Source organism: Bradyrhizobium sp. AZCC 1721, from assembly GCF_036924715.1.
Lineage (GTDB): Bacteria > Pseudomonadota > Alphaproteobacteria > Rhizobiales > Xanthobacteraceae > Bradyrhizobium.
The window spans coordinates 6,827,842-6,885,512 of sequence record NZ_JAZHSB010000001.1; the positions used below are offsets into that span (position 1 = coordinate 6,827,842).

The 57,671-nt window shown below is 63.5% G+C and carries 44 protein-coding genes and 1 pseudogene (2 of these 45 only partly in view); 24 read left to right on the forward strand and 21 right to left on the reverse strand.

Annotation, left to right across the window (positions count from 1 at the left end):
• Positions 1-69: the 5' end (the start) of a hypothetical protein gene (locus V1273_RS32610; protein ID WP_334411980.1), read on the reverse strand. 174 nt of this gene lie to the left of the window's left edge; only the first 69 of its 243 coding nucleotides appear in the window; its start codon is at positions 67-69; its stop codon lies off the left edge, out of view.
• Between the two features lie 177 nt (positions 70-246).
• Between V1273_RS32610 and V1273_RS32615 the strand changes: the two genes are divergently transcribed.
• Positions 247-408, forward strand: coding sequence for a hypothetical protein (locus tag V1273_RS32615; RefSeq protein ID WP_334365443.1), 162 nt, complete (start codon positions 247-249; stop codon positions 406-408).
• A gap of 104 nt (positions 409-512) precedes the next feature.
• Here V1273_RS32615 and V1273_RS32620 read toward each other — a convergent pair whose 3' ends face one another.
• Positions 513-1,814 carry a hypothetical protein gene (locus V1273_RS32620; RefSeq protein ID WP_334411981.1) on the reverse strand — a complete coding sequence of 434 codons (1,302 nt, stop codon included), beginning with the start codon at positions 1,812-1,814 and terminating at the stop codon, positions 513-515.
• Positions 1,815-1,988: 174 nt separating this feature from the next.
• Between V1273_RS32620 and V1273_RS32625 the strand changes: the two genes are divergently transcribed.
• Positions 1,989-3,203, forward strand: coding sequence for an MFS transporter (locus tag V1273_RS32625; protein ID WP_334411982.1), 1,215 nt, complete (start codon positions 1,989-1,991; stop codon positions 3,201-3,203).
• Positions 3,204-3,375: 172 nt separating this feature from the next.
• Complete coding sequence (locus V1273_RS32630; protein ID WP_334411983.1) at positions 3,376-5,118, forward strand: N-acyl-D-amino-acid deacylase family protein; 1,743 nt, start codon at positions 3,376-3,378, stop codon at positions 5,116-5,118.
• Between the two features lie 312 nt (positions 5,119-5,430).
• Here the strand turns inward: V1273_RS32630 and V1273_RS32635 are convergent, their stop codons facing one another.
• Positions 5,431-6,717 (reverse strand): MFS transporter, encoded by a 1,287-nt coding sequence (locus tag V1273_RS32635; protein WP_334379910.1) that lies wholly within the window; start codon positions 6,715-6,717, stop codon positions 5,431-5,433.
• A gap of 257 nt (positions 6,718-6,974) precedes the next feature.
• On the opposite strand from V1273_RS32635, the gene V1273_RS32640 reads away from it, so the two are divergent.
• The 4 genes from V1273_RS32640 to V1273_RS32655 are packed head-to-tail and all read left to right on the forward strand — an operon-like array spanning position 6,975 to position 11,618.
• Complete coding sequence (locus V1273_RS32640; RefSeq protein ID WP_334365448.1) at positions 6,975-7,661, forward strand: ABC transporter ATP-binding protein; 687 nt, start codon at positions 6,975-6,977, stop codon at positions 7,659-7,661.
• Positions 7,658-10,120 (forward strand): ABC transporter permease, encoded by a 2,463-nt coding sequence (locus V1273_RS32645; RefSeq protein ID WP_334411984.1) that lies wholly within the window; start codon positions 7,658-7,660, stop codon positions 10,118-10,120. Before V1273_RS32640 ends, V1273_RS32645 begins: the two co-directional genes overlap by 4 nt.
• Positions 10,110-11,195: a lipocalin-like domain-containing protein gene (locus V1273_RS32650; protein ID WP_334411985.1), complete on the forward strand. Its 1,086-nt coding sequence runs from the start codon at positions 10,110-10,112 to the stop codon at positions 11,193-11,195. The genes V1273_RS32645 and V1273_RS32650 overlap by 11 nt, the downstream gene beginning before the upstream one ends.
• A 30-nt stretch (positions 11,196-11,225) precedes the next feature.
• A complete protein-coding gene (locus tag V1273_RS32655) occupies positions 11,226-11,618 on the forward strand; it encodes an MAPEG family protein (RefSeq protein ID WP_334411986.1) in 393 nt (130 codons plus the stop codon).
• Between the two features lie 163 nt (positions 11,619-11,781).
• On the opposite strand, the gene V1273_RS32660 is transcribed toward V1273_RS32655, so the two are convergent.
• From V1273_RS32660 to V1273_RS32670, 3 genes are all read right to left on the reverse strand, one after another.
• Positions 11,782-12,975 carry an ABC transporter substrate-binding protein gene (locus V1273_RS32660; protein WP_334411987.1) on the reverse strand — a complete coding sequence of 398 codons (1,194 nt, stop codon included), beginning with the start codon at positions 12,973-12,975 and terminating at the stop codon, positions 11,782-11,784.
• 146 nt (positions 12,976-13,121) lie between these two features.
• Entirely contained in the window at positions 13,122-16,274 is a 3,153-nt protein-coding gene (locus V1273_RS32665; RefSeq protein WP_334411988.1) for an efflux RND transporter permease subunit, read from the reverse strand.
• Positions 16,271-17,482, reverse strand: coding sequence for an efflux RND transporter periplasmic adaptor subunit (locus V1273_RS32670; protein ID WP_442894176.1), 1,212 nt, complete (start codon positions 17,480-17,482; stop codon positions 16,271-16,273). The genes V1273_RS32665 and V1273_RS32670 overlap by 4 nt, the downstream gene beginning before the upstream one ends.
• Before the next feature lie 402 nt (positions 17,483-17,884).
• On the opposite strand from V1273_RS32670, the gene V1273_RS32675 reads away from it, so the two are divergent.
• The 7 genes from V1273_RS32675 (at position 17,885) to V1273_RS32705 (ending at position 26,524) form a co-directional block, all read left to right on the forward strand.
• Complete coding sequence (locus V1273_RS32675) at positions 17,885-19,039, forward strand: iron-containing alcohol dehydrogenase (protein WP_334379903.1); 1,155 nt, start codon at positions 17,885-17,887, stop codon at positions 19,037-19,039.
• Between the two features lie 16 nt (positions 19,040-19,055).
• Positions 19,056-20,606, forward strand: coding sequence for an AMP-binding protein (locus V1273_RS32680; RefSeq protein WP_334411989.1), 1,551 nt, complete (start codon positions 19,056-19,058; stop codon positions 20,604-20,606).
• A 292-nt stretch (positions 20,607-20,898) separates the two neighbouring features.
• Positions 20,899-22,494 (forward strand): ABC transporter substrate-binding protein, encoded by a 1,596-nt coding sequence (locus tag V1273_RS32685; protein WP_334411990.1) that lies wholly within the window; start codon positions 20,899-20,901, stop codon positions 22,492-22,494.
• A gap of 182 nt (positions 22,495-22,676) precedes the next feature.
• On the forward strand, positions 22,677-23,624 hold the full coding sequence (locus V1273_RS32690) for an ABC transporter permease (protein WP_057841301.1): 948 nt from the start codon (positions 22,677-22,679) through the stop codon (positions 23,622-23,624).
• 4 nt (positions 23,625-23,628) lie between these two features.
• On the forward strand, positions 23,629-24,522 hold the full coding sequence (locus tag V1273_RS32695; protein WP_213289705.1) for an ABC transporter permease: 894 nt from the start codon (positions 23,629-23,631) through the stop codon (positions 24,520-24,522).
• Positions 24,522-25,535, forward strand: coding sequence for an ABC transporter ATP-binding protein (locus tag V1273_RS32700; RefSeq protein WP_334365459.1), 1,014 nt, complete (start codon positions 24,522-24,524; stop codon positions 25,533-25,535). Before V1273_RS32695 ends, V1273_RS32700 begins: the two co-directional genes overlap by 1 nt.
• Entirely contained in the window at positions 25,532-26,524 is a 993-nt protein-coding gene (locus V1273_RS32705; RefSeq protein ID WP_334365460.1) for an ABC transporter ATP-binding protein, read from the forward strand. The genes V1273_RS32700 and V1273_RS32705 overlap by 4 nt, the downstream gene beginning before the upstream one ends.
• 140 nt (positions 26,525-26,664) lie before the next feature.
• Here V1273_RS32705 and V1273_RS32710 read toward each other — a convergent pair whose 3' ends face one another.
• From V1273_RS32710 to V1273_RS32750, 9 genes and pseudogenes are all read right to left on the reverse strand, one after another.
• On the reverse strand, positions 26,665-28,626 hold the full coding sequence (locus tag V1273_RS32710; protein ID WP_334411991.1) for an acetyl/propionyl/methylcrotonyl-CoA carboxylase subunit alpha: 1,962 nt from the start codon (positions 28,624-28,626) through the stop codon (positions 26,665-26,667).
• An 11-nt stretch (positions 28,627-28,637) separates the two neighbouring features.
• Positions 28,638-30,254, reverse strand: a complete 1,617-nt coding sequence (locus tag V1273_RS32715) for an acyl-CoA carboxylase subunit beta (RefSeq protein WP_334379899.1) — start codon at positions 30,252-30,254, stop codon at positions 28,638-28,640.
• A 114-nt stretch (positions 30,255-30,368) separates the two neighbouring features.
• A complete protein-coding gene (locus V1273_RS32720; protein ID WP_334379898.1) occupies positions 30,369-31,235 on the reverse strand; it encodes a 3-keto-5-aminohexanoate cleavage protein in 867 nt (288 codons plus the stop codon).
• A 63-nt stretch (positions 31,236-31,298) separates the two neighbouring features.
• A complete protein-coding gene (locus tag V1273_RS32725; protein WP_334379897.1) occupies positions 31,299-32,120 on the reverse strand; it encodes an AraC family transcriptional regulator in 822 nt (273 codons plus the stop codon).
• Between the two features lie 113 nt (positions 32,121-32,233).
• A complete protein-coding gene (locus V1273_RS32730; RefSeq protein WP_334379896.1) occupies positions 32,234-32,890 on the reverse strand; it encodes a glutathione S-transferase family protein in 657 nt (218 codons plus the stop codon).
• Between the two features lie 87 nt (positions 32,891-32,977).
• A complete protein-coding gene (locus tag V1273_RS32735; RefSeq protein WP_334411992.1) occupies positions 32,978-34,195 on the reverse strand; it encodes an ABC transporter substrate-binding protein in 1,218 nt (405 codons plus the stop codon).
• Positions 34,196-34,376: 181 nt separating this feature from the next.
• Positions 34,377-34,532: pseudogene (locus tag V1273_RS32740) on the reverse strand (acyl-CoA dehydrogenase family protein); the annotation flags it as partial.
• 16 nt (positions 34,533-34,548) lie between these two features.
• Positions 34,549-35,709, reverse strand: coding sequence for an acyl-CoA dehydrogenase family protein (locus V1273_RS32745; protein ID WP_334411993.1), 1,161 nt, complete (start codon positions 35,707-35,709; stop codon positions 34,549-34,551).
• 106 nt (positions 35,710-35,815) lie between these two features.
• The gene (locus V1273_RS32750) at positions 35,816-36,970 is read right to left on the reverse strand and encodes an acyl-CoA dehydrogenase family protein (RefSeq protein ID WP_334365467.1); all 1,155 of its coding nucleotides are present in this window, start codon (positions 36,968-36,970) and stop codon (positions 35,816-35,818) included.
• A 192-nt stretch (positions 36,971-37,162) separates the two neighbouring features.
• Between V1273_RS32750 and V1273_RS32755 the strand changes: the two genes are divergently transcribed.
• Positions 37,163-38,710, forward strand: a complete 1,548-nt coding sequence (locus tag V1273_RS32755) for an acyl-CoA synthetase (protein WP_334411994.1) — start codon at positions 37,163-37,165, stop codon at positions 38,708-38,710.
• On the opposite strand, the gene V1273_RS32760 is transcribed toward V1273_RS32755, so the two are convergent.
• Complete coding sequence (locus tag V1273_RS32760) at positions 38,711-39,475, reverse strand: helix-turn-helix domain-containing protein (RefSeq protein WP_334412308.1); 765 nt, start codon at positions 39,473-39,475, stop codon at positions 38,711-38,713.
• Positions 39,476-39,711: 236 nt separating this feature from the next.
• On the opposite strand from V1273_RS32760, the gene V1273_RS32765 reads away from it, so the two are divergent.
• The 3 genes from V1273_RS32765 to V1273_RS32775 all read left to right on the forward strand — a co-directional run bounded on the left by V1273_RS32765 (position 39,712) and on the right by V1273_RS32775 (position 45,180).
• Entirely contained in the window at positions 39,712-41,982 is a 2,271-nt protein-coding gene (locus V1273_RS32765) for a marine proteobacterial sortase target protein (RefSeq protein ID WP_334411995.1), read from the forward strand.
• Between the two features lie 234 nt (positions 41,983-42,216).
• Positions 42,217-42,792 (forward strand): class GN sortase, encoded by a 576-nt coding sequence (locus V1273_RS32770; protein WP_334411996.1) that lies wholly within the window; start codon positions 42,217-42,219, stop codon positions 42,790-42,792.
• A 165-nt stretch (positions 42,793-42,957) separates the two neighbouring features.
• Complete coding sequence (locus V1273_RS32775; RefSeq protein WP_334411997.1) at positions 42,958-45,180, forward strand: acetate--CoA ligase family protein; 2,223 nt, start codon at positions 42,958-42,960, stop codon at positions 45,178-45,180.
• A gap of 298 nt (positions 45,181-45,478) precedes the next feature.
• Here the strand turns inward: V1273_RS32775 and V1273_RS32780 are convergent, their stop codons facing one another.
• Positions 45,479-46,240, reverse strand: a complete 762-nt coding sequence (locus V1273_RS32780) for a S1 family peptidase (RefSeq protein WP_334412309.1) — start codon at positions 46,238-46,240, stop codon at positions 45,479-45,481.
• A gap of 108 nt (positions 46,241-46,348) precedes the next feature.
• Between V1273_RS32780 and V1273_RS32785 the strand changes: the two genes are divergently transcribed.
• From V1273_RS32785 to V1273_RS32795, 3 genes are all read left to right on the forward strand, one after another.
• The gene (locus tag V1273_RS32785; RefSeq protein ID WP_334411998.1) at positions 46,349-46,984 is read left to right on the forward strand and encodes an HAD-IA family hydrolase; all 636 of its coding nucleotides are present in this window, start codon (positions 46,349-46,351) and stop codon (positions 46,982-46,984) included.
• A 107-nt stretch (positions 46,985-47,091) separates the two neighbouring features.
• Positions 47,092-48,039, forward strand: coding sequence for an AAA family ATPase (locus V1273_RS32790; RefSeq protein WP_334411999.1), 948 nt, complete (start codon positions 47,092-47,094; stop codon positions 48,037-48,039).
• A 7-nt stretch (positions 48,040-48,046) separates the two neighbouring features.
• On the forward strand, positions 48,047-49,423 hold the full coding sequence (locus tag V1273_RS32795) for a vWA domain-containing protein (protein WP_334412000.1): 1,377 nt from the start codon (positions 48,047-48,049) through the stop codon (positions 49,421-49,423).
• Positions 49,424-49,429: 6 nt separating this feature from the next.
• Here the strand turns inward: V1273_RS32795 and V1273_RS32800 are convergent, their stop codons facing one another.
• From V1273_RS32800 to V1273_RS32810, 3 genes are read right to left on the reverse strand one after another with little or no spacing between them, the layout of a single operon-like run.
• Positions 49,430-51,658: a xanthine dehydrogenase family protein molybdopterin-binding subunit gene (locus tag V1273_RS32800; RefSeq protein ID WP_334412001.1), complete on the reverse strand. Its 2,229-nt coding sequence runs from the start codon at positions 51,656-51,658 to the stop codon at positions 49,430-49,432.
• A complete protein-coding gene (locus V1273_RS32805; protein WP_334379886.1) occupies positions 51,655-52,152 on the reverse strand; it encodes a (2Fe-2S)-binding protein in 498 nt (165 codons plus the stop codon). Before V1273_RS32805 ends, V1273_RS32800 begins: the two co-directional genes overlap by 4 nt.
• The gene (locus V1273_RS32810) at positions 52,149-53,501 is read right to left on the reverse strand and encodes a cytochrome c (RefSeq protein ID WP_334379885.1); all 1,353 of its coding nucleotides are present in this window, start codon (positions 53,499-53,501) and stop codon (positions 52,149-52,151) included. The genes V1273_RS32805 and V1273_RS32810 overlap by 4 nt, the downstream gene beginning before the upstream one ends.
• A 241-nt stretch (positions 53,502-53,742) precedes the next feature.
• Here V1273_RS32810 and recQ point away from each other — a divergent pair, with 241 nt between their 5' ends.
• Complete coding sequence (recQ, locus tag V1273_RS32815; RefSeq protein ID WP_334412002.1) at positions 53,743-55,605, forward strand: DNA helicase RecQ; 1,863 nt, start codon at positions 53,743-53,745, stop codon at positions 55,603-55,605.
• Positions 55,606-55,614: 9 nt separating this feature from the next.
• Here recQ and V1273_RS32820 read toward each other — a convergent pair whose 3' ends face one another.
• Positions 55,615-56,628, reverse strand: coding sequence for a 1-aminocyclopropane-1-carboxylate deaminase (locus V1273_RS32820; protein WP_334412003.1), 1,014 nt, complete (start codon positions 56,626-56,628; stop codon positions 55,615-55,617).
• 160 nt (positions 56,629-56,788) lie between these two features.
• Between V1273_RS32820 and V1273_RS32825 the strand changes: the two genes are divergently transcribed.
• A complete protein-coding gene (locus V1273_RS32825; protein ID WP_334365480.1) occupies positions 56,789-57,253 on the forward strand; it encodes an Lrp/AsnC family transcriptional regulator in 465 nt (154 codons plus the stop codon).
• 95 nt (positions 57,254-57,348) lie between these two features.
• Positions 57,349-57,671 carry the 5' portion of a hypothetical protein gene (locus V1273_RS32830; RefSeq protein WP_334365481.1) on the forward strand. It continues 238 nt past the right edge of the window, so 323 of the gene's 561 nt are visible here — the first part of the coding sequence; it begins with the start codon at positions 57,349-57,351; its stop codon lies beyond the right edge, outside the window.

Sequence of the window (57,671 nt, forward strand, 5' to 3'; positions counted from 1 at the left end):
CGGAGCCTTGTCGGCGCGGAGGATCTTGCGCTGTTGCGGTTCATCGAGCGCAATGCGGGGCTTCTTCATACTGGCTCCATGTGATGCCCTTCGAGCTGAAGCCGCAAAAAGGGCGGGAAGAAACGTTTGACCGGCGCTAGGATATCTTCCGGGCGCGATTAGATTGAGGTCATGCCGTTACCCTGAGTCGGCATGCAGCGCAAACGCCGATTGATCCGGCGAGAATCATCACTTTGGTGAAATCATATGGGCGGAACAGGCAGGAAGAACAGCGAGCCTCCGAAACAAGGCGATGCCAAGCCGAAGAAGCCACCGCGCCCGCCGGTTGAGGAGGAGGAGGACTACGAGGACGGCGACATCGCTACGCCGAAGCGGGACCGTTATGGCCCCGACGATGAGCCGTTGTAGCCTCATAAAAGTTGTCATCGCCCGCCAACGGGTCGCGCGAAGGCGCGCCCGATGACAGGCTCCGGCGCGGGCGATCCAGTACGCCACGGCCTTTCTGCAGAACATCAGCGCTGCGGAGTACCGGATCGCCCGGTCAAGCCGGACGATGACGAGCTGTGTTGGTAGAAGCCTTCGCTTTCAATCACCCGAATACTCGCTGCATCGAGCAGATGCGCGCCAAAGCCGCCGCGTGCTAGTTTGACCGCCAGCTTCGGCGAAACCAGCAGCGCGGCTGCTGTCAGCGCCAGCGGCACGGCGCTGATCCAGTCCGACTGCACCGGTGTGAGTTCTTCGCTGCTGCTGGCATAAGGCCCGCGCGCCGCAGCGAGATGCAAGCATTCCCTGAGAATGTCGGGCCGCGTTCCGCCGCGCGCCGCACATCCGAGCAACGCCTGCATCGCCAGGTGCGTGAGCACGCCCTCGCGGCCTTCAAGCAACGGAGCCGGCGTCTCGCCCAGCGAGATCAGAAGCAAAAGTCCGACGAGGTCGACGCCGGAGCGATAGGCATTCATCGGCTCGACCAGCCGCGGATTGCAATCGATCAGCAATGGCGCGGTATCGACGTCCGGCATGATGTAATCGACCGACAGCGCGCCGTGCCAATCGAGCGCCCGGCCGATCTGCTCGACGTAAGCGCGAACGACCGGCCGGCTCACGCTCTGCTTGATCGCCTCGCCGCCACCAACGCCCGCCGCGATCTGCCGATAGGCATGAAAGCCGAGCATCCGGCCGCGGCAGAATACCGATTGCGCCTTCTCGGTAGTGCCTGCGACGAGGTCTTGCACCAGCACCTCACCGGCGAATGCGTCGCTGTCCTCGAGATCGTGCAGCGCGCGCATCAGATCGTCCGCGCAACGCACGAACCAGATGCCCCGGCTGGCGGTGCCGACAGAAGTCTTCACGACGGCCGGATAGCGAACCGCATCGCGCACCCCTTGCGCGGATTGCACGATGCGCGTCGGCGGCTGCGGCAATCCCAACCGATCGAGCAGCCGGCTGAAGCCGGCCTTGCTATGCGCCTCGCGGTAGCTCTCGAAGTTCGGCAGCGCGAGACCGGCGCGACCTTCGATGCGCTGCGCGACCCGCGCAAACAAAAATCCCTGCTCGTGCGTCGGCAGCAGCACGTCGAATTTTCCGCCGGCCAGTCGCTGCTCGACGAAGGTCAGGTAACCGGCGGGGTCGTCCCGCAGTCCAGGGCAGCGATGAAATTTGCGGACGAAGCGCGAGAACCGCGATAGACACCAGGGCGAGGGATCGCAGACCTCGACGTGATGGCCCGAAAGACCGAGAATCGTAATGGCCTCCCGGGCCGAAGTCGAGGAACCTTCGGAGACCAGTACCCGGAGCGGTGTTGCGGGATCAGGCATGCCGGATCATTGCCGCGTAAACCGCCTTTGTCTCCTGATTTAATGGCGGCATTTCGTGCGCCCTGCCCTGCGCCGGGGCAGCCATGCAGCGGCATTCATGGACAAATAACGGCCTGCCTATATTTTCAGCCCCGCCCAGCCGGGCCACAAGTTTCACAGGATTTTTGAGCTGACATGGTCGACATTCTGGCCGCACCGCAACAAACCAAAGCGGACACTTCGCTGCGCACGCTTGCGGCGATTTCGATCGCCCATTGGGTCAGCCATTTCCATCTGTTTGTGCTGCCGATGCTGTTTCCGTTCCTGAAGGAGCAGTTGGGCGTCGGCTACATTGAGCTCGGCTTCGCGCTCACGGTGTTCGGCGTCGTCTCCGGCCTGACGCAGGCGCCGATCGGCTATCTCGCCGATCACATTGGCGCACGAAAAGTGCTGCTGATCGGCCTCACCGTCGGCGGCCTCGCGCTGATCATGCTAGGCCTGCACCTGAGCTACGTCTCGCTGATCATCTCGGCCGCGCTGCTCGGCCTTGCCAACAGCGTTTATCACCCCTGCGACTATGCGATCTTGTCGACGCATATGGATGAAGCGCGGATGGGCCGGGCGTTTTCGGTCCATACCTTTGCGGGTTTCCTTGGTGGTGCGGTGGCGCCCACGATCATGCTTATGCTGGTGACAGCCGTCGGCGGGCTCGGCGCGCTGATCGTGGCCGGTGCGGTCGGCCCTGCGGCAGCGCTGCTACTGATCGCGGTCAGGATTCCCGATGCCAGTTCGGCCGATCGCAAGGCCGATGACCCTGCAGCGCCGCAGCAGAGCATCGTGACGCCTGCGATCATCGTGCTGACGATCTTCTTCATGCTGCTCGGCCTGTCCAGCGCCGGCATCAGCAATTTCGGCGTCGTTGCGCTGATGAGCGGCTTTGGCGTGACGTTCTCGGCCGCCAACGTCGCGCTGACCGCCTATCTCGGCGCCAGCGCGGCCGGCGTGCTCGCCGGCGGCTATCTCGCCGACCGCACCACGCGGCATGGCAATGTCGCCGCTTCGTGCTTTGCCATCAACGCCGTCATCATAACAATCATTGCGACGATCAATCTGCCGTCGGTGGTGCTGACCGCCGCGATGGGGCTGGCCGGATTCCTCGGCGGCGTCATCGCCCCTTCGCGCGACATGCTGGTGCGCAACGCGGCTCCTGCGGGCGCCGCGGGCCGCGCCTTCGGTATCGTCTCCACCGGCTTCAATTTCAGCGGCATACTCTCCCCGCTATTGTTCGGCTGGATCATGGATCAGAACCTGCCGCATTGGGTGTTCGGCGCCTCCGTCGCCTTCATGTTGCTGACGGTCCTGCTGGCGCTGGTGACCGACCGCAAGCCTGCGGAACCCACCAGAACGTAACAGCATCGGTCTTTTATTTTGACGCGTTTTCTTCACGCGAACCGGCGGCCACCCCCGGATCAAGTCCGCTCGAAAGCGCTTTGATGCATTCCTGAACCTCATCCCCGGCGGTTGACAGTGTCCGGGGACGCCGGATGATGCGTCAACAAAAGCCAGATCCGGGATGGAAGCCATGACCTCGACCCCCGACCTCGTGATCCGCGGCGGCACCGTTGCCGATGGCAAGGGTGGCGACTTGTTCGAAGCCGACGTGGCGATTGCAGGCGGCCGCATCACCGAAGTCGGCAAGGTAGCGGCAAAGGGCAAGGAAGAAATCGACGCCAAGGGCAGACTGGTTACGCCAGGCTTTGTCGACGTCCACACCCATTATGATGGCCAGGTCACCTGGAGCCAGGACATCACGCCCTCCTCGCAGAACGGCGTCACCACAGCGATCATGGGAAATTGCGGCGTCGGCTTCGCGCCGTGCCGACCGGCCGACCATGTCCGACTGATTCAATTGATGGAAGGCGTCGAGGATATCCCCGAGCCGGTGTTGAGCGCCGGCATCCCATGGGCATGGGAGAGCTTTCCGGATTACATGGAGTGGCTGTCGAAGAGAAGCTTCGACATGGACATCGGCGCGCAACTGCCGCACGCGGCTTTGCGCGTCTATGTGATGGGCGAGCGCGGCGCGCGCCGCGATCCCTCGACATCAGACGACAACAAGGCGATGGCAGCACTGGCTGCTGATGCGGTGCGATCAGGCGCGCTCGGCTTCTCGACCTCGCGCACGCTCAACCACCGCACCTCGACCGGCGATTTTACGCCGACGCTGAAGGCCGGCGAGGACGAACTGACCGCGATTGCCGCTGCGATGCACGCGCACGGCCGTAGCGTCTTTCAGTTCGTCCTCGATCTTTCCGGAATCGACGAAGATCTGCCGATGATGCTGCGGGTGGCGGAGAACACGAAGATCCCGGTATCGTTCTCGATCACGCAGAACGACAGAGCGCCGCAGCGCTGGCGCCAGACGCTCGACACCATCAGGGATGCTTCGGCGCGCGGCCTGTCGATTACGGCACAGATCGCGGCCCGCCCGGTCGGATTGATGCTCGGCCTCGAATTGTCGCGCAACCCTTTCCAGACTCATCCGAGCTACCAGGCGATTGCACATCTGCCGCTCACCGAGCGGCTCGCGCGGCTGCGCCAGCCGGACGTACGCAAGGCGATCCTGAGCGAGCACGCCACCGCGACCGACGATCCGCTGTTCTTCCGGCCGAACTACGACAAAATGTACCTGCTCGGTGATCCGCCGGACTACGAGCAGCCGCCGGAAAACACGCTGGGCGCCCAGGCCCGTCGCCAGGGCAAGCAACCGGAAGAACTCGCCTATGATGCGATGCTGACGGATGACGGCCGCGGCATGCTCTACGTGCCGTTCCTCAATTATGCCGACGGCAATCTCGATGCTGTCAGCGAGATGCTGCGCGATCCCAATGCCGTGCCGGGGCTCTCCGACGGCGGCGCGCATTGCGGCATCATCTGCGATGCCAGTTTCCCGACCTATCTCTTGACGCACTGGACGCGCGACCGCACCCGCGGCGAAAAACTGTCGATCCCGTTCGTCATCGCCGCGCAATCGCGCAAGACCGCGCTTTCGGTCGGCCTCTACGACCGCGGCGTGATCGCGCCCGGCTTCAAGGCCGACGTCAACGTGATCGATTACGACCGTCTGCATCTGCATCCGCCAAAAGTGCATTACGACCTGCCGGTCGGCGGCCGCCGCCTGATGCAGCAGATCGATGGCTATGACGCCACCATCGTCTCCGGCGTGGTGACGCGGCACGCCGGCAAAGCCACCGGCGCGCGCCCGGGCAAGCTGGTGCGCGGCGCGCAGGGCTCAAAGCCGCAGATGGATGCGGCGGCGAGTTAAGACGGCGCCGTTTCGTCGTACTCGGTGTCGTCCCTGCGAACGCAGGGACCCATACGCCGCAGCCTGCGGAAATGGCACACGGCGAGACGGCGGCGCTTCAACAATGTAAGCTGGTGGTTATGGGCCCCTGCTTTCGCAGGGGCGACAAGTTTAGGGGTTCTCGCCTCTATTCCGTCGTCCCTGCGAACGCAGGGACCCATACGCCGCGGCTCATCGTTCAGGGCGATGTGGCAGACGTCTCGCTTAGACAATCAGCATTCGTGGTTATGGGTCCCTGCGTTCGCAGGGACGACGGATGGATTTGTTATTTCCTCACGCGAATTTCGGTTGTGCCGCTGCTTGCGCCATCAGCCTTGCGCGTTCCGTGTTCGGCCACAGCAGCAACAGTCCGAGCAACCCTGACGCCGCCATGATCACGGCGTTGATGGTGAAGCCGGTCATGTAGCCGTCGAGCGGCACCGCCGCATTCTGAATCACGGCGCCCATCACGAACGGCGCGATCATTCCCGCCAGCGTGTAGATCGCGCCATAGATTGCGATCACGGCGCCGCGCTGCTGCACCGGGGTGAATTCGCCGAGCATCGGCGGACAGACCACATAGATCGAGCCGCACAGCCCGGACCCGACGACGAGGAACGCAATCTGCCATCCCGCGCCGTTGACATAGGGTAGCACGGCAAGAATCGCCCCGCCGACGATCAGCGGCACCGAGCCGAGCACACCGCGCGCACCGCGCGTGGTATAGCCGCGCGTCAGCATCACCTGCGAAACCCAGCCCGTCAGCAGCACGATGGCCGCGCCGAACACCCAGGGCAAAACCGAAATCCAGCCTGCGTCTTGTTGCGAGAAGCCCAGCCCCTTGACGATGAATGGCGTGAACCAGGTGAGGCCGAGCGACAGCGCCCAATAGGCGCCAAAGGTCGCGGCGCAGCAGCCGATAAAGGTTCGCGAAGTTAGAAGCTGGAGATAGGGAACGCGCGGGTCGGCAGCGGCCGTTGTAACGGTCTGAACCAGCGGTCCCTCCTTTCCCATGACCAGCCACGCCGCTGCCCACATCAGGCCGACGATGCCGAGCGCGCCGAACGCATAGTGCCAGCTATGATTGACGATGATCCAGTTCAGTGCGGGCACCGCGAGGATCACCCCGAACGCCGAGCCCTGCGAAAGGATCGCGGTGGGCAGCGTCCGCTTTTCGTCGGGAAACCACTTGTAGACCGCGTGCGCCGCTACCGCGAACGCAGGTCCCTCCCCTGCACCAAGGATGATGCGGCAGATCACGAGCGTCGTAAATCCGACGGTGCCGACCATCGGAAACTGCGCCACCGACCAGATCACCGCCATCGCGAGCAGCACCCAGCGGGTATCGATGCGATTGACGATAAAGCCCACGACGATGGCCGAGATGGAAAACAGGAAAAAGAACGAGGATCCGAGAAAGCCGAACTGTTCCGGCGAGAGCTTCAGCTCATCCATGATCGGCGCGCCGGCAAGCCCGACGACGATCTTGTCGGCAAAGTTCACCAGCATGAACAGAAACAGCAAGAAGGTAATTGTCCAGGCGCCCTTGGGCGTCCCCTTGGGCGTCGCTTGCGCGGTCATGGCTGGTTTCCCCGTATCTTTGCTGATTCTGTAGGATTGGCCGGTTTCGATGCTACAAGGGGGCTTGCGGGCAAGGCAACCGGGATTTCCGCAAATGCCCGCCGTGCAACTGCCGGCTGGTGCGACAGGCGCACGCCACAACCGGATCACGATCGCGGCGCGGCGCGATTGAGGCCGTGATCGGGGACGCGTGCCCTGATATGTTGCATGCCATCACGTCGGGGGATTTTCATGGTCAGATCGGTCCATCGTCTCGCATGACCAAATACAATCCCAGTGCGACCGGCCCCGTGCTGCACGTGGCCGGCCTGACCAAGAGCTACCGCACCGCCGGCGAAGAGGTCGCGGTGCTGCGCGGCGTGAACCTGACGGTCGCTGCCGGTGAGAGCGTCGCACTCACCGGCGAATCCGGCAGTGGCAAGAGCACGCTCTTGCACCTGATCGCCGGGCTCGATGCGGCCGACGGCGGCGAGATCAGGTTGGCGGATGCCGCAGTCGCCGAACTCAGCGATGCCGAGCGGGCGGAAATGCGCCGCGACCGGCTCGGCTTGGTGTTTCAGCAATTCAACCTGGTCCCGAGCCTCACCGTGGAAGACAACCTCGTTTTCCAGTCGCGCATCGCCGGTCGTCACGATGCGGCCTGGCACCACGAACTGGTGGAGCGGCTCGGGCTCGGCCGCTTCCTGAAGCGCTATCCCGAGCAATTGTCCGGCGGTCAGCAACAACGCGTCGCAATCGGCCGGGCATTGGCGGTCAAGCCGCTATTGCTGCTCGCAGACGAGCCGACCGGCAATCTCGACGAGGACACGGCGGACGAAGTGCTGGCGCTGGCGCGCGACCTGGTGACGCGCAGCGGCTGCGGTTTTCTGTTGGTGACGCACAGCGCGCGGCTCGCAGCAACGCTCGACCGCCAGGTCAACCTCCACGCCGGGGTGATCGCGTGAAACGCGCGCTGTGGACGCTGGCCGTGCTGCTGAGCCACTGGCGGCGGCACCCGATGCAGTTGGCGACCCTGCTGATCGGGTTGATCTCGGCGACCGCGCTGTGGAGCGGCGTGCAGGCGCTCAATCAGCAGGCGCGCACATCCTATGATCGCGCCGCCGCTACGTTTGGCGGCACGCGCACCGCCATGCTGGTCGCCCGCAACGGCGTAACTTTTCCGCAAGAACTTTTTGTCGAGTTGCGCCGCGCCGGCTGGCCGGTCTCGCCGATGCTCGAAGGCCGCATCCAGATCGAGGGACGGTCGTTGCGGCTGCTCGGCATCGAACCCGTTACGCTGCCCGCTGAAGTCGGCAACGCGCCGACGATCGGCAAAGCCGGCCTGCAATCCTTCATGACGCCGCCGGGCGAGATCCTGGTGGCGCCGGAAACGCTTTCCGACCTCAAGCTCGCGGAGGGCGCGCGTCCACGAGGCGATGGCGGCGCACCGCTGCCGCCGCTTCGCGTGCAGCCAAACCTGGTGCCCGGCGTGCTGGTCGTCGACATCGGCATTGCGCAGAACCTCCTGAAAATGCCGGACCAGCTTTCGCGGCTCCTGATCGGCAAGGCGACCGGGAGGCACGCGCCGCTTGAAAGCGTTGCCGGCGACAAGCTTCGGCTGGTCGCAGCCGATGCGGAGACCGATCTCGAACGTCTCACCGACAGTTTTCACCTGAACCTGACCGCGTTCGGGCTGCTGTCGTTCTTTGTCGGCCTGTTCATCGTCAATTCGGCGATCGGGCTCGCCTTCGAGCAGCGGTTGCCGACCTTGCGCACCTTGCGCGCCTGCGGCGTCTCGGCGCGGATGCTGAACGCCGTGCTGGTGCTTGAACTGGTGGCGCTGGCACTGGCCGCGGGGCTGATTGGACTCGTGTGCGGTTACTTCATCGCCGGCGCGCTACTGCCTGACGTCGCCGCATCGCTGCGCGGGCTCTATGGCGCGCAGATTCCGGGACATCTCACGCTCAAGCCGCAATGGTGGATCGCGGGCATCGCCATCAGCATCTTGGGCGCGCTCGCAGCGGCCGCTGCCAGTCTCACCAAGGCGCTGCGGCTGCCGTTGCTCGCCACCGCCCAGCCCTTCGCCTGGCAACAGGCGCAGCGGCGCTGGCTCATTTACCAGAGCGCGCTGGCGCTCGTCGCGTTCGCAGCGGCCGGCGGCTTTTTGTGGTTTGGCGATTCCCTGATTTCTGGCTTTGCCGTGCTCGCTGCAATAATGCTCGGCGCAGCGCTGATCCTGCCGATGTTTCTGGAAATCGTGCTGTCGCTTGGCCAGCGCTATGCACGAGCCCCGCTCGGAATCTGGTTCTGGGCCGACAGCCGCCAGCAATTGTCGGGATTGTCGCTCGCCCTGATGGCGCTGTTGCTCGCATTGGCGGTGAATGTCGGCGTCTCCACCATGGTCGAGAGTTTTTCCCGCACGTTTCTGGTCTGGTTGGACGGGCGGCTGGCCGCAGAAATTTATGTCAACGCCGCCAACGACGCGCAGGCACACGAGATCAAGGCGTGGCTTCGCGAACGCCCCGAGGTCGAGGCGATCCTGCCCGGCGGCCGTGCCGATACGCAATTGGCGGGCGGGCCGATCGAGGTGCTGGGCCTGTCCGATCACGCCACCTATCGCGACAACTGGCCGCTGCTGCAATCGGCTGAGGATGCCTGGGTCAAGCTTCGCCCTGGCGATGCGGCCCTTGTCAGCGAACAACTGGCGCGACGGCTGCATCTCTCCCTTGGCGACCGCATCGACGTGCCCGCGTCAGGCGGAAACTGGACGCTCAACGTGGTCGGCATCTATGCCGATTATGGCAACCCCAAGGGCCAGATCGCGGTGAACTTCGCCGCGCTGACGCGGCGCTTTCCGGAAATCCCGCTGACGCGCATGGGACTGCGGGTCGCCTCGCCAAAGATCCCGGCGCTGATCTCGGCGCTGCAGGAAAAGTTCGGCCTCGACGATCGCAATGTCGCCGACCAGGCGACGATGAAGGCGGAATCGACGCGGATCTTCAACCGCACTTTCGCGGTCACGGCGGCGCTGAACGCCTTCACGCTCGGCGTCGCCGGCGTGGCGCTGTTGACGAGCCTCTTGACGCTTGCCAATTCCCGCCTGCCGCAACTGGCCCCGTTGTGGGCGATCGGCGTCACGCGGCGGCGGCTCGCGGCCATCGAGCTGTTGAAGACGACCTCGGTGGCGTTGATCACCACCATCTTTGCGCTTCCGCTGGGTTTGCTGGTCGCGTGGTGCCTGCTCGCGATCGTCAACGTCAAGGCGTTCGGTTGGCGGTTGCCGTTTCATGTCTTTCCGCTGCAATTGCTGTGGCTCACCGGCGTCGCGATGGCGGCAGCGGTTGCGGCTTCCGCGCTCCCCGTCATCAGGCTGGCGCGCATGCAGCCGACCAGCCTGATCAGGATCTTTGCCAATGAACGGTAGCGACCTCATTACCCGCCGCTGCTTCATTGGCGGTACACTCTTGGCCGGATTCGGCGGCGAGGCACTCGCGCAGGGCTTTGCCGGGCTTGGCGATAGCGCGGATGGATTTGCGCCGGTCGTGCCGGGCAGGACATTTGGTTTTCCTGCCGACCACGGCCCACATCCGGAATTCCGCATCGAGTGGTGGTATGTGACGGCCAATCTCAGCGATGTCAGCGGAGCAGCCTACGGCGCCCAATGGACGCTGTTTCGCCAAGCGATCGCGCCGGGCGGACCGCGAGAGGGCTGGGCCAACCAGCAGATTTGGATGGGCCATGCCGCCGTCACCCGCGAAGATACTCATCGCTTCAGCCAGACGTTCGCGCGCGGCGGTGTCGGCCAGGCCGGCGTCGAGGCCAACCCGGTTCACGCCTGGATCGATGCCTGGGAGATGCGCGCCCTCGATTCCGTGAATGACGACAATATCGCACCGCTGGAACTGAAAGCATCGGGCGCCGACTTCAGCTACACGCTGCGGCTTGACGCGGATCGGCCGCTGGTGCTGCAGGGCGAAGGCGGCTACAGCCGCAAATCGCTGCGCGAACAGGCCTCCTATTACTACAGCCAGCCGCATTTTGCGACGACGGGCATCCTCACCATTGACGACAGGCCCATCGACGTCACCGGCATGGCCTGGCTCGATCGCGAGTGGAGCAGCCAGCCGCTGGCCGCGGATCAAAGCGGATGGGATTGGCTCTCGCTGCATTTCAACGCCGGCGACAAATTGATGCTGTACCGGATGCGCCAGACCGACGGCCAGCATTATGGCTCGGGCAAATGGATCGCGCCCGACGGCACGGCCGAGCAACTCGCCTCCGCGGATATCGCCATGACGCCGCTCGCGTTCACCGAGATTGGGGCGCGAAAAATTCCGACCACATGGCGCATCGAGGTTCCGAGCAAGGCGCTCAGAATCGAGTGCACGCCGCTCAATCCCCGGAGTTGGATGGGCACGAGCTTTCCCTATTGGGAAGGCCCGATTCGCTTCGCAGGCAGCCACACGGGGGTGGGCTATCTGGAAATGACGGGCTATTAAGCCCGCGCACGAAACAGGGGAGTTTCAGCGATGTATCATCTCACCGCGCTCGTCAGCTTGCTGGCGATCCTGGTCTACTTCTATTCGTCCGTTCGTGTGGCACAGGCGCGCGGCAAATTCGGCGTCAAGCTGCCGGCGATTTCGGGCAATCCCGATTTCGAGCGCGTGTTTCGCGCGCAGATGAACACGCTGGAATGGCTGCCGATCTTTTTGCCGGCGCTATGGCTGTTCGCGATCTATATCAGCGACGGCATTGCCGCTGCGCTGGGGCTGGTCTGGGTGATAGGCCGCATTTTCTATATATTTGGCTACGCGAAGTCGGTCCCACAGCGCAGCCCCGGCTTTGCGACTCAGGCGCTGGCTACGATCGCGCTGTGGGTCGGCGCATTCGGCGCCATCGTGTGGCGGTTGGTGCAGGGGTGACGGACACGCTTCTCTCTCCCACGTCGTCCCGGGCAAGCGCAGCGCGACCCGGGACCCATAACCACCGATGGCAATTGTTGCGCGACGCTGGGGCCATCGCCCGGCGCAACCAACAACCGCCTGTGGTTATGGGTCCCTGCGTTCGCAGGGACGACAAAAAAGCTTACTTCACCAGCGGGCAGCCGGAATCCTTCGCCGCCGGGAACGCCTTGTCGCCCGGCACCACGGCGAGCTGCTTGTAGTAATCCCACGGCTTCTTCGATTCAGATGGCTTCTTGACCTCGAACAGATAGAGGTCGTGCACCATGCGGCCGTTTTCCAGCACCTTGCCGCCTTGCGCAAAATCGTCGTCGACCGGGAGCTCCTTCAACTTCTTCGCCACCGCCTCGGTGTCCTTGGTGCCCGCCGCTTTTACCGCCTTCAGATATTGCAGCGTCGCCGAATAGGTGCCGGCCTGGATCATGTTCGGCATGCGGCCGGTGCGCTTGAAGAAGCGTTCGGCGAGATTGCGGCTCTTGGCGTCTCGGTCCCAGTAGTAGCCTTCGGTCAGCACCAGGCCCTGGGCGGCGTCGAGGCCGAGGCCGTGCACTTCGGCAAGCGTCAGCAACAGGCCGGCGAGCTTCTGGCCGCTCTTGACGATGCCGAATTCCGCCGCCTGCTTGATCGAGTTGGTGGTGTCGAGGCCGGCATTGGCGAGACCGATGATCTTGGCTTTCGAACTCTGCGCCTGCAGCAGGAAGGAAGAGAAGTCCGACGAGTTCAGGGGAATGCGGACTGCGCCGAGCACCTTGCCGCCCTTCGCCCTGACGAAATCGCCGGTGTCTTTTTCCAACGCATGGCCGAAGGCGTAGTCGGCGGTCATGAAGAACCAGGTATCGCCGCCGGATTCCACCAGCGCACCGCCGGTGCCGTAGGCGAGCGCGTGCGTATCGTACGCCCAATGGAATCCATACGGCTGGCAGGAATCGCCGGTGAGGCGCGAAGTCGCAGCACCCACGACGATGTCGATCTTCTTCTTCTCCTTAGAAAGCTCGTGAATCGCGAGCGCGACGGAGGAGGTCGTCAGCTCCGTGATCATGTCGACGCCCTCGACCTCGTACCAGCGCCGCGCGATCGCGGTGGCGAGATCCGGTTTGTTTTGATGGTCGGCGGAGACGATTTCGATCTTGTGGCCGAGCACCTCGCCGCCAAAATCCTCGATCGCCATCTTGGCCGCTTCGAACGACCACTTGCCGCCGTAATCGGCGTAGACCCCGGACTGGTCGTTCAAAATGCCGATCTTGACGCCCTGCGCCGATGCCGGCGCGGCGAGCAAAAGACCAACTGCCGCAACGGCGGCCAACAATCCCGACTTCATTCTTTTCTCCAGGAATTTTTTGTCAAAGGAACCTCGCGACTTTATTCAATAACCCCGCGAGTGCCCATCCATTTCAGATCAGCCAAAAGTATTGGGGAACTTTGATCGAAACTGCGTCGTCATTGCGGGGCGCGACGAGCGCGAATTCACACCGCCGCCCGCTTCTTGCCCCTGCCCTCGGCGAGGTTGCGCACGATGACGTAGAAGATCGGCGTGAATACCAGGCCGAACAGCGTGACGCCGATCATGCCGAAGAACACGGCGACGCCCACCGCCTGCCGCATCTCCGAGCCCGAGCCCGACGAGATCACCAGCGGCAACACGCCGAGGATGAAGGCAAACGATGTCATCAGGATCGGCCGCAACCGCAGCCGGCAGGCTTCGATCACGGCGTCCAGGCGCGCCTTTCCTTCGAGTTCGATATCGCGCGCGAACTCGACGATGAGAATGGCGTTCTTGGCCGCCAGCCCCACCAGCACCACGAAACCGATCTGGGTCAGGATGTTGACGTCCTGCCCCATGATCCGCACACCGACGGTGGCAGCGAGCAGGCACATCGGCACGATCAGGATGACCGCGAACGGCAGGCTCCACGAGCCATATTGCGCCGCCAGTACCAGATACACGAACAGCACGCAGATCGGGAATACGTAGAGGCCCGCGCTACCGCCGGTAACCTGCTGGTAGGACAGATCGGTCCATTCGAAAGAAAAGCCGCTCGGCAGCGTTTCTTCGGCCAGCTTCTTCACGGTCTCGATCGCGGTCGCCGAGCTGGTCCCCGGCAACGTGTCGCCCTGCAGCTCGGACGCCGGATAGAGATTGTAGCGCGCGACGCGGTCGGGTCCGGAGATGTCGCTGAAACTCACAACGCTGCCGAGCATCACCATGTCGCCGGCGGCGTTGCGGGTGCGCAGGCGTGCGAGATCGGACGTCTCCTTCCGGAACGGCAGATCGGCCTGCGCCGTGACGCGGTAGGTGCGGCCGAACAGGTTGAAGTCGTTGACATAGGACGAGCCGAAATAGGTCTGGATCGTATCGTTGATGTTCGCAATCGGCACGCCGAGCTTCTGCGCCTTGACGCGGTCGATGTCGACGAACAGTTGCGGCGTGTTGGCGGCAAACGGCGAGAACACCTGGGTCAGGCCGGGCGCCTTGCGCGCGGCGCCGACCAGTTCGTCGGTTGCGGCCGCGAGCATTTCCGAGCCGCGGCCCTGACGGTCCTGGATGCGCATCGTGAAGCCGCCGCCGGTGCCGATGCCGGGCACCGCCGGCGGCGGGATGACGATGATGAAGGCACCCTGGATGCTCGCCAGCCGCGTGCGCAGATTGTTGGCGATCGCGCCTGCGGAAAGCCCCTTCTTGTGGCGCTCTGCCGGATCTTCGAACACGGGGAATAGCGCGGCGGCATTGCCCGCCTGCGTCCGCGTTGCGCCCGAGAAGCCGGCAAATGCCGCGACACGAATGATGCCCGGCGTATCCAGCGCAATCCGCTCGATCTCGCGGACCACTTCGGTCGTTCGCGCCAGCGAGGCCGCACCCGGCAATTGCACGGAAACGATCACGTAGCCACGGTCCTGCGCCGGAATGAAACCTTGCGGCGTCGTCATCAACAGCCATCCGGCGCTGCCGATCAGCGCCGCATAGAGCACCAGCATCACTACCGCGTGCCGGATCACGAAATCGGCGGTGCTGGCATAGCCATGTGCCAACCGGTCGAAGCCGCGATTGAACACGCCGGTAAAGGCGCCCCAACCGCGGGCGATGAAATTCCAGCGTGCCGCCGGCCTCTTGTCCTCATGCGGCTGCAGGATCAACGAGGCCAGCGCCGGCGACAGCGTCAGCGAACAGAAGCAGGAAATCGCGGTCGCGACCGCAATGGTGACGGCGAACTGCTGGAAGAACTGCCCGGAGATGCCGCCGAGGAAGGCGGTCGGCACGAACACAGCGCACAGAACCAGCGCGATCGACACCAGCGCGCTGCCAACCTCCTGCATGGTGCGGAGCGCGGCGTCGCGCCGGCTCATGCCATGTTCGAGGTGGCGCTCGACGTTTTCGACCACCACGATCGCGTCGTCGACCACGATGCCGACCGCCAGCACAAGGCCGAACAGCGTCAGATTGTTGATCGAGAACCCGAGCGCCGCCATCACCGCGAAGGTGCCGACCAGCGAGACCGGAATCGCGATGATCGGGATGATCGCCGGCCGCCAGCCTTGCAAAAATACCAACACCACGATCACGACCAGCGCCATCGCCTCGTAGATCGTCTTGATCAGCTCGCTGACGGACTGCGCGATGAATTCGGTCGGGTTGTAGCCGATGTTGTAGTCGAGCCCCTTCGGGAAGCTCGCCTTCAGTTTCTCCATCGTCTTGGAAATATTCTCGGCGGTCGCCAGCGCATTCGAGCCCGGCCGCTGCGTCACCAGCATGGCGACAGCGGATTTGCGCAGCAGAAAACTGTTGGTCGAATAGGCCAAAGCACCGAGTTCGATCCGCGCAACATCGCGCAGCTTGACCGTGCGCCCGTCGGCGCCGGCCTTGACCACGATCTCCTCGAATTGTTTCGGGTCTTTCAGACGGCCGGTAAAGGTGAGATTCGGCGAAAAGGCGCGGTCGCCGATCGGCGGCTCCGCAATCTGGCCGCCCGCGATCTGCACGTTTTGCGAGCGGATCGCCGCCACCACTTCGCCCGCGGTCAGGCCGAGCGTAGAGATCTTGTCGGGGTCGAGCCACAGCCGCATCGAATAGTCGCGCGCGCCGAAGATCTGAATGTCGCCGACGCCGTCGAGCCGCAGCAACTCGTCCCGGACCTGCAGCAGCGCGTAGTTGGAGATGTAGAGCTGGTCGAACGTATCATCCGGCGACAGCATGAACACGACCATCAGGATGTCGGGGCTGTTCTTGCGGGTGATGACGCCGTTGCGCTGCACCTCTTCGGGCAGCCGCGGCTGCGCGATCGCGACGCGGTTCTGCACCAGCACCTGGGCCTTGTCGAGATCGGTGCCGAGCTTGAAGGTGACCGTGATCGTCAACTGCCCGTTCGAGGTGGCCTGGCTGTAGAGATACAGCATGTCCTCGACGCCGTTGATCTCCTGCTCGATCGGAGCGGCGACGGTGTCGGACACGGTTTGCGCAGAGGCGCCGGGATATTGCGTAGTGACCGTCACCGTCGGCGGCACCACCTGCGGATATTCGGAGACCGGCAGCGTGGTGTAGGCGATCGCGCCGACGATCAGAAGCACGATCGACAACACCATCGCCAGGATGGGCTGGTTGATGGAGAGGCGGCCGAGATTCATGTCTTGGCACCGGCCGGCTTGATCTCACCCGGCTGCGGGCTGACCTTTGCCCCCACCCGTGCCCGTTGCAGGCCGTCGATAATGACGCGGTCTTCCGGCTTCAGGCCCTCACGGATCACGCGCAGGCCTTCATCGAGCGGTCCGAGCGTCACCGGCTTCGCCTCGACCGTATTGTCGTCCTTGACGACAAAAACGATCTTGCGCGACTGGTCGGTCGCAACTGCCGTGTCCGGCAGCAGCAGCGCCTCATAAGGCCCGCTGCCGACGATCCGGACGCGGCCGAACTGTCCCGGCAGGATCGAGAGATCCTTGTTCGGGATCACGGCGCGGCTGCGCAGCGTACCCGTCGAGACGTCCAGGCGATTGTCGAGGAAATCCATCTTGCCCTCATGCGAGGGCTTGGTTTCGCCGGTCAGCGTCACCTGGACCGGGTTCGGCGTGTCGCGCGAACTCGGCCGCCTGCCTTCGAACCAGAGCCGGCTGTTTCGCAAGTAAGTCGCCTCGTCGACATCGAAATAGATGTAGATCGGGTCGAGCGAGACGATCGAGGTGAGCAGCGTGGCGCCGCCCTCGGAGCCCTGCACGAGATTGCCTGGCGTCACGAGATGGCGGCTGACGCGGCCGGTGATCGGCGCCATCACGTGGGTGAATTCGATGTTGAGCTTGGCGGCCTTGAGCGCGCCTTCGGCCTGCATCTCCGCGGCGCGCGCCGCCTGCAGGGTCTGGCGGCGCTGGTCCACGACGGAATCGGACACCGCCTGGGTTTGATTTAATGTCAGCGCGCGGTCGAGTTCGCGTCTGGCGAGTTCCGCTCTCGCGCGCGCATCGGACAACTGCCCATCGGCCTGTTCGGCGACCGCCTCGAACGGACGCGCGTCGATCACGTACAGCAGATCACCTGAGCGCACGATCGCGCCGTCGCGGAATTCGACGCTGGTCACGAACCCGCCGACGCGGGCGCGAACCTGGACCTCCTGGATGGCCTCGAAGCGGCCGGTGAATTCGTCCCAATCGGTGACGGTGCGTTTCACCGGCTGCGAGACCGTGACCGATGGCGCCGCGGCGGCTGGCTGTTGCGGCGGCTTGTCGCCACAGGCGGACAGCGCAAGCGCGAGCAATGGGGGCAACCATTTGAGACCGCGAAGTGAGTGACCATCACGGCTTGCCGCAGCCGGGCGTCTCAATGGCTCAGTCGTGCTCAATCCCATCTCCCCCTGCATTCTCAACATCCTGATCGATGGAAAAGCTTGCCGTGGAACTTAGTTGCGGAGGCCACAGATGTGATCGGTTCCCAGTCTCGTCAAGAACCGGCTGGGATCAAGCACAATCGTTATGCATCAGCGTAGTCAACGCTCTTCGCAACGCACGATTTCGCATTTTCGCATTGCGATGAAAGCGGAACCCGTTGCGACGAACGGCCAGCTAATCGCCGCCTGATGACGAAAACGTGACATCGTGCAGAGACTCTCGCCCCGCCCCGCCCTCGTCATTCCGCGGCGCGCCTCTTGGCGCAGGCTTGCCGCCTTCAAGCATGACGTCGCCGATTTCCTCGGCTAACCTCGCCGCAAGGCCCGCCACAAGGGCCAGAAAAATGTCCAGGGAGGACAATCGTGCACAGAGGGCGTGTCGTATTCGGCGCCATGGACGAGGTCGTGTTCGGACGGCCGGCGTCCGAGGCGCTTGTCGCGCAGGTGGATCGGCTCGGCACGAGGCGCGCCTTCCTGATGGTCAGCGGCACGCTCAACCGCGAAACCGATGTGATCGATACCATCCGCCGTGCGCTGGGACCGCGCTGCGTCGGCACGTTCGACGCGATGCCGCCGCACACGCCGCGCTCAGCCGTGATCGCCGCCAGCGAACAGGCCCGCGCAGCGGATGCCGATCTCATCGTCACGATCGGCGGCGGGTCGATCACCGACGGCGCCAAGGCCGTGCAGCTCTGCCTCGCCAACGACGTCCGCAGCGCGGATGACATCGACCGGATCAAGGCCGGTCGCGGCGGCTCACCGCAACTTGCCGCGCCGACGGTGCGCCAGATCAGCGTGCCGACGACGATCGCCGGCGGTGAATTCTCCTCCACGGCCGGCGTCACCAACGAGAAGACGAAGGTCAAGGAAGCGCTGCGCCATCCGCTGCTGATACCGCGCGCCGTGATTCTCGACCCCTGGCTTGCCCAACACACGCCGGAATGGCTGTGGCTGTCGACCGGTATCCGCGCCGTCGACCATTGCGTCGAAGGCATCTGCTCGCGCGAGGCTCACCCATATGGCGATGCGCAGGCGCTGAAGGGCCTATCGATGCTGGCGCAGGCGCTGCCACGGGTGAAGGCCGCGGCCGGCGACCTCGACGCGCGGATGGATTGCCAGATCGGGACCTGGCTTTCGACCGGGCCTCTCGCTTCCGGCGTGCCGATGGGCGCCAGCCATGGCATCGGCTACGTGCTCGGCGCGGAGTTCGGAGTCCCGCACGGCTACACCTCCTGCGTGATGCTGCCGTCGGTGATGCGATGGAACAAGTCAGCGAATGCCGAACGTCAGGCGCTGGTCGCAGCCGCCATGGGCCATCCGAACGAGGACGCCGGCGACGTGCTCGATCGATTCATTCGCAATCTCGGCATGCCGCGCAGCCTGCGCGAGGTCAAGGTTGGGCCTGAGCACTTCGACCGCATCGCGCAACAAGCGATGGCAACGCCGTGGGTGCCGCGCAATCCGCGCAAGATCGATGAACCGGCGCAGGTACGCGAGATTTTGGACATGACCGCGTAAGGAGACCGAAGCCAATATGTACACCGGCACACATGCTCACCTTCGTCCGCTGCAGCCCGCCTTCATCATGGCTTCCACCGGAGAGGCCGTAACCTATCGTGAACTGGAGGCGCGCACGAACCGGCTGGCGCACTTGTTTCGCAACCGCGGACTCAAGCGCCTCGACCACTATTCGATCTTCATGGAGAACAACAGCCGCTACCTCGAGGCCTGCGGCGCCGGCGAACGCAGCGGGCTTTATTATACCTGCGTGAACTCCTACCTGACCGCGGGCGAGCTTGCCTACATCCTCACCAACAGCCAGTCGCGCATTCTCATCACCTCGAAGGCAAAGCTCGACGTCGCCCGCGAGGCGCTGAAGGAATGCCCCAAGGTCGACTTGTGCATTGTCGCGGACGGCGACGGCGAGAGCGACCGCATCGTCGGGCTTGAGCAGGCGACGGCAGGCCTCCCGAAGACGCCGAGATCGGACGAATGCATCGGCACCGCGATGCTCTATTCGTCGGGCACCACGGGCCGGCCGAAGGGCATCCTGCGGCCGCTGCCCGAACAACCTCCGCTTCAGAACCTGGCGATCTTCGATTTCCTGCACGGCGTCTGGCACTACCGCGAAGGCATGATCTACCTTTCGCCGGCGCCGCTGTATCATTCGGCGCCGCAGGCGGCGGTCAATCTGACGATCCGCGCCGGCGGCACCGTCATCATCATGGAAAGTTTTGATCCGGAAAAATATCTGGAGCTGGTTCAAAGATGGGGCGTTACCCACACCCAGCTTGTGCCGACGATGTTCTCGCGCATGCTGAAGCTGCCAGAGGATGTCCGCAAGCGCTATGACCTCTCATCGCTCGAAATCGCGATCCACGCTGCCGCGCCCTGCCCGGCTGCGGTGAAGGACGACGTCATCAAATGGTGGGGGCCGATCATCCATGAATATTACGGCGCCACCGAAGGGCTCGGCTTCACCGCCTGCAACAGCGAGGAATGGCTGGCACACCGCGGCACCGTCGGCCGGGTGATGCTCGGCGACCTCCATATTCTCGACGAGAACATGCAACCCTGCCCGGTGGGCACCCCGGGCACAGTGTGGTTCAAGACCGCAACCCCGTTTGAATATTTCAACGACCCGGCCAAGACCCAGGAGGCGCGCTCGCCTGACGGCAGCATGAGCACGGTCGGCGACGTCGGCTATGTCGACGAGGACGGCTTTCTCTATCTGACCGATCGCGCGACCTTCATGATCATCTCCGGCGGCGTCAACATCTACCCGCAGGAATGCGAGAACCTCCTGATCACTCACCCCAAGATCGCCGATGCGGCGGTGTTCGGGGTGCCGAATCCCGACCTTGGCGAGGAAGTAAAGGCCGTGGTGCAGCCGATGCCGGGCGTCTCGCCGGGACAGGAACTGGCCGACGAACTGATCGCCTTCTGCAGCCAGTCGCTGTCGCGCCAGAAAGTGCCGCGCTCGATCGATTTCGAGGCCGAACTGCCGCGGCTGCCGACCGGCAAGCTCTACAAGCGCCTGTTGCGCGATCGCTATTGGGGCAACAAGACCTCGCGGATCGTGTGAGCATGCGACGATGTGAGATGGCGAGCCCGAACACAGACGTCGCGACACCCGGTGGTGCGGTGCATCATCCGGCGAGACATTCCAGCGCGAGCCGCAACATGACGGCTACGCTGCAACCAATCCGCCGCTTTCGCAGCGAACGGCCGGTTGGCGCGCATGTTCCGCCGCACGGATTTCGATTAGTTCGAATTGCCGATCTGTGCATTGTCTTGGCCGGTTGCCCGGACGCGCGGGCATGCTATCGTCTGATGCAATCGGCCGTTTCGAGACCGAGCACATATGGGAGGGGACCATGCGGAGCGTTCATGCGCTTGCCGCGGCAGCGCTGTTGTTGCTGCCGGCTTATGATGTTGCATCGGCCGGCGAGCCCAAACAGGGTGGCATCCTCAGGGTCTATCATCGCGACAGCCCGGGCAGCGCCTCGATCCATGAAGGCGCGACCTTCTCGATCAACGTTCCCTTCATGCCGGTCTTCAACAACCTGGTCATGTTCAAGCAGGACGTCGCGCAGAATAGCGTCGATTCCATCGTCCCGGATCTGGCGGAGAACTGGGCCTGGAGCGACGACGGCAAGAAACTCACCTTCAAATTGAAGCAGGGCGTCAAGTGGCATGACGGCAAGCCGTTCACCTCAGCCGACGTCAAGTGCACCTTCGACATGCTGATGGGCAAGTCGCAGCAAAAATTCCGTCAGAACCCGCGAAAGTCCTGGTACAACCAGGTCGAGGACGTGACGACAAACGGCGATTTCGAGGCATCGTTCAGCCTGAAGCGGCCGCAGCCGGCATTGTTGTCGTTACTCGCCTCCGGCTACACCCCGGTTTACCCCTGCCACGTCTCCCCGGCCGACATGCGTACCAAGCCGGTCGGCACCGGCCCATTCAAATTCGTCGAGTTCAAGGCCAACGAATCGATCAAGCTCACGAAGAATCCCGACTACTTCAAGAAGGGCCAGCCGCACCTCGACGGCATCGAGTTCACCATCATCACCAACCGTTCGACGGCCATTCTCGGATTTGTCTCCGGGAAATTCGACATGACGTTCCCGACCGAAGTGTCGATCCCGCTCTTGAAGGAGGTCAAGTCGCAGGCACCGAACGCAGTGTGCGTGGTCGAGCCGGTCAACGTCTCGACCAACATCATCGTCAACTCGTCCGCCCCGCCGTTCGACAATATCGACATTCGCCGCGCGCTGGCACTGGTGCTCGACCGCAAGGCCTTCGTCTCGATATTGTACGAGGGACAGGCCGACATCGGCGGCACCATGCTCCCCGCACCGGGCGGCTTGTGGGCGATGCCGAAGGAAATGCTGGAATCGATTCCGGGTTACGGTCCCGACGTCAACGCCAATCGGGAGGAGGCGCGCAAGCTGATGCAGAAGGCGGGCTATGGACCGGACAAGCGCCTCGCCGTCAAGGTCGCCACGCGCAACATCCCGATCTACCGCGATCCCGCCGTCATCCTGATCGACCAGATGAAGAGCATCTATATCGACGGCGATCTCGACGTCGTCGATACCGCACAATGGTTCCCGAAGGTCGCCCGCAAGGATTACTCGCTCGGCCTCAACCTCACCGGCAATGCCGTCGACGATCCCGACCAGTCATTCTACGAAAACTATTCTTGCGGCTCGGAGCGCAACTATACCAACTACTGCAACAGGGAAATCGAGAAGCTGTTCGACGAGCAGTCGATGGAGAAGGATGCCGCCAAGCGCAAGAAGTTGGTCTGGGAGATCGACAAGAAGCTGCAGGAAGACGTGGCGCGGCCGATCATCTTGCACGCCCGCCAGGGCTCGTGCTGGCAGCCTTATGTCAAGGGCATCACCATCATGGTGAACAGCTCCTACAACGGCTACCGTTACGAAGACGTCTGGATGGACAAGTAACGTTCGGCCGAGAGAAGCCGGTGTGACGGTAAATTTCGAGCGCGCAGTTTTGTGTCCGTCATTGCGAGCGAAGCGAAGCAATCCACCTCTCTGCACGAGGATAGATGGATTGCGTCGTCGCTATCGCTCCTCGCAATGACGGAGGGGTTCGAGAATGACGGATAGTCAGGGAGAGTAGCCGGGTGTTTGCTTATATCGTGCGACGCCTCGCCTTGATGCTCGTGACCCTGATCGGGATCTCGATCATCATCTTCGTGTTGCTGCGGGTCGTCCCCGGCAACATCGTCGACATCCTGTTCGACGCCGCCGGCTTCGTCGATCCCACCGACAAGGCCAACCTGGAAAAGGAACTCGGCCTCAACCTGCCGATCTACCAGCAATATCTGAACTGGATCGGCGGGCTGCTGCACGGCGATCTCGGCTATTCCTACGTCTCGGAAAAGCCGGCGCTGCAAGAGATCCTGCCGCGCATTCCGATCACCGCCCGGCTGGCGGCGCTGGCGCTGTTGTTCTCGGCCTCGATCGGCATTCCCTTAGGCGTTCTCAGCGCAGTCCACCAAGGCTCGCGGCTGGATTACACCCTCCGTGTCGTCAGCCTGAGCGGCCTGTCGCTGCCTTCCTTCTGGCTCGGGCTGCTTATCCTGATGGCCTCGGTTTCGCTGTTCGGCCACATGCCGATCTACAATCCGAACCCGGCAACCTGGACGGAGGCGTTCGCGATCTATGCCGTGCCGGCGATGGCGGTCGGCTTTCGCAGCGCCGCGCTGACCATGCGCATCACGCGCTCCTCGATGCTCGAAATTCTGCGGCAGGACTACATCCGCACCGCGCGCGCCAAGGGCGCGTCCGAGGCTTCGGTCAACTATCGCCACGCGCTGAAGAACGCGATTCTCCCTGTTATCACCGTGATCGGCATCGAGGCGGCGTTCCTGATCGGCGGGCTGATTGTCACCGAAACCGTGTTCAATATTCCAGGCGTGGCCCGCTTCCTGGTCGAGGCGTTGCGCTGGCGCGATTACCCGATCGTGCAGAATCTCGTGATGCTGATCGCCGTGGTCGTGGTGGTCGCTAACTTCACCGTCGACATGCTTTACGCCGCGATCGATCCGCGCATCCGGTATGGGGACTAGCCGCGTGGCCACGATTAACTTCGAGAGCGAGTTGAGGCGGGCCGGCGCTCATTCGACGCATGGCTGGCGCCGGCTGGTGTTCCTGGCGCAGCGTTATCTGCTCGGCACGATCGGCCTTGTGATCATGGTGATGTTCGTCTGGATGGCGATCTCGGCCGACCTGATCGCCCGCTACGACCCGCTCAGTGTCGATTCGGCGCAGCGGCTGGCAGCGCCGAGCGCGGCGCACTGGATGGGAACCGATTCATTCGGCCGTGACGTCTGGAGCCGGATCATTCACGGCGCGCGCATTTCGCTCGCCGTCGGTATCGGCGCCACCGCGCTGGGATCGTCGATCGGCGTCATCGTCGGCCTCGTATCGGGCTATCTGTCCGGCTGGGTCGATCTGTTGTTCCAGCGCGTCACCGACATCCTGCAGGCCCTGCCCTTGCTGGTGCTGGCGCTGGTGATGACCGCGGCGCTCGGTCCCTCGCTGCCGAACGTGATCATCGCGATTGCGATCCCGTTGATCCCCACCGTCGCCCGCGTGATCCGCGCCAATACGCTGGCGCTGCGCGAGCAGCCCTTCGTCGAGGCCGCAAAATCGATCGGCATGAGCGAGACCCGCATTGCGCTGCGTCACGTGCTGCCGAACACGCTCGCGCCCTTGATCGTGCTGGCGACCGCGCAGCTCGGTTCCACCATCCTCACCGAAGCCTCGCTGTCGTTCCTCGGCCTTGGCATTCCCGAGCCCTATCCGTCCTGGGGCCGCATGCTGTCGGAATCGGCGGCCGAATATGTTCGCACCGCGCCGTGGCTGGTGATTTTCCCGGGCGTCGCCATCTCCCTTGCCGTATTCGGCACCAATCTGTTCGGCGACGCGCTCCGCGACATCCTCGATCCGAGGCAACGCGGCTGATGAGCGAGGCGCGCAAGGACGACACTATTCTCGATGTGAAGAACCTGCAGACGGTGTTCTTCACCAATTCCGGGCTGTTCCGCGCGGTCGACGACGTCTCGTTCACCGTCCGCCGCGGCGAGACGCTCGCGATCGTCGGCGAGTCCGGCTGCGGCAAGAGCGTGACCGCGCTGTCGGTGATGCGGCTGGTGCCCGACCCGCCGGGCCGCGTGGTCGGCGGCTCGGTGACGCTGGAAGGCACCGATCTGCTCAGCCTCGACGAGGCCGAGATGCGCGATATCCGCGGCAATCGAATCTCGATGATCTTTCAGGAGCCGATGACCTCGCTCAATCCGGTGATGCGGATCGGCGACCAGATCACGGAAGTGCTCCGCCTGCACCAGGAGATGACCGCGAAGGAGGCCTGGGCCAAGGCGGTCGAGATGCTGCGCCTGGTCCGCATTCCCGAACCGGACCGGCGCGCGCACGAATATCCGCATCAATTGTCCGGCGGCATGCGGCAGCGCGCGATGATCGCGATGGCTCTGGCGTGCCGGCCGGCGCTGTTGATCGCGGACGAGCCGACCACCGCGCTTGACGTGACGATCCAGGCGCAGATCCTGGCGCTGATCGTCGATCTGCAAAAGAGGCTCGGCACCGGCTTGATCCTGATCACGCACGATCTCGGCGTCGTCGCGCAGACCGCGCAACGCGTCATCGTGATGTATGCCGGCAAGAAGGTCGAGGAAGCGACGGTAGAGGACCTGTTCGAAAATCCAAAGCATCCCTACACGCGCGGGCTGATGGCCTCGATGCCGGCGGTGATCTCGTTTGGTGCCAAGACCGATGCGCGACTGAATGAGATTCCCGGCATGGTGCCGTCGCTGACCAACCTGCCGCCGGGCTGTGCCTTTGCGCCGCGCTGCCGCCTTGCCGTGGACCGATGCCGCGCCGAATATCCACCGCTGCAGGAAGTCGATGCCAATCATCTCGCGGCGTGCTGGCGCGCAACCGAATTGGTGGGCGCGCCATGAGCGACCAACGCCCCCTCCTTGAAGTCACCGACCTCGTCAAGCATTACGCGGTGCGCGGCGGCGTCCTGCGCCGGCGCGTCGGCACTGTGCATGCGGTCGACGGCGTCAGCTTCTCGGTCGGCAAGGGCGAGACGCTCGGGCTGGTCGGCGAATCCGGCTGCGGCAAATCGACGGTCGCACGCGCCGTGCTACGGCTGGTGGAGCCGTCCAGCGGCGCCATCAAGCTGAACGGCACCGACATCACCGGGCTCAGCAAGGCCGAGATGCGGCCGCACCGTCGCTCCATGCAGATCGTGTTCCAGGATCCGTTCGCCTCGCTCAATCCGCGCATGACCGCGGGCGATATCGTCGGCGAGCCGCTCGCCGTGCATGGGCTCGCGACCGGCCGCGCGCAGCAGGAACGCGTCGCGGAACTATTCGCGCAGGTGGGATTGCGGCCCGATCAGATGAAGAACTACCCGCACCAATTCTCCGGTGGCCAGCGGCAGCGCATCTGCATCGCGCGGGCACTGTCGCTCGGGCCGAGCCTGATCGTATGCGACGAGCCGGTCTCGGCGCTCGACGTCTCGATCCAGGCGCAGGTGATCAACCTGTTGATCGACCTGCAGCGCAAGAACGATTTTTCTTACCTGTTCATCGCCCACGATCTCGCCGTCGTCGCCCATATCAGCCATCGCGTCGCCGTGATGTATCTCGGACGCATTGTCGAAATCGCGGACAAGTCGGAATTGTTCGCCAACCCGCGGCATCCATATACGCAGGCGCTGCTGGCGTCAGTCCCGGTCGCTGATCCCAAGGCAAAGCGCCTCGCGCCGATGGTCGACGGCGACGTCCCGAGCCCGATCAATCCACCTTCAGGCTGCGCCTTCCACACCCGCTGCCGCTATGTGATGGACCGCTGCAAGGTGGAGCGGCCGGCGCTGGTGGAGGCCGGCGAAGGACATCAGGTAGCGTGCTGGCTGAACGACGGCACGGGACGACCGGAATAAGTCTATCGTCGTCCCTGCGAACGCAGGGACCCATAACCACCGCTGCTACTTACGAACCAAAGTTATCGCCCCAACTTCGCACAAATCGAACGTTCGTGGTTATGGGTCCCGGGTCAAGCCCGGGACGACAGAGATTTTTGTCACGCCGCCGCAATCTCCACGACGATCCGTCCCGTCGTCACCTGCTCGCCCTCGGTGACATCGATCGACGAAACCGTGCCAGCAACACCTGCCATGTGCACGTGCTCCATCTTCATCGCTTCCAGCGTCATAACCGGTTGGCCGACGGCAACCTGCTCGCCGGGCTTGACCAGCACCGCGACCACACGGCCGTTCATCGTCGCGCGCACCTTGCCGTCGCCGTCCGCCGCCACAGCGGAGGCCGGTGCAGCCAGCGTCAGATCGCGGGCGGCAATCGAGGCTCCGCGATGCAGGACATAGAGCTGGTCGCCATCGCGCAAGAATCTCGCTGACTCCATCATGCCGTCGGCACGGAAGCGGATCGTGTCGGGGCCGAGCTCGTCGATCTCGAAACGCCGCTCGTCGCCCTCGAAGCCCGCGACATAACTCCCGTCGCGGTTCCGAACGATATCAACCTCGAACGCACCGTGGCCAAAGTCGATCCGCATCGTCAGCGGAAAGGTTGCCGCTAGACTGCGTCCGCTGCGCCAGGGCGGCGCATGCGGGTTGGTGACGAAAAGCAGCAATGCCGCCAGTGCAGCTTCGGCCTTGTCACTCACGCGCGGCGCCAGCAATTCGTCGCGGTGATCACCGATGAAGGCCGTGGTCGCTTCGCCCTTCGCGAAGGCGGGATGGCGCAGGCAGGAAATCAGGAATCCCTGATTGGTGGTGACGCCGAACGCCGCGGTCTGCTCCAGCCCGCAAATCAGCCGACCGCGGGCCTCATTGCGGTCGGCACCATGGCTGATGATCTTGGCAATCATCGAATCGTAGAACGGCGGAATCTCCGAATCTGAACGCAGCGCGTGCTCGACGCGGATGCCGTCGGGCATCTGCCACAGCTCTATTCGCCCCGATTGCGGCATGAAGTCATGGTCCGCGTCCTCCGAGCACAACCGCACCTCGATGGCGTGGCCGGAAAATTTGACGTCTTCCTGCTTGAGCCCGAGCGGCTGGCCGGCCGCAATGCGCAATTGCAGTTCGACCAGATCGAGCCCGGTAATCGCTTCGGTGACGGGGTGCTCGACCTGCAGGCGCGTGTTCATTTCCATGAAATAGAACTCGCCGGACGGATCGAGCAGGAACTCCAACGTACCCGCGCCCTCATAGCCGATCGATTTGACGGCACCGACCGCAACGGCGCCCATGCGCGCCCGCAAATCCGGCGTCACTTTTGGCGAGGGCGCTTCCTCGATCAGCTTCTGGTGTCGGCGTTGCACCGAGCAATCGCGCTCGCCGAGATGAATGGCATTGCCGTAGCGATCGCCGAATACTTGAATCTCGATGTGGCGGGGATCGACGATCGCGCGCTCCAGGATCACCGTGGGATCGCCGAACGCGCCCTGCGCCTCCGACCTTGCGCTGCGCAGTGCATCGGGAAATGCCGCGGCGTCCTCGACCAGCCGCATGCCGCGCCCGCCACCGCCGGCGACCGCCTTGATCATCACGGGGAAGCCGATCTTCCTGGCCTCTGCCAGCATTACCGCGTCGCTCTGGTCCGCGCCCTGATAGCCGGGCACGATGGGCACGCCAGCCTCTCGCATGATGTCCTTGGCGCCGGCCTTGTTGCCCATCGCCCGGATCGCCTCCGGCGACGGCCCGATGAAGACCAGCCCGGCATCGCGGCAGGCCTGCGCAAAATCCTCGTTTTCGGCGAGGAAGCCGTAGCCCGGATGCACCGCGCCGGCCCCGCTGGCTTTGGCGGCGGCGATGATCGCATCGATCCGCAGGTAGGATTGCGCTGGCAGCGCCTCCCCGATCCGCACCGCCTGGTCCGCCTCACGTACGTGCATCGCATCACGATCGGCATCGGAATAGACGGCAACCACCCCATAGCCGAGGCGGCGCGCGGTGCGCATGATCCGCAACGCGATCTCGCCGCGATTGGCGACGAGAATCTTGAAGAATGGCGTTCGCTTCATCTCGATTCCGCTCATGGCCGGGCGACCGAGAATTGCATGCGCTGCGGCGTGCGGGCCTCGGCCTCGCGGCAGATCGCCAGCACTTCGGCAAGCACGCTGCGGGTATCGCGGGGATCGATCACGCCGTCGTCGAGCACCCGCGCGCTGGTCGAGAACACGTCCATCTGGCCGTCGAACACGCCCGTGATCTGCGCCTTCATCGCTTCCAGCTTTTCCTTCTCGATCGGCTTGCCCCGCCGCGCCGCCGCAGCCTCTGTCACGATCGCCATGGTTTCGGCGGCCTGCTCGCCGCCCATCACCGCGGTCTTGGCATTGGGCCAGGAGAAGCAGAAGCGCGGGTGGAAGCCGCGCCCGCACATTCCGTAGTTGCCGGCCCCGAACGACGCGCCGCAATAGATCGTGATCTGCGGCACGGTCGCCGACGTCACCGCCTGGATCATTTTGGATCCGTGCTTGATCATGCCGGCTTCCTCATAGGCACGGCCTACCATGTAGCCGGTGGTGTTGTTCATGTAGAGCAGCGGCGTGCGCGACTGGCAGCAGGCTTGGATGAAATGTGTCGCCTTGTTGGCACCGGGCACGTCGAGCGGGCCGTTGTTGGTGATGATCCCGACCGCCTGTCCTTCGATGCGGGCGTGGCCACAGACCGTCGCCGGGCCGTAATTCGCGCCGAACTCGGTGAAATCGGAATCGTCGACGAAGCGCGCGATAGCCTGGCGCATATCGACGGGACGCTTGTGGTCCATCGGCATGATGCCGAGCAGTTCCTCAGCGTCATAGCGTGGCGGCTTGAAGGACAGCGCCGAAGCCCTCGGCCGATCCCATTCCAGACTGGCCATGATATCGCGCGCGATGCGCAGCGCGTCGCGATCGTCCTCGGCGAGATAGTCGCCAAGACCCGAAATGGAGGTGTGCATCTCGGCGCCACCGAGTTCCTCCTCGGTTGCGATCTCACCCGTCGCCGCCTTCAAGAGCGGCGGTCCGGCCAGGAATGCGCGGGTGCGGCCGCGGACCATGACGATGTAATCGGAGAGCCCGGTCTGGTAGGCGCCGCCCGCCGTTGACGATCCATGCGTCACCGTGACAACGGGCAGCCCCGCGGCCGACAGCCGCGCGAGATTTCGAAAGATGTTGCCGCCGCGGATGAAATCCTCGACGCGGTAGCGCAGCAGATTGGCGCCGGCGCTTTCGACCAGTTGCACGTAAGGCAGCTTGTTTTCCAGCGCCAGTTCCTGCACCCGCAGCGTCTTGTCGAGGCCAAACGGCTGCAGCGCGCCGGCATCGATGCCGGAATCATTGGCGCTGACCATGCAGCGGATGCCGGAGACGAAGCCGATACCCGCGATCACGCCGCCGCCGGGAACGCTCTTCTCCGCGTCCGGCACGTCGAACATGTAGCCGGCGAGCGTCGATAGTTCGATGAACGACGAGCCGGGATCGAGCACCAGCGCCACGCGCTCGCGCGGCAGCAATTGCCCGCGCTTGTGGAAGCGATCTTTGGCTTGGGCCGATGCTGCGCGCGTGCGATCTTCCAGCGAGCGCATGCGCGCGATCAGCGCCAGCATGCCGTCGCGATTGGCCCTGTAGGCGGCACCGGAGGGGGAGATGGTGGATTCGAGGATAGCCATAAACTAACTCACTCCGTCATTCCGGGATGGTCCGAAGGACCAGACCCGGAATCTCGAGATTCTCAGGGGGCGCAAGGGCGCCCTATAGTTCGCTTCGCGCCCCGGAATGACAGCTCAATGCCTTGTCCCAAATATCTGCCGCGCTTCAGCCGGGCTCGCGATCTCACGGCCCGCACGCCGTGCGCAGGCGGCGATGGCTTCGATCAACTGCCCGTTCGAGGTCACCTTGGTGCCATCGGCAAGATAAAAGGTATCCTCCAGCCCAGTGCGCAGATGTCCACCAAGATCGGCGCAGCGCTGGTGCAGCGGCCAGATTTCGGCACGGCCGATCGCAGTGACCTGCCAATGCGCTTGCGGCAATTTCAGCTTCAAGAGGATCGGCAGCAACTCCAGATCCGCCGGCATGCCTGACGCCACGCCCATCACGAAATTATATTCGAGCGGTCCGGAATACATGCCGGTCTGCACGTACATGCCGACACAGCGCACGATGCCGACGTCGAAACATTCGAACTCGGGAATCGTGCCCGCTTCCTTCATGGCGTCGAGATAGTCCTGCACCTTCTCGACCGCATTATCGAACATCATCGGCGGCCAGGCCCAGGTGTTGTCGGACTTCACCTTGAGATAGTTCAGCGAGCCGGCATTACACGCGGCAATCTCGGGCCTGGTTTCGCGCACGCAGTCGAGCGCTCCCTGATATTTCGGACCCGACGTGCCTGTCGTGTGATTGATGATGACGCCGGGGCAGGCTTCACGGATGGCTTGCTGGATCTCTTTGGAGACGTTGACGTCCCAGGACGGCAGATGCCCCTTGTTCGGCTCCTGCTGGCGCAGATGGATGTGCATGATGCTGGCGCCGGCGTTGACGGCGGCCCTGGCCTCACGCGCCATCTGCTCCGGCGTCACCGGCACGTTGTGCTGCTTTGGATCGGTCAACACGCCGTTCAGCGCGCAGGTAATGACGGCCTTGTCGCCCATGGATCAACCTTCGGAACGGGACGCGAGAGATCGCGAACATCCGGCGCGATCATGCGTGCCGCATCAGCCGGCTTCTTGCGTCAACCCGCTATTGTCGGCGCCGGCACGGCCGTGGCTATAGATCGCGAGATCGCGCGAGCCTGAAAAGATTGCGCGCGGCTTCAGCCCGTAGAAGCGGCGGATCGAGTGGCTGAAATGCGTCGAATCGGGATAGCCGATATCCTGCGCGAGATGCGCAAGGTTGATGTCCTGGTTGGCGAAATGCAGCAAATGCCGCGCGCGCTTCCAGGCGCGGAACGAGCGGAAGGATATCCCGGTCTGCTCTTTGAAGAGATGCAGGAACCGCGACGGCGATAATCCGGCCTCCGCAGCGCAGCTTGCCGCCGTCACCGGCTCGCCGGAGAATTTTCCGATCTGCACGATCGCGCGCGCCACGCGAGAATCGAGCTCACGTTGCGGCAAGACTTCGCCAAGGCACAGGCGATCGAATTCGGCACTGGAAAACTCACAGCCGGCGTGATGCTCGCGCAGTTCACGATAGGCGGCGCGAATGCGGCTGGCGAATGCCGCGCCCTCAGGCCCCGCGAGGCGCGTCGCGAGATCGTCGAGCACACCGGGACGAACGCTCTCCGGTTCGATGACGACGCTGAGCACCGAGCGATGATCGCTGGCGATGGTGTGCCTGACGTTCGGCAACAGAGCGACCATGTCGCCATGGGTTTCGCGGCCATCGGCCGTGGTGAGCCAGAGACCGCCCTCGATCGCAACATAGATGTTGAAGGCGCCCGAGCAGCGTTGCCGGGGCCGACCGAGCAGACCGGCGTAGAACACGCGTTCCGGGGTGATCAGCATCAGATGGCCGGATTTGTGGCCGGTACCGTCCATGGCTCGTCCTCCTCGCGCGGCTCTTTGGCCGCTGCGATGGGTCAACCATAGCGGAAATTCGTGGGCTGTCACCGATCGGCAAAGGTTAATTCGCGGCCCGAATTGGCTCCATTTCAAGCCCGTACCCGCGGCGCCACGTTCTGCTCGACGCCGGCCTTGCGTTCCGCCGCAACCGCGCGCTGGTAACCCTCGCGCTCCTGCAACCGGGCCCAATAGGCCCTGACATTCGGCCCGAAATCCTGGTCCAGGCCGATATTGCCGGCCAGCCGCAGCGCATAGCCGTTAACGATATCGGCCGCGGTGAAGCGGCCGGCGCACAGGTTTTCGGCATTGGCGGTCGCTGCCTCGACCGCGCGCAGCCGGCCCAGGAACCATTTCGCGTAATCGCCGGCAACTTGCGGGTTCCGCCGTTCCTCCGGCTCGAGCTGGCTGTATCTCAGCACCAGCGTTTGCGGAAAGGTCAGCGTGGCGTCGCTGAAATACATCCAATTCAGGAAGGCGCCATAGGCCGGATCATCCTGCCCTACCACCAGCGGCGTCGGTCCGTATTTGGTGCCGAGATAGTAGCAGATGCCGGAGGACTCCGTCATTTTGGTCTCGCCGTCGATCATGAACGGAATAGTGCCGAGCGGGTTGATCGCGAGATATTCCTTGGCGAGCACGCGCGGCGGGAACGGCAGCATCTTCAACTCGTAGGGCAAGCCCATCTCTTCCAGCATCCAGAGCGGGCGGAACGAGCGCGCGCCGTCGCAGTGATAGAGCGTGATCATCAGGCGTTCCCTCTTTTCTTGATTGGCAGTCTGGAACGCCGGCAGGCCGTCCGCAACGACATCCTTATACGTCCGGCGCGTGCCGCATCAGAGATCTGCCCCCTCGATGATATTGCCGAACCGGACATAACCTTTTCCGTCCCAGCGCTGCAACTGCATCTGACGCAACGGATGGTGGTTGGTAGGGCTGGTGTTGACACGCACGCCCGGCAACAGGGTCGGGACCTCGACGTTCCTGAGGTTGTTCGCCTCGCGCATGATGCTGTCGCGGCTGAAATTCCCCTTGCACTGCTCCAGCAATACGCGCAGCACTGATGTGACCGTATACCCGTACGCGTTGAGGAACTCCTTCGGATTCCCTTCGCTGTAATACTTCGCCATGAACTTCAAGTAGTCCTTGGTCGCGGGATCTTCCGCCCACGCCGGATCGGACGGATCCTTGATATACACCGAGGTGATGACGCCGACCGCGCGCTCGGGCCCGACCGGCATGATGGTCGAGGCCACCGAGGCGGCGCCGCTGGTGACGAAATGCATCGGTTTCCAGTCGAGTTCGAAGACCTTCCGGATCGACTGCGCCGCAAACTTCGCCGTGACGCCCGAGATCAGAACATCGGCGTTGCTGGCGCGCAGTGCGACGACTTGGGAATCGATCGTCGGATCGGTGACTTCGTAGGACACTGCCTTCACCATGGAATCGTAGCGCGGCCCCAGCACGTCGCGCAGGCCGTTGACGAAATCCTTGCCGAGGTCGTCGTTCTGGTAGAGCAAGGCAAACTTCGCATCGGGCTTCTGGCTCAGCGCGTATTTAGCAAAGATCTGCGCTTCGGTTCGTGAACTCGGCGCAAAACCCATGGTCCAGGGATAGTTCCGGTAATCGCCCCATTTGTCGCCGTTCACCGACAGGAACAGATGCGGCACCTTCTTCGAGTTGACGTACTTGACCACGGCGGAGTTCGGCGCCGTGCCAAGCATCGAAAACAGAAAGGCGACATCGTCGCTTTCGATCAGCTTTCTGGTTTGTTCGACGGTTTTCGCCGGATTGAATGCATCGTCATAGTAGATGAAGTTGATCTTGCGGCCGGCGATGTCGCCCTGATCGTTTATCATGCGGAAATAAGCGTCCGAGCATTTCGCGATCGTTCCCAACGCCGACACCGGACCACTCAGCGAAGTGGTGCAACCGATCTTGATCTCGGTCGCGGTAACGCCGGGAGTGTCTTCGGCACGAGAGGGGCCCGCAAGCGCCACAACACCTGCCGCCGCCGAACCAGCAAGTAGCGTACGACGGTTGAGCGAGGTCATGCCTTCCTCCCAGACTATGTTGCATCTCGGCTGCTTTGCGCAGGCGTTGGATAAAATGTAGGAGGACCACGTTCCGGGTCTTGCGTCTAAGCGCTGGTTGCCCTGTCGCAGCTTGGGCGCGCGGATTACTGAAGCGCTATGGCACACCCGAACGCAGGCGCAGCGCGAACAGACATCCGTCTTAAGCGTTGCTGTGTTTCCGCAGTTCAAGGCGGGCAATCTGATTGCGGTGGACTTCGTCCAGGCCATCAGCCAGCCGAAGCAGACGCGCGGTGGCGTAGGCCGCGGCCAAGCCGAAGTCATTGCTGGTGCCACCACCGCCGTGTGCCTGAATGGCCAATCGCGTTTCGCCGCTATTTCTGTTTCATGCCGGGCAGCGTGCCCATCATCTTGCATAGCACCGTCAGCATCACCTCGTCGGCGCCGCCGCCGATCGAGGTCAGGCGGCTGTCGCGATAGGCCCGGCTGACCGGCGTCTCGTTCATAAAGCCCATGCCGCCCCAGAATTGCAGGCAGGCATCGGTGAGTTCGCGCCCCAAGCGCCCGGCCTTCAGCTTGGCCATGGTAGCAAGCCGCGTCACGTCCTCGCCCGCGATCAACGCCTCAGCGGCGCGGTAGACCAGCGCGCGCAACAGCTCGACCTCGGTCTGCATCTCCGCCAGCTTGAAATGGACGGTCTGGTTGTCGAGGATCGACTTTCCGAACGCCTTGCGGTTGCGAGTGTACTCGATCGTCTCTGATATGATCAATTCATGCGCCTTCAGGCAGGCCGCCGCGCCCCACAGCCGTTCCTCCTGGAACTGCACCATCTGGTAGGTAAAGCCCTTGCCTTCCTCGCCGATCCGGTTGCGCTTGGGCACCCGGACGTTGTCGAAGAAGATCTGCGCGGTGTCAGATGAGCGCATGCCCATCTTGTCGAGCTTGCGCGCGACCTGCACGCCCTTGGTCTTCATCGGCACGCAGATCAGCGACTTATTGCGATGGACCTGGCCGTCGCTGGTATTGGCGAGCAGGCAGATCCAGTCGGCCTGCACGCCGTTGGTGATCCACATCTTGCCGCCGTTGATGACGTAATCGTCGCCGTCGGAGCGCGCCTGCGTCTTGATCGAGGCGACGTCGGAACCGGCGCCCGGCTCCGAGACGCCGACGCAGGCCACCGCATCACCGGCAATCGCCGGCGCGAGAAATTCACGGCGCACCTCATCAGAACCGAACCGCGCCAGCGCCGGCGTCGCCATGTCGGTCTGCACCCCGATCGCCATCGGCACGCCGCCGCATTTGATGGCACCAAGCTCTTCCGCCATCATCAGCGCGTAGGAATAATCGAGTCCTTGGCCGCCGTATTCGACCGGCTTGTTGAGGCCGAGAAAGCCGAGGTCGCCAAGCTTCTTGAACAATTCATGCGCCGGGAAGATGTCGTTCTTCTCCCATTCGTCAACAAAGGGATTGATCTCGGCGGCGATGAATTTTTGCAAGATACGGCGGGGTTCGTCGTGGTCGGCGATGAAGAGCATGTTTTAATCTATCCTTCGTCATTCCGGGGCAGCCCAAAGGGCTGAACCCGGAATCCATTACGCGACAGTACTTGCGGCCCAATGGATTCCGGGCTGAGCGAAATTGTCACAGCCCCATTTGCCGCGAGGCGAGATCCTTCATGATCTCCTCGGTGCCGCCGCCGATGGCGTTGACCTTGACCTCGCGATAGATGCGCTCGACCTTGACGCCGCGCATGAAGCCGGCGCCGCCGAAAATCTGGACAGCCTCGGAGGCACAGAACGCCATGGTTTGGGTCGCCTGGTTCTTCATCATGCAGATTTCGGCGACCGGGCTCTCGCCCTGCCCGAGCCGCCACGCCAACATTTCCAGCATCGCCTGCGAGGCCGTGACCTTCTGCGCCATGTCGACGATCTTGTGACGGATCACCTGGTGCTGCGCAATCGGCTTGCCGAAGGTCTTGCGCTGCTTGGCATAGGCCATCGCCTCCTCGACGCAGACACCGGCATAGGCCGTGCAGCTCGCCGCCATGCCCATGCGCTCGCTGTTGAAATTCTGCATGATGAGCTTGAAACCCTGCCCCTCCTCGCCGATCAGGTTCTCGGCCGGAACGCGGCACTCGTCGAAATGCAGGGTTGCGGTATCCGACGCCCACCAGCCCATCTTCTTCAGTTTCGTCCGCGACAGGCCCGGCGTATCGCCTTCAATCAGCAGCAGGCTGACGCCGCCCGGTCCCTCGCCGCCGGTGCGCACCGCAACCGTCAGGTAGTCGGCCCGCATGCCCGACGTGATAAAGGTCTTCTCCCCGCTGACGACATAATGGTCGCCATCGCGCCGCGCCTTGGTGCACAGATTGGCGACGTCGGAGCCGCCGCTCGGCTCGGTGATCGCGAGCGCCGAAATCTTCTCGCCCGACAGCACCTGCGGCAACACCCTCGCCTTGACCTCGGGCCGCGCGGCGCGCGCAATCGGCGGCGAGCCGATGGTGTGGCTCATCAGGCTGGAGCTGACCCCGCCCGCACCGGCGCGCGCCAGTTCCTGCGACGCCACGATCTTCATGAACTGGTCGGCGGCCACACCGCCATACTCTTCTGGAAAGCCGAGCCCGAGCAGCCCGATATCGGACGCCTTGCGATAGAGCTCGCGCGGAAATTCGCCGGCTTCGTCCCATTCATGGGCATAGGGCTCGATCTCCCGCGCCACGAAGCGGCGCATCACGTCGCGGAACGCTTCGTGATCCGCCGTGTAGAACGGGCTTTGCACCCTTGTGCGCTCCAGCATGGCTTTCCTCCGCAAGGATTACGATGCCCCGATTTGGCCCGCGCAAACTTGCGTTGAGCGGCTGCGGCCTACTTGGCGATGCGGCCAGCCACACAACGCAAGACATTACACCGATATGCCGGCTTCATCAGATAAAACGAGATAAGATCGCCGGTATCGAGCGGCGCAAGACCGTTCCACCCTGGAGGAAGTATGCCCTCGGTTCGCTATTACGACTGGATCGCCCATTTCGGCCGCCGCACGCCGGGCAAGATCGCAGCCATCGACCTCGCGAGTGACCGCCGCCTCTCCTACGCAGAGTTCGACGGCCGCATTTCGCGTCTTGCCACGCATCTGCGCGATGCGCTCGGCGTCAAGCGTGGCGACCGCGTCGCCGTGCTGGCACTGAACACCACCGATACGCTCGAAGTGCAGTTCGCCTGCGGCCGGTTAGGCGCGGTCTTCCTGCCCTTGAATACGCGGCTTACGGTTCCCGAATTGCAGTTCATTGTCGGCGATTCTTCGCCGAAGGTGATGGTCCATGACACGGATCTCGCGGAAGTCGCGCTGACCGTCGCGAAGCTCTGCAACGTTTCATCCGCGCTGCTGCTTGGCCCCGGCGGCTCTTATGAAGCGGCGATCGCGGCATCCAAACCGCTCGACCGGTTCGAAAGCGTCACGCACGACGACATCTCGACCATCATGTACACCTCGGGCACGACGGGCCAGCCCAAGGGCGCGATCATCACCCATGGCATGACCTTTTGGAACTGCGTCAATCTCGGCGGCCCTGCCTATGTCTCGCCGTCGACGGTTCTGCTCACGGTGCTGCCGCTGTTCCATACCGGTGGACTCAATTGCTACACCAATCCCGTGCTGCATGCCGGCGGCACCGTGCTAATCATGCGCGCGTTCGATCCCGGCCAGGCGCTGCAACTGATCAGCGACCCATCCTACGGCATTACGCAATTCTTCGGCGTGCCGGCGATCTACCAGTTCATGGCGCAGCATCCTTCGTTCGCGACCGCCGATTTCAGCCGCCTGGTGATCGGCGGCGTCGGCGGAGCGCCGATGCCGGTTCCGCTCCTGAAAGTATGGGAAGAGCGCGGCGTCGCCCTGCAGCAGGGCTATGGCATGACCGAGACGTCGCCGGCCGTGCTGGCACTCGACCGCGAGGACGCCGCGCGCAAGGCCGGTTCGTCCGGCAAGCCGGTGCTGCATACGGAAGTGCGGATCGTCCGTCCCGACGGGACGGACGCGGATGTCGGCGAGCTCGGCGAGCTCTGGGTCAAGGGGCCGAACGTCACGCCCGGCTACTGGAACCGGCCGGACGCCAACCAGTCGTCCTTCACCGACGGCTGGCTGCACACCGGTGACGCCACGCGCGTCGATGAGGAAGGTTTTTACTACATCGTCGACCGCTGGAAGGACATGTACATTTCCGGCGGCGAAAACGTCTATCCGGCCGAAGTCGAGAGCGTGCTGCATCAGCTTGAAGGCATCGCCGAAGCTGCCGTCATCGGCATTCCCGATGAGCAGTGGGGCGAGGTCGGCATGGCGATCGTGGCGGTCAAGCCGGGCCATACGCTGACGCCTGCCGAAATTCACGCGCACTGCGAGGCCAATCTGGCGCGGTTCAAATGTCCCAGGTTGATCGAGTTCGTCGATGCGCTGCCACGCAATGCGACAGGCAAGATTCACAAGCCGACGCTGCGACAGCAGTTCAACGCGCCGAAGGCCACCGACAAGCTTGCCTCGTAACTACCCTGACAGGAACAGCGCGAAGGATTCATCTGTCGTCCGCCGCAAATGCTGGCGGTACAGCGAATAATTGGGATCGTCGCACGAAACCCTGCCAAAGGTCGGATGAGCTACCATCTTGATCGGCAAATAGGCAATTGGTGCCGCGATTGGCGTCAGCAACGAGCCGCGACCCGCGAGCAGCGTCGTGATGATCCCGTACATCTCGCCCGAAATCGCCAGGTGCGCCACCGTGATCAGGCGATGCTGGCCGTGCCGGTTGGTGACCAGGTAGATGTGGCCGGACTGGTTCGGCACCGCCACTTCGCCGAACTGGGTGAAGGCAGCGTCCTGCCGTTCGCTCTCGTGAAACACCAGGGAAGACGCCGCATCGTCCCAGGTGATCTCGGTGCGGTAGGCGAAGATCGCGTCCTTGTCGCCGAACGAGGGACGCACCGTGACATAGGTTCCCTCGATCCAGGCGACCGCACGGCGCGAGTAGGCACCCAAGCCATCGGGCGCGACCTCGCCGTTGATGGCTGCCACAGGCGCTGCCGCCTCCGGCGTCTTGCGCAGGGAAACGCCGAGCGCCTGCTCGAGCCGGACGGTGGTGGCGAGGGTGAACGGGCGGCGGCCACCCAGCACTTTTTCCAGCGTCGACAGGCTGAGTTTTGCAAGCTCTGCCAGAGACTGCCGGGAGATGCGGCGGCGGGCGATCTCCTCACGAATCGTGTCGGCAATCTGCCGGCTTTGTTCGGCGGAAAGCTGCTTGTCCGGCGCTGGCATCGTCACCCCTGCTTGCCTCCTTTGGGCATGATCTTTTTCCGATAACCGGTGCCCACCTTTCGGGATCATGCTCAGTGTAACAGACGCACAATCCATCACAAACCCGCACAAGGCCGCCTCGACCGTGGCGGGCCGCGCTGGCCGGTGGCGGAACAAGGCCGATCATTCCGCTCGCGCCAAATCGCTGAATTCCACACCCTCTCACGCGGCAAAATCGCCGTGCGGGAGAGAGCGACATGACGACATGCGATGACATCGAGGCCGACAAACGCAACGAACGGCCCAGCCTGGTCAGGCTGGTGCTGTTCTTTGTGATACAAGGCGTTGCCGTAATCCTGGTCGGATTTGCGGCATTATTTTTGAGCTTCGAGCCGGTGTGGTCGGCGGAGCGCCTGCAATCCAATTTCCTCAAGCCCGGCGACGCACGCGCCGGCTCGCTACTCCTCAAGATCGACGAGGGATATGCCGACGCTTCGCGGCTCGGTGTCGACGTCGATCTCACCGTGTCGGGTCCGACCGTTCGTGCCCGCGTCACCCAGATTTTCCGCAACCCTTCGAAAGACTGGGTCGAGGCGGTTTATGTCTACCCGCTGTCGGCCGGAGGCGCGGTCGATTCGCTGAAGATGGTGATCGGCGACCGCGTCGTGGTCGGCGACATCAAGGAGCGACAGCAGGCGAAGGCCATCTACGAACAGGCGAAGCAGAACGGGCAGAAAGCGGCGCTGACCGAACAGGAGCGGCCGAACATCTTCACCAACTCGGTCGCAAATATCGGTCCTGGCGAAACCGTGCTGGTGCAGATCGAGTATCAGGAGCCGATCCAACAATCCGGCGACGTGTTCTCGCTGCGGGTGCCGATGGTGGTGGCCCCACGCTACAATCCCGCGCCCGTCGTGCAAAGCGTCGATTTCAAGCCGGGTGGCGGCTGGGGGGCGATCAAGTCCGATCCCGTTCCGGATCGCGATCGCATTTCACCCGAAGTGCTCGACCCCGCGACCAACGCACCGATCAACCCGACCCGTATCACCGTGCGGCTGCAGGCCGGCTTCCCGCTCGGCGAAATCAAGAGCCACCATCACGCGATCAAAACCGAGAAGCCGGACGCGAATACGAGCGTTCTTCGATTGGCCGAAGGCCCGGTGCCGGCGGATCGCGATTTCGAACTGACCTGGAAGCCCGTGGCCGAGACGGCGCCATCGGTCGGATTGTTCCGCGAGCGCGTCGGCGACAGCGATTACCTGCTCGCCTTCGTCACGCCGCCGTCGGTCGAACAGGCGCAGCAAAAACCTATGCCGCGCGAAGTCATCTTCGTGATCGACAATTCCGGCTCGATGGGCGGCGTCTCGATCATCCAGGCCAAGGCGAGCCTCATCTACGCGCTCGGCCGCCTGCAGCCGAACGACCGCTTCAACGTGATCCGCTTCGACCACACCATGGATCTGCTGTTTCCGTCAGCCGTGCCGGCCGACAGCGAGCATATCGGCCGGGCCACCTCTTTCGTCGGCGCACTGCAAGCCAATGGCGGCACCGAAATGGTGCCCGCGATGCGCGCGGCGCTGTCCGACAAGGCCGGCGATACCAACTACGTCCGGCAGGTCGTGTTTCTGACCGATGGTGCGATCGGCAACGAGCAGCAATTGTTTGAAACCATCAGCGCGCTACGCGGCCGCTCGCGTGTCTTCATGGTCGGCATCGGCTCGGCGCCGAACACCTACCTGATGACGCGCGCCACCGAACTCGGCCGTGGCACCTTCACCCATATCGGCTCGGTCGAGCAGGTTGAAGAGCGCATGCGCGGGCTGTTCGCCAAGCTGGAGAATCCCGCGGTGACCAATCTGGTCGCGAAATTCTCCGACGCCAGTGCCGACATGACGCCGGCCGCGATTCCGGACGTCTACCGCGACGAGCCGCTGGTGCTCGCGGCAAGGCTCGACAAGCTCGCAGGCTCGGTCGAAATCAGGGGCCGCATTGGCGACCGCCCGTGGAGTGTCACCCTGCCGCTGGCAGATGCGGCCGAAGGCAAGGGGCTCTCGAAACTTTGGGCGCGCCGCAAGATCGCGGACGCCGAAGTCGCGCGCACCACGCGTCAGGCGACCCCGGAAGATGCGGATAAGGCGATTCTGGCGCTGGCGCTCGAGCATCAACTCGTCACGCGGCTGACCAGCCTGGTCGCAGTCGACAAGACGCCGAGCCGTCCGCAAGGGGAGCCGCTCAAGGTCTCGGAACTGCCGATCAACCTGCCGGCGGGTTGGGATTTTGAAAAAGTGTTCGGCGAGCGCCCACGCGCCCCCGCAATGCCGATGGAACGGCGCGCGGATACGGACGAGGCGCGGGTCCAGATCGCGGCGCTGAAGCGCGCCCAGCCGGTCGCCACCGCAGCGCCCAGCACGGTTACGCTGCCGAGGACGGCGACCGATGCCGAACTGAAGATGATTGCGGGCGTGATCCTGCTCACGTTCAGCCTGATCGTCTTGGTGTTCAATCGACGTCAGATGTCACTGCGTTGACGTCGGCTGAAAGGAGGAGGGACCCCCGACCTCCTCTTTCCAGAGCGCGCGCGGCTTCCATCCGTCCCCCCAGAGCCGCGCGCGCCGCTTTTTCTCCAACCACCGTCATTGCGAGGAGCAAAGCGACGAAGCAATCCATCTATCCCCGCATGGAGAGGTGGATTGCTTCACGGAGCCTGTCATCGGGCGCGCGTTCGCGCGACCCGTTGGCTCGCAATGACGGGGAGAGTGTCCATGCGATTCGTCCTCCCTCTCCTTCTCGCACTCATCGGCCTGATCCTGTTCGGCCAAGGGGCGTACATCCACGCCAAAGCGCTGCTCGCACAGGTCCTGCTCGAACGCGCCTTCGAGGAAACCGTCGCAACCGGGCGCGAGACAAAGCCGTGGTCGTGGGCCGACACCTGGCCGGTTGCTCGTATCGAGGTAAAGCGGCTCGGTGCCCGCGCTATCGTGCTCGCAGGCAGCAGCGGTCAGGCGCTCGCCTTCGGCCCGGGTCACGTCGAACAGACACCCGACGCCGGCGAACGCGGCGTCGCCGTCTATTCGGCGCATCGCGATACGCATTTCGCTTTCCTGAAAAACGTTGCCCTCGGTGACGAAATCGACGTCACCAGACGTGACGGCCGGACGTTCCGCTATCGGGTGGATACGACCTCGGTCGTGCGCTTCGATGCCTCCGGCATCGATCCGCTCGCAGGCGGGCATGAGCTGGTGCTGTCGACCTGCTGGCCGTTCGACGCGCTGACACAGGGGCCGGAGCGCTATCTTGTGCACGCCACGATGATCGGACCCGTATCAGATACGCACTGAATTCTGTGAGCCGGGAAATCTTGCGCGGCGCGAATGGCGCTCATCGCGCAACGCGTGTTGCCACCCTCGCCAAGGCTCAATAAAAAGGTCCCAATCAAAAGAAAATCACGGCGGGACGATCATTCTCGATCGCCGCGGCCAAGAACAACAGAGGTAGGGATATCCATGGACGCTCAGGCAAGCACCGCATCGCACACGGTCGAAAAATGGTCGCCATCGCCTGACGCCAGCGACATCGTCAAGAGCATCCATGCTATGCTGCACCCGCGCAACATCGTGCTGGTCGGCGCCACCGACAAGCCCGGCAACTATGCCGAGCGCATCTGGAACAATCTGATCAAATACGGTTACGAAGGCGGACTGTTTCCAGTCAACGCCAAGCGCGAAACGATCTGGGGCGTGCCCTGCTACAAGGATTTCGTGAGCCTGCCGGAGAAGCCCGATCACGTGCTGGTTCTGGTGCCGGCGCGCTTCGCTGTGCAGGTGATCCGCGATGCCGCGGCGGCTGGCGCGCGCTCCGCCACCATCGTCACCTCAGGCTTCAGCGAGTTGCAGGACGAGGAGAGCCAGCGGCTGGCGATCGAATTGAAAGAGGCGGTGCGCGAAACCGGCCTTGCGGTCACTGGGCCGAACTGCCTCGGCAATTTGAGCGCGGGCGAAAAACTGTTCACCAACATCGACGACCGTATCGTCACGATGGAGGCTGGACCGGTAGCAATTGTCGGCCAATCCGGCGCGATCGTGATGGCGATCCGGCAGACGCTGGAGGATCGCGGCGTCGGCGTCGGCTATATGGTGACGACCGGCAACGAGACCGGGCTCGAGTCGCCGGACCTGATGACCTATTTCGCGGCCGATCCCTCGATCCGCGTCATCGTCGTCTATCTCGAAGGTGTCCGGAACACGAAAGTGTTCCGCGAAGCCTGCAAGGCCGCGCGGGCTGCCGGCAAGCCGGTCATCGCGCTCAAGCTAGGCGCCTCCGAAGGCGGCCGCGCTGCGGCAATGGCGCATACCGGCGCACTCGCGGGCTCGATCGAAACCTTCGACGCGATCTCGACCCGCGAAGGCGTGATCCGCGTCCGCGGATTGGACGAGCTGATCGAGACCACCGAGTGTTTCGTCCATGCCGATCCGCCCAAGGGCAACCGGCTCGCCGCGGTATCCCTCTCCGGCGGCAAGCGCGGCCTGTTGATCGACGCGTTCTATTCGGCCGGCCTGAACTTCGCGCCGCTGAGCCCGAATGCGACGGCACAATTGACGCAGATGCTCGGGCCCGGCAGCATCGTCGGCAATCCGCTCGATGCCGGCTTTGCCGCCGTGGTCGACCCCTCCGTCTACATCAAGTCGATCAAGATCATGATCGACGATCCCGACACCGACATCGTCATCATCGACGCCGAATTGCCGAAAGCACCGCACGAATTGCGCGAGCGCAATCTGCGCCTCGTCAACGAGATGGCGGGCGCCGCCAATAAGCCCGTGGTCTACATCAGCGCGATGTCGATCGGGTTCACAGAGTTCACCAAGGCCCTGCGCAAGTCGCTTCCGAACGTCGCTGTGATGCAGGGCCTCGACCGTGCGGTCGGGGCAATCAAGTCGCTGATCGAATATGCGTCCTTGCGCAAGGAGGTGCCTGACGTCGTCTCGAGCTCGAAAGCTTCCGCGCGCGCAATGCTGGAGAAGACGCTCAAGGCCGCCAATGGCGCCGCCGCGCTGGACGAGGTCGCGTCGAAGAAACTGCTGAAAGCCTACGGCATCCCGGTTTCGAAGGAAGAGATTGCGCAGACCGCGGCGGAAGCCGTCAAGATCGCCAAGAAGATCGGCTTCCCCGTGGTGGCTAAGGTGGTCAGCGCCGACATCCTGCACAAGTCGGACATCGGCGGCGTGGTGCTGAACCTCAACAGCGCGGCCGAGGTGAAGAAGGCATTCACCGAAATCACCGCGCGGGTGAAGAAGATCAAGAGCAAGCCAAAGCTAGAGGGCATTCTGATCGCGCAGCAGGTCAAGGCCGATCTCGAACTCGTGGTCGGCGCCTCGCTCGACGCCGAGATGGGTCCCGTGGTGCTGTTCGGCACCGGCGGCGTTGATATCGAACTGATGAAGGATGTCGCGCTTGCCGGCGCACCCTTGGATGAGGCCGAAGCAAAACAGTTGATCGCCAAGACCAAGGCCGGCATCAAGATGAAAGGCTATCGCGGCAAGCCGGCGCTGCACGAGCCTTCCGCCGTGAAGGCGCTGGTCGGCCTCTCCAACCTGATGGCGGATGCCGGCAACCGCATCGCCTCGATCGACGTCAATCCGTTTTTGATCAACAACAAGCTCGGCGTGGCTGTGGATGGCCTGATCGTGCTGAACAACGCCGCCGCGAACAAGGCGGCGGGGCATTAGGTGACTGGTTCGGCAGTTTTCGTCGTCCCTGCGAACGCAGGGACCCATAACCACCGGCGCTAATTGTTACGAAGATAACTAGCCCTGTCGTCTTACCGATAGGCCGCGGCGTATGGATCCCTGCGTTCGCAGGGACGACAGAATAGAGGCGAGAACCTCTCAACATGTCGCCCCTGCGAACGCAGGGGCCCATACGCCGCGGCCGGCAGAATGGGCACTCGGGGCGACGGCTGCGTTTCAACAATGTGGGCTGGTGGTTATGGGTCCCTGCGTTCGCACGCAGGGACGACGGAAGTGATTACAACGCCGCGCCCCACTTTTGCATTGTCTGCAAAAGCCAATCCCGATACAGCGTCAGCGGCGTCACCCCAGTCATACCGCCGCAACCTGCGCTGCCGTTAGGCCCGGTCGGCCAGCTCACGACACCAACGATAACGGGACCGCTTGGCTTGTCCTCAAATACGGGCGCGCCGGAATCTCCCGTGCAAGCGCCGAGCCCGTCACGCGTGCCCTGCCCCACCGGATCGACCAGCCTGATCTGCAGCGTTCCCGGCCTGCCGGTCGCGACCAGGCTGGCGAGGCGGATGGTGCCGCCGCTCTTGCCGTCGCCGCGGATGGTTACGCCGATGCCCGCGATCGTAAAGCGGCTGCCGACGTTGATCGGGATATCAGGCAATCCGAGCGCGGCCGTCGTCTTTCCCTTGGGCGACGCCGCCAATTGCAGCAACGCGACATCCGCCGTTGCGCGATGTCCTGATATCGCCTGCATGTTGAAGCCAGGATGAATGGCGATGCTCTTCACGTCGTGCAGCGAGGGTTGCCTGTCCGTACCATATTCGACGATCTTGTATTCTGCGCCGGGCTGCACGCAGTGCGCCGCCGTCAACACCAGCCTTGGCGCAATCAAGGCCCCGGTGCAGAAATTACCGCGCGATCCGACGATGGTGATGATTGAGCGGGCCACACCTTCGGTGGACGGCGCACCACCGCCGACGATGGCATGGGCAGGAACAGGGAGCAGCAGCACCAGGCCGGTAATCATTCGAGGCAGGATCTTCATCGGCGCAGCAATAGCTTGTGCGGCGCGCATCGCCAAGCGCGGCGATCGGGCTGGTTCGGGCGGTCAATCCGTGTTAGCCGCTCCCCGGAGCGCTACTTCAGGCAGGACATGATGATCGAGGCAGTTATCTGGGATTTCGGCGGGGTGCTCACCACCTCGCCATTCGAGGCGTTCACGCGGTTTGAGACCGAGCGCGGGCTGCCGGCCGACATCATCCGGCGCACCAACGCCGCCAATCATTTGGAAAATGCCTGGGCAAAATTCGAGCGCGCTGAGGTCGATATCGAAGCCTTCGACGAATTGTTTGCGGCCGAATCGCTGGCGCTGGGCGCGGCGGTTCGCGGCAAGGACGTGCTGCCGCTACTGTCCGGCGATCTGCGGTCCGAAATGGTCGAGGCATTGAAGCGCGTGAAAGCAAAGTTCAAGACCGGCTGCATCACCAACAACTTGCCCGCCAACGCCATCGGCAGCCACAGCGGGCGCACACTCTATGTCGCCGAAGTGATGGCACTGTTCGACCATGTCATCGAATCCGCGAAAATCGGCCTTCGAAAGCCCGACCCGCGCATCTACCGGATGATGGTTGAAACGCTGAAGGTCGACCCCAAGAACTGCGTCTATCTCGACGACCTCGGCGTCAATCTGAAGCCGGCGCGCGAGATGGGCATGACCACGATCAAGGTGGTCAATGCGGCGCAGGCGATTAATGAACTGGAAGCAGCGACCGGGCTGGCATTGCGCTAGGCGGAAAATAGCGGAACTGCGCGCTCGTTATGACCAAACGGCGCTTGTTCTTTGCCGGGAACGCAGGCAGAACATTCCGAAATCATCGAATTCGGAGTTGAAACCCGGTGGCTGATATCAGGCCTTCGACCTCGATCGAGGCAGTGGAAAGCGGTCTTGCGGCGCAAGGCTATATTGCGAGCCGCCAGATCGCGACCGCGGTCTATCTGGCGCAGCAGATCGAAAAGCCCATTCTGGTCGAAGGTCCGGCCGGCGTCGGCAAGACCGAGCTGGCCAAAGCGATCGCCGCCTGGCGCGGCATGAAGATGATCCGCCTGCAATGCTATGAGGGGCTCGACGAGGCGAAAGCGCTCTACGAGTGGAAATACGCCAAGCAGCTTCTGTACACGCAGATCCTGAAGGACAAGCTCGGCGAAGTGCTCGGCGGCGCGCCGACGCTGGAAGCGGCGCTGAACCAGCTTCACGATTTCGGCGACGTGTTCTTCTCCAAGGAGTTCGTCGAACCGCGGCCGTTGTTGCAGGCGCTGGAGCAGCCCGCGGGCTGCGTCCTGCTGATCGACGAAATCGATAAATCCGACGCCGAATTCGAATCGCTGCTGCTCGAAATCCTCAGCGACTTCCAGGTCACGATTCCGGAACTCGGGACGGTGGTCGCGGTCGCGCCGCCGACCGTGATCCTGACCTCGAACAGCGAGCGCGACCTCGGCGACGCGCTGAAGCGGCGCTGTCTGCATCTGCACATCGGCTTTCCCGAGCAGAAGCTGGAGGAGCGCATTGTCGAAAGCCGGGTGCCAGGAATCTCGCAGGCGCTGCGTAAGCAGATGGTGAGCTTCATCCACGAGGTGCGCACGCTCGATCTGAAGAAGCTGCCGTCGGTCAGCGAAACCATCGACTGGGCGCGCGTGCTGGTGCTGCTGCAGGCGCCCGAGCTTGGCCACGAGATGGTCAAGGATACGCTCAACGTTCTCCTGAAATACGAGGCGGATATCGAGGCCACCATGCCGCAGGTCTCCACCTTCATCGCCAAGGCCTCGCGTCAAAACGTCTTCGGGTGAGGCGCGAATGCGCGAGAACCTGCATCGCTTCTTTCGTGCGGCGCGGGGCGCAGGCGTCAGGCTCTCGCCGGCGGAAAGCATCGACGCAATGCGGGCCATCTCCAAGGTCGGCTTTACCGACCGAGCGATCCTGCGCGACACTTTTCTGCTGACGCTCGCCAAGACGCAGGATGAGAAGAAGGCGCTCGGCGATTGCTTCGACCTGTTCTTCGATCAGCCCGAGCCGCTATCGCCACCCGAAGATGGCAAGCCGAACGAGCAGGATGGGCAGGGCTCCAACGCGGCATCCGATTCACCATGCGAGACAGGCGGCGGGGACGAGCAAGCGGAAGGGCTTGGCGAACTCGCGCAGATGCTGCTGGCGCAGGATCGCAACCAGCTTTCGGCTGCGATTGCCAACGCGGCGAGCGCGGCCTCACTGTCCGACATCCGCTACTTCACGCAGCGCGGCATCTTCTCCGGCCGCATCCTCGACCAGATGGGCATCCAGCGCCTGCGCGACGATCTCGATAACCTCGCCGCGACCAACCCGGCGCTGGCGGAGCGGCTGACCAACGCGCTGGACGGGCTGCGCGGCACGGTGCGCGACACCGTCTCACAGGCGCTGATGCTGTACGGCCGCGAGGAAGCGGAAAACTTGCGCAACGAAATTTTGCGCAATGCGCCGCTATCGCGGATCGAGCCTCGGCAGGTCGAACAGATGCGGCATCTGATCCGCCAGATCGCGCGCCGCCTGCGCGAGCGCTATTCCAAGCCGCGCAAGCGCCAGCGCCGCGGCCATCTCGACGTCCGCCGAACCATCCGCCGCAACGCCGCCTGGGGCGGCGTGCCCTTCCTCACCGCGTGGAAGCGGCGGCATCGCGACAAGCCGAAGATCGTGGCGCTGTGCGACGTTTCGGGCTCCGTGGCGCGGGTTTCGGATTTCTTCCTGCTGCTGATCCATAGCCTGCACGAGGTGGTGGACGACGTCCGCTCGTTCGCGTTCTCCGGACACCTCATCGAAGTCAGCGACATCCTGGAATCCAAATCGCCGGAAGAGGCGATGGCCGAGATCATGTCCAAAGTCGGTTTCGGCTCCTCCGACTACGGCAGTTCGCTTGCTGACTTTGAGGATAAGTGGATGAGCGCGATCACGCCACAGACCACCGTGATCGTGCTCGGCGATGCCCGCAGCAACAATCTCGATCCGCGCGCGGATATCCTTCGTCGAATTGCCGAACGGTCGAAACGGCTGGTCTGGCTCAATCCCGAGGGACGCATGGCCTGGGGCTGGGGCGATTCCGAAATGCCGCGCTATTCGACCTTTTGCACGGTGGTCCGCCAATGCGCTACTGCCAAGCAGCTTGAACGCGCGGTGTCCGATATCGTGGCGAGCTATCAGTAGCCGCCTTCACGCATCGATCGCTTCCTTGATGCGCTTGCGCGTCAGCGGCAAGTGCCGCAGTCGCTTTCCCGTGGCGTTGGCGATGGCGTTGGCAATCGAGGCCGCCGCCGGGCCCTGCCCGGTTTCGCCGCTGCCGAGGAACGGCTGCCCCGGCCGGTCGATGATGTGAACCTCGATGCGTTCGGGCACTGAATTGAAACGCAGGATCGGATAGGTCTGCCAGTCGATGCTGGTGATCCTGGTCTCGTCAAAGGTTACGCTTTCATACAGCGTCCAACTCATGGACTGCACGATTGCGCCTTCGATCTGGTTGGTCAATCCGTCCGGATTGACCACCTGGCCGCTATCGACCGCCGCCGCCGCGCGGACCAGGCGCGGGCGACCGGTTTCGCGGTTCACCTCCACTTCGGAAGCGACGGCGCAATAGGCGGCCAGATTCTTGTATCGCGCAAAGGCAAAGCCGTAACCGCGATCCGGCGGCGGCTTCTGATCAGGTTTCCATCCGAAGGCTTGCGCGGCCTTTTCGATCACGTCGCGGCCGCGCTGATCGTTGAGATGTTTCAATCTGAACTCGACCGGATCGGCGCCGGCGAGAATGGCGAGCTCATCGATAAAGCTCTCGATCGAGAACACATTGTGGTAGGCGCCGAGCGCCCGCATCGCCGAAATCCGCAATGGCATCTCGGAAATGAAGTGATGCACCACACGCGCATTGGGAAAATTGTAGAACGGGATTGCGTTGCGGTCGCCGCCGCCTTCCGGCAGCGGCAACGGCCTCGGAGCCGGCACGGCAAAGGGTTGCGCCATATGCTGCGCCGCCAGCATCGATCCGGCGCCGCCCGGCCGCATCGAATGCGTATTGCTCCAGACATCGAAATTCCAGTCGGTAATCCTGCCATTGCCGTCGAGCGAGGCCTTGAGTTTCGTCACCATCGCCGGGCCGAACGGCTCCCAGGCATGCTCCTGTTCGCGCGTCCAGTGCACGCGAACGGGTCGGCCGGGTAATGCGCGGGCGATCAGCGCGGCGTCGGCCGCGGCATCGTCGGCGCCGTTATGACCATAACAGCCCGAGCCTTCGACATGGATCAGGCGAACGCTGGCCGGCGGCATGCGCAGCATGTCGGCGATGCCCTGGCGATCGGGATAGACGCCTTGCGTATGCGTCCATACCGTCATCGCACCGTCGACGAATTGTGCGACCGCGCAGGACGGACCGATCGATCCATGCGCTTGATATGGCCGCGTGTAAGTCGCCTCGATAGTCTTGTGGGCCGCGACGGCGGCATTGCTGCGCTCGAAGATCGTCGTGTCCTGCGCGGGCAGGCTGGTCAACACGTTGAGCAGATCATCCTGTTTCGGCAGGCGTGCGGTTTCTTTCCATTTGGCGGCAGCGGCAAGCGCGTTCATCGCCTTGATCGACTGGAATTCCTTTTCCGCGACCACGGCCAGGAAATTGCCATCACGCACGACCTTGACGACGCCGGGCAGCTTCTCGACGGCAGCGGTATCGCATTCGGTCAGTTCCGCGCCGTAGCTCGGCGGCCGCACGACGCGGGCATGCAGCATCCCGGGCAGCCGCATGTCCTGAACATAGGCCTCTCCGCCGGTCACTTTTGCGGGGATGTCGACGCGTGGTACCGGCCGGCCGATCACCTTGAATGTCGCGGGGTCCTTCAGTTTGGATGTTGGCTGCGCCTGAACATGTAACATCTCGCCTGCGACGAGCTCACCATACGACAGGCGCTTGCCATCCGGCGCGATCACCGCGCCGTCTGCCGTGCGCAGGCTCTCGGCCGACAGACCAAGTCGCCGCGCCGCTTCCGCGATCAGCAGCGCGCGGACCTGCGCCGCCGCGTTCTGGATCGCGGTGCCGCTGTCCTTCATCGAATTGCTGCCGGCGGTATAGCCTTCGTTCGCGGTCAGGCGCGTGTCAGCCGTCGTCACCTTGAGCGATTCAAAGGCAATATCGAGCTCCTCGGCCGCGATCTGCTGAAACGCCGTCTTGAAGCCCTGGCCGAGTTCGGCCTTTCCGGTAAACACCTCGACGCCATTGGCATCGATGCGGATCCACGCGTCGAGATAGGGCGATGTTTTCAAGCTGCCGGGCGGGCTCGGTGCGGCAGCCGCGGGCGCATCTTGTTGCTGGGCCGAAGCACTGCCGAGCGAGAAGCTGACGATCAGCGCGCCGCCGCCTGCCAGCACGCGACGGCGATCGATAATGAGGGGGGCGTTCATCGGGCGCTCCTGTTGGCTGCCGGTGACGCATCTGCCGTGTCCATCAGCCGCGCCGCCCTATGCACCGCACGCAGAATCCGCATATGGGTGCCACAGCGGCACAGATGCGGTTCGAGCTCAGCGCGAATTTGCTCGTCGGTCGGTTTCGAATTCTTTTGCAGCAAGGCCTGCGCCCGCATCATCATTCCCGGAATGCAATAGCCGCATTGCGCCGCCTGCTCTTCCATGAACGCCCGCTGGATCGGCGCGGGCTCGGCGATCGTGCCGAGCCCCTCCAGCGTCGTTACTTGCTTGCCTTCGAGCAGCACCATCGGCACGACGCAGGACAGCACCGCCTTGCCGTCCACGATTACCGTGCACGAGCCGCATTGTCCCAGTCCGCAACCGTACTTGGCGGCGTTGAGCTTGAGGTCGTCACGCAGCACGTACAGCAGCGGCGTATCCGCCTCCGCGTCGACCTGATGCTCACGGCCGTTGACCTTCAATGTCATCATGGCTTTTCTCGCTGCTGAGGGTCGGCAGGCGCATTGCGCGGCGCGGGCGAGGTCTGGAGAAATACGGTCTGCGTGCGTCGCGCTTCCGCGATGGTTTTCTTGAGGTCGGCCCATGCCGGCTGGTCGCTGAACCGCGCCCGCAAATAGTTGAGCAAGGCCGAAGCTTGATCATCATTCATGCTGGCGGCAAAGCCCGGCATGATCGGGCTGCGCTCGCCTTCCACCGCGTCAATGCCTGACAGCACGATGTTGGCGAGATTACGCGGGTCGGGGCTTGAGATCGCGGTGCTGAGGCCGAGATCGACCCCGCCATAAGGAAGCGGCCTGCCACCCTCGTGGCACGACGCGCAGGCGGCAGTGTAGATCGACGCGCCGACCGGGTTTGTCTGCGAAGCCGCCTTGGCGCGCGCCAAGGCATCCTCGCCTGGTCCCGCGCGGCCAGGCGTCGGTGTACCGGAAACGCCGGCCATATAGACCGCGATGGCGCGGACGTCGCTTGCCGGCACCGAGGACAGGTTGCTGACCACCTTCGCCATCGGCCCGCGCGCGGTGCCGTGATCAGGATGCCAGCCTTCGCGCAAATAGCTGAACAATGCATCGGCGGTCCAGGGCATGGGTGAGCGGGACTGGTCGTTGATCGCATAGGCGTGCCAATCGTCGACATCGCCGCCGGCAAACCGTGCGCTGACGCGCTCCGCGCCCAGCGCATTTCGCGGCGTATGGCAGGCCCCGCAATGGGCGAGCCCTTCGACCAGATAGGCTCCGCGGTTCCACTCGGCGCTCTGCCTGGGATCAGGCCGATAGGTGTCGTGGCGAAGGAAAAGCAACTTCCATCCCGCGATGGCGAGCCGCTGGTTGAACGGGAAAGAGAGCTGGTTTTCGCGTGGCGCTGCGCGAACCGGCTGCCGCGTCATCAAGAAGGCATAGAGCGCCCGGTCGTCCTCATCGCTGACGTTGGTGAAGTGGTCGTATGGGAATGTCGGATAAAGGTGCTGGCCTTCACGGTTGACGCCCGACCGCATCGCGCGGCGGAAGGCCGCTTCCGACCATCGGCCGATTCCCGTCTCCGGATCCGGCGTGATGTTGGTGGAAAAGATCGTGCCGAACGGGGTCGGCACCGGCAGACCGCCGGCAAAGCTCTTAGCGCCACGCGGCGTATGGCAATCGCTGCAATTGCCGATCGCCGCCAGGTCGCGGCCTCGCTTGACGAGGGCGGCATCGAAGGATTGCGGGTCGGGAGGATCGATTGCCGCGATTGCCGGGCGCCACGCAATGGCAAAGGCTGCGACCGCGGCAGCAATCAGCACGGCGGCAACGATGCCCGCGATGATCCGCGTCGATGCCCGCATGCTCTCGCCTCGGGTTTTTGTTGCTTGGGTTGCCTTCTAACACAAATCTCGCTGCGTCGTTCGCCCCCGGACGCGCTGATCACCGGCAGTTGACCCCTTACTGCGATTGCCGAAACGCCGCGGGAACATCAAAATCAGGCATAGACTTGCCACGATGTTTTTGGCCTATTGATCCCTCAATTCCGCGGTGCCTGCCCCAAAGGCTGGCGCCACACGCCTTCAACCGGACGACCTCACTCTCATGCCTGCCCCTGCAGCCCGGCGCTCTGAATCCGGCAATGCGCCCGACGCGCTGTCCGTCCTGAATTCCGTGTTCGGCCTGCCCGCCTTCCGCGGCGCGCAGGAAGAAATCATCCGGCACGTGACCGAGGGCGGCAATTGCCTGGTGCTGATGCCGACCGGCGGCGGCAAGTCGCTGTGCTATCAGTTGCCGTCGCTGCTGCGCGAGGGCTGCGGCATCGTGGTGTCGCCGCTGATCGCGCTGATGCGCGACCAGGTCGCGGGACTTCTGGAGGCCGGCGTCAACGCGGCCGTGCTGAACTCGACGCTGTCATTCGACGAGGCGTCGGAGGTCGAGCGGCGGCTACTGGCCGGCGACCTCGACCTGCTCTATGTCGCGCCGGAACGGCTCTTGACGCCGCGCTGCCTTTCCCTGCTCGGCCAGGCCAATATCGCGCTATTTGCGATCGACGAGGCGCATTGCGTGTCGCAATGGGGACACGACTTCCGTCCCGAATATATCGGCCTGTCCGCGATCGCCGAGCGCTTTCCCGACGTTCCGCGCATTGCTCTGACGGCAACCGCCGACGAGATGACGCGCAAGGAGATCGTGACCCGGCTGGGGCTATCAGGCGCGCCAAACTTCATCTCGAGTTTCGATCGCCCGAATATTCGCTACGAGATCGTCGAGAAGCAGAACGCCCCGGCCCAACTCAAAGCCTTCATCAGCGAGCGGCACGCGGGTGACGCCGGCATCGTGTACTGCCTGTCGCGTGCCAAGGTCGAGGATACCGCCGATGCGCTGAGCAAGGCCGGAATTCCGGCCCTGCCCTATCACGCCGGTCTCGACGCCAGCGTTCGTGCCCGCAACCAGGATCGTTTCATCAACGAGGATGGCGTCGTGATCGTCGCCACCATCGCGTTCGGCATGGGGATCGACAAGCCCGACGTGCGTTTCGTGGCCCATCTCGATCTGCCGAAAAGCATCGAGGCCTACTATCAGGAAACCGGCCGCGCCGGGCGCGACGGCAAGCCGTCCAGCGCCTGGATGGCCTATGGCCTGACCGATATCGTGCAGCAGCGCCGCATGATCGACGAATCCACCGGCTCCGATACGTTCAAGCGCGTCTCGATCGGCAAGCTCGACGCGCTGGTTGCGCTGGCCGAAACCGCGGGCTGCCGGCGCAGCCGCCTGCTCGGCTATTTCGGCGAGGAAGTCACCGGCAGCAATTGCGGCAATTGCGACAACTGCCTGTTGCCGCCGCAGCTTCGCGACGGCAAAGTCGCCGCGCAAAAACTGTTGTCCTGCGCCTACCGCACCGGGCAACGTTTTGGCGCCATGCATCTGATCGACGTGCTAGTGGGTCGGCTAACCGAGCGCGTCACGCAATTCGGACATGACAAACTGTCCGTGTTCGGCATTGGCCGTGAGCTCAACGAGAAGCAATGGCGTGCCGTGATCCGCCAGTTGGTCGCCATGGGCCATCTGCGGGCCGACAGCGAGGCCTTCAACGCACTGAAGCTGACCGAGAGCGCGCGCGGCGTCCTGAAGGGCGAGACCGAAATCATGCTGCGCGAGGCGGCGCCGGGCACGCGCATTCGCGCCAGCCGCGCCAAATCAAGGCGTGGCGATCTCGCGCCACGCGCCGAGGCGAGGCACGCCGACGCCCCTCTTCAGGCCGCGCTTCGCGCGTGGCGCTCGGAGATCGCGCGCCAGCGAGGTGTGCCGGCCTATGTCGTGCTGCATGATTCCACGCTCGACGGCATCGCCGCCGCGCGGCCGGCGACGCTGAACGCGCTTCGCGATATTCCCGGCATCGGCGACAAAAAGCTCGAACATTACGGCGACGAACTGCTGGCGGTGGTGCGGGCGGCCGACGCGTAAGTCTCGACCTCATCCGTTGCGGAAGGTGTAAGCGTATCCGTTGATCGCGGGCGCGCCACCAAGATGGGCGTAGAGCACCTTCGATCCCTTCGGGAAATAGCCCTTGTTCACGAGGTCGATCATGCCCTGCATGGATTTTCCCTCGTAGACGGGATCAGTGATCATGCCTTCGAGGCGCGCGCAGAGCCGGATGGCCTCCTTGGTCTCTTCCGACGGAACGCCATAAGCCGGATAGGCGTAGTCCTCGATCAGGACGACGTCGTCCTCGACGAGCTCCCTACCCAGTTCGACGAGACTTGCGGTATTGCGTGCGATGTCGAGCACCTGGGCCTTGGTCTGGGCCGGGGTGAAGGATGCGTCGATGCCGATCACCTTGCGCGCGCGGCCGTCCTTGGCAAATCCCACCAGCATGCCGGCATGGGTCGAGCCGGTGACCGTGCAGACCACGATGTAATCGAAGGCAAAGCCCAGCTCTTTCTCCTGCGCGCGAACTTCTTCCGCAAAACCGACATAGCCGAGCCCGCCATATTTGTGCACGGAGGCGCCGGCGGGAATCGCATAGGGCTTGCCGCCCTTGGCCTTCACATCCGCGATCGCCTCTTCCCAGCTCTGGCGGATGCCGATGTCGAAACCTTCATCCACCAGCCGCACGTCCGCGCCCATCACGCGGCTGAGCAGGATGTTGCCGACCCGGTCGTAAACCGCATCCTCATGCGGCACCCAGCTTTCCTGCACCAGGCGGCACTTCATGCCGATCTTGGCCGCCACCGCCGCAACCATGCGGGTGTGGTTGGACTGCACGCCGCCGATCGAGACCAGCGTATCAGCATTGGAGGCGATCGCGTCGGGCACGATGTATTCGAGCTTGCGCAGCTTGTTGCCGCCGAAGGCCAGCCCCGAATTGCAATCCTCGCGCTTGGCATAGAGCTCGACCTGGCCGCCGAGATGCTGCGACAGCCGCTCCAGCTTTTCGACGTGGGTAGGTCCGAAGGTGAGCGGATAGCGTTCGAATTTCTCCAACATGGTCATCCCCGTTGATGGTCTGATGTCGGGGGATGCCTCTATCACCACGGACCAGACAGGTGCTTTCAAAATCGATACGCTGCTAGCGTTATTATTGCATCATTTTGAGATTACGATGCATTATCGGCCATCACTCAGCGCAAGCGCGGAATATTCTTCCATGTCAGGCAGGCTCGACCGCATCGATCTTAAGATATTGCGATTGCTGCAAAATAGCGGCCGGCTGACCAATGCCGAGCTGGCCGAAACGGCCGGTGTCAGCGCCGCAACCTGTCACCGCCGCACCCAGCGCCTGTTCGACGAGGGATTCATAGCAGGGGTCAGGGCGATGGTGGCGCCGCGCAAGGTCGGCAAGGGTGCGCTCGTCATGGTCGGTGTCGTGCTCGACCGCTCGACGCCGGAAAGCTTTGCCGCCTTCGAGCGGGCGATCGCGCAACTCAAATTCGTGCTCGATTGCCATCTGGTGGCGGGCGATTTCGACTATTTCCTCAAGATTCGCGTCGGCGACATGGAGGATTTCAACCGCATCCACGGCGAACGATTGATCGCGCTGCCGGGCGTTCGCCAGACCCGGACCTTCTTCGTCATGAAGGAGGTAGTCGACAACGCGCCGCTCGACTTCTGATGGCCTGAGGTATCACCAAACCGGCGCTATCCTCTTCCGATGTCCGGACTCCGCCGGTCTGGCCAACACGGCGCTCGATGTCGTATCAACCGAACATGACCACGCGCCCTGGCCGTCGGGCTTTCGCCCTTGCCATCCTTCTCACGACAACGCCGGCGCTCGCCTCGGACGAGCCCGATACCATCATCTTCGCACTGATGTCCGGCAAGTGCAGCACGCTGAAGGTTGCCGGACGGGACTTTGCCTGCCGGGCCGTGGCGTTCTTCCAGACCGAGGAAGGCCGCGCCAATTTTACCGTGGCTCTCGACGATCCCAGCGACGGCAGTCACACCATCACGTTCTCCGGTGACAACGGGCGAAGGCCGGAGGCCAACCTGTACGAATTGCCGATTGACCGGATGCTGCTGAAATCCAAGGA

Bases quoted from the DNA above. Each gene is read 5' to 3' on its own strand.
- V1273_RS32700 (WP_334365459.1), top strand. From the start codon at position 24,522: ATGAGCGAGGCGCGCAAGGACGACACTATTCTCGATGTGAAGAACCTG.
- V1273_RS32630 (WP_334411983.1), top strand. From the start codon at position 3,376: ATGACCTCGACCCCCGACCTCGTGATCCGCGGCGGCACCGTTGCCGAT.
- V1273_RS32765 (WP_334411995.1), top strand. From the start codon at position 39,712: ATGACGACATGCGATGACATCGAGGCCGACAAACGCAACGAACGGCCC.
- V1273_RS32820 (WP_334412003.1), bottom strand. From the start codon at position 56,628: ATGTTGGAGAAATTCGAACGCTATCCGCTCACCTTCGGACCTACCCAC.
- V1273_RS32745 (WP_334411993.1), bottom strand. From the start codon at position 35,709: ATGCTCTTCATCGCCGACCACGACGAACCCCGCCGTATCTTGCAAAAA.
- V1273_RS32730 (WP_334379896.1), bottom strand. From the start codon at position 32,890: ATGATCACGCTCTATCACTGCGACGGCGCGCGCTCGTTCCGCCCGCTC.
- V1273_RS32725 (WP_334379897.1), bottom strand. From the start codon at position 32,120: ATGGACGGTACCGGCCACAAATCCGGCCATCTGATGCTGATCACCCCG.
- V1273_RS32710 (WP_334411991.1), bottom strand. From the start codon at position 28,626: ATGAAGCGAACGCCATTCTTCAAGATTCTCGTCGCCAATCGCGGCGAG.
- V1273_RS32810 (WP_334379885.1), bottom strand. From the start codon at position 53,501: ATGCGGGCATCGACGCGGATCATCGCGGGCATCGTTGCCGCCGTGCTG.
- V1273_RS32660 (WP_334411987.1), bottom strand. From the start codon at position 12,975: ATGAAGTCGGGATTGTTGGCCGCCGTTGCGGCAGTTGGTCTTTTGCTC.
- V1273_RS32735 (WP_334411992.1), bottom strand. From the start codon at position 34,195: ATGACCTCGCTCAACCGTCGTACGCTACTTGCTGGTTCGGCGGCGGCA.
- V1273_RS32705 (WP_334365460.1), top strand. From the start codon at position 25,532: ATGAGCGACCAACGCCCCCTCCTTGAAGTCACCGACCTCGTCAAGCAT.
- recQ (WP_334412002.1), top strand. From the start codon at position 53,743: ATGCCTGCCCCTGCAGCCCGGCGCTCTGAATCCGGCAATGCGCCCGAC.
- V1273_RS32655 (WP_334411986.1), top strand. From the start codon at position 11,226: ATGTATCATCTCACCGCGCTCGTCAGCTTGCTGGCGATCCTGGTCTAC.
- V1273_RS32760 (WP_334412308.1), bottom strand. From the start codon at position 39,475: ATGCCAGCGCCGGACAAGCAGCTTTCCGCCGAACAAAGCCGGCAGATT.
- V1273_RS32650 (WP_334411985.1), top strand. From the start codon at position 10,110: ATGAACGGTAGCGACCTCATTACCCGCCGCTGCTTCATTGGCGGTACA.
- V1273_RS32635 (WP_334379910.1), bottom strand. From the start codon at position 6,717: ATGACCGCGCAAGCGACGCCCAAGGGGACGCCCAAGGGCGCCTGGACA.
- V1273_RS32750 (WP_334365467.1), bottom strand. From the start codon at position 36,970: ATGCTGGAGCGCACAAGGGTGCAAAGCCCGTTCTACACGGCGGATCAC.
- V1273_RS32625 (WP_334411982.1), top strand. From the start codon at position 1,989: ATGGTCGACATTCTGGCCGCACCGCAACAAACCAAAGCGGACACTTCG.
- V1273_RS32825 (WP_334365480.1), top strand. From the start codon at position 56,789: ATGTCAGGCAGGCTCGACCGCATCGATCTTAAGATATTGCGATTGCTG.
- V1273_RS32670 (WP_442894176.1), bottom strand. From the start codon at position 17,482: ATGGGATTGAGCACGACTGAGCCATTGAGACGCCCGGCTGCGGCAAGC.
- V1273_RS32755 (WP_334411994.1), top strand. From the start codon at position 37,163: ATGCCCTCGGTTCGCTATTACGACTGGATCGCCCATTTCGGCCGCCGC.
- V1273_RS32720 (WP_334379898.1), bottom strand. From the start codon at position 31,235: ATGGGCGACAAGGCCGTCATTACCTGCGCGCTGAACGGCGTGTTGACC.
- V1273_RS32685 (WP_334411990.1), top strand. From the start codon at position 20,899: ATGCGGAGCGTTCATGCGCTTGCCGCGGCAGCGCTGTTGTTGCTGCCG.
- V1273_RS32780 (WP_334412309.1), bottom strand. From the start codon at position 46,240: ATGAAGATCCTGCCTCGAATGATTACCGGCCTGGTGCTGCTGCTCCCT.
- V1273_RS32640 (WP_334365448.1), top strand. From the start codon at position 6,975: ATGACCAAATACAATCCCAGTGCGACCGGCCCCGTGCTGCACGTGGCC.
- V1273_RS32715 (WP_334379899.1), bottom strand. From the start codon at position 30,254: ATGGCTATCCTCGAATCCACCATCTCCCCCTCCGGTGCCGCCTACAGG.
- V1273_RS32785 (WP_334411998.1), top strand. From the start codon at position 46,349: ATGATGATCGAGGCAGTTATCTGGGATTTCGGCGGGGTGCTCACCACC.
- V1273_RS32770 (WP_334411996.1), top strand. From the start codon at position 42,217: ATGCGATTCGTCCTCCCTCTCCTTCTCGCACTCATCGGCCTGATCCTG.
- V1273_RS32800 (WP_334412001.1), bottom strand. From the start codon at position 51,658: ATGAACGCCCCCCTCATTATCGATCGCCGTCGCGTGCTGGCAGGCGGC.
- V1273_RS32805 (WP_334379886.1), bottom strand. From the start codon at position 52,152: ATGATGACATTGAAGGTCAACGGCCGTGAGCATCAGGTCGACGCGGAG.
- V1273_RS32680 (WP_334411989.1), top strand. From the start codon at position 19,056: ATGTACACCGGCACACATGCTCACCTTCGTCCGCTGCAGCCCGCCTTC.
- V1273_RS32615 (WP_334365443.1), top strand. From the start codon at position 247: ATGGGCGGAACAGGCAGGAAGAACAGCGAGCCTCCGAAACAAGGCGAT.
- V1273_RS32620 (WP_334411981.1), bottom strand. From the start codon at position 1,814: ATGCCTGATCCCGCAACACCGCTCCGGGTACTGGTCTCCGAAGGTTCC.
- V1273_RS32775 (WP_334411997.1), top strand. From the start codon at position 42,958: ATGGACGCTCAGGCAAGCACCGCATCGCACACGGTCGAAAAATGGTCG.
- V1273_RS32795 (WP_334412000.1), top strand. From the start codon at position 48,047: ATGCGCGAGAACCTGCATCGCTTCTTTCGTGCGGCGCGGGGCGCAGGC.
- V1273_RS32665 (WP_334411988.1), bottom strand. From the start codon at position 16,274: ATGAATCTCGGCCGCCTCTCCATCAACCAGCCCATCCTGGCGATGGTG.